The organism is Kitasatospora sp. NPDC002227, assembly GCF_040296285.1.
Lineage (GTDB): Bacteria > Actinomycetota > Actinomycetes > Streptomycetales > Streptomycetaceae > Kitasatospora.
Window position 1 is genome coordinate 1 of record NZ_JBEOWY010000020.1, and the last position, 57671, is coordinate 57671.

Below are 57671 nucleotides of genomic sequence, written 5' to 3' on the forward strand. Positions count from 1 at the left end.
GCTACCTCACGCCACTCGAGATCCGCCAGCGGCACCAGCAAGGCCACACCCTCGCGGCGTAGACGGAGAGTGTCCAGCCGCAGGGTGGAACTTCAGGTTGGTGATCTTCTCCCCGGTGGAGAGCGTCACCAGCGACGTGATTCCGGCGTCGGTGCCGACAGTCGATCCTGCGGGAGCGTCAGGCATCGTGGGGCGGTCGTCGCACAGCATCGAGACGAACCACCGTCCAGCCGCGTCCTGCGACACGGTCACCGTGGACGGCGACTGTCCCTCGGGCAGCGGCCGGGACCACACGATGTCCAGCGGCTCGGCCATTTTCGCCAGTGTCAGCCGGCCGTTCCGGTACCGGAACACGCTGGTGGTGTACTTGGCAGACCTGCGGGACTTCTTCCGGCTTTTGAACGTTGGGTACTTCGCCCGCTTGAGCCAGAAGTTGGCGAACGCTCCCTGCAGATGCCGCAGCGCCTGCTGCAACGGAACGGACGACACCTCCGTGAGGAATACCAGCTCCTCGGTCTTCTTCCACTCGGTCAGCATCGCCGACGTGGCGTTGTAGTTCACCCGCGCCCGGCGCATCGTCCACGCCTCGGACCGGGCCGCCAACGCCTTGTTGTACACGAGCCTCACGCACCCGAACGTGCGAGACAGCTCAGCCGCTGCGCATCCGTCGGATAGAAACGGAACCGATACGCCCGCTTCACATAGCTACTGGTCACACTCACAAGCTAGTCACGACTGACGTACTGACCGACCGTGCAGATCATGGCATTGCGGTGCGCTTTGCGGCGAAACGCGGCCCACTGCCCTACTCCGCAGGAGACTCAATTCCTCCCCAGCTTGAAGGCCGGGGTTTCCTTGTAGACATCCGATGAGGGTGCTAATGCCAGTGGTACGAACAGCGATCGTACGAAACAGGGGGTGCTGGCTGGCGGTCCGCCGGAAGGGCAGGCTTGTCGGCATGACGAACACCACCATCTCCGCCTATGCCGCCCCCGCGCCGAAGGCGCCGCTGGAGAAGACCACGATCCCCCGGCGGGCGCTCGGCGAGCAGGACATCCTGATCGACATCAAGTTCGCCGGCATCTGCCACTCCGACATCCACCAGGTGGACGGCGACTGGGGCGACGGCATCTTCCCGATGGTCCCGGGCCACGAGATCGCCGGGGTGGTCTCCGAGGTCGGCCCCGGCGTCACCCGTTACGCGGTGGGCGACCGGGTGGGCGTCGGCTGTTTCGTAGACTCCTGCCGGGAGTGCGACAACTGCCGGGCCGGGCTCGAGCAGTACTGCACCGGCGGCGGCATGGTCGGCACCTACAACTCGGTCGGCCGGGACGGCGAGCCCACCTACGGCGGCTACTCCACCCACCTGGTGGTGGACGAGAACTACGCCGTCCGCATCCCCGAGTCCATCCCGCTGGACGCGGCCGCCCCGCTGCTGTGCGCCGGCATCACGCTCTACTCCCCGATCAACCACTGGCAGGCGGGCCCCGGCAAGAAGGTTGCCGTCATCGGCCTCGGCGGCCTCGGGCACATGGGGGTGAAGATCGCCCATGCCAAGGGTGCCGAAGTCACCGTGCTCAGCCAGTCGCTGCGCAAGCGGGAGGACGGCCTGCGGCTCGGCGCGGCGCACTACTACGCCACCTCCGACCCGGCCACCTTCGCCGAGCTGGCCGGCAGCTTCGACCTGATCCTCAACACCGTCTCGGCGGACCTGGATCTGAACGCCTACCTCGGCCTGCTGAGGACCGACGGTACCTTCGTGCAGATCGGGGCTCCGGAGAACCCGGCGCCGGTGCACGCCTTCGCGCTGATGGGCGGTCGGCGGTCGCTGGCCGGCTCGATGATCGGCGGCATCCCGGAGACCCAGGAGATGCTCGACTTCTGCGCGGAGCACGGCCTCGCGGCGGACATCGAGGTGATCCGGGCGGACCAGATCAACGAGGCCTACCGTCGCGTCCAGGCCAGCGACGTCCGCTACCGCTTCGTGATCGACATCGCGACGATCTGAGGCAGCGGAACGGGTGGCCTGCCGCCGGCGCTTCGGCTGTGCCCGGCGGTGGGTCCGGCGGTGGGCCCGGGGAGTCGAGGCTGCCCGGCCGTACTTGACGGAGTCGGTGTTAGCGTTAACAATTACATCAGTGTTAACGGTAACAGCCGACCGTCTCGGCTGTGGCCCACCCACACTCCGTCGGCCCGGGGCCGGGACCACACCCGCTTCGGTCCCTCCCCGCCCGACGGCCCCGTTCCGCCCTTCTTGAGGGTGAGGCAGCGGAACGGGCAGCCGGCCGCCGTCGTCCCACGGGCTCGTGGAACGACGGCGGCCGACGACTTTTCAGCCCGGCTGCAGGGCGGAGGGCCTGGCCCACGTGGAGGATTCGCCGCCGGCAGGCCGATCCGCCCGGTCTCGCGGTCCGGCCCGCGCAGCGTGACGAAGCCGAGGGGCCCGGGCAGGCCGGGGATGACGAGGCACTGGTCGTCGAAGACGCCCAGGACGGCGGTCGGCTCCCACTGCCGGGACGGATCATCCCGCTCGGGCGCCCCCGCTGTGGCCCCGACGGACCGTTCGAGGGCGGCCTCGCCTTCGCGGAAGCGGAAGCCGAGCTCGCCGGGTCGGTCGACCAGCTCGGTGGATCCGACGGGCGTCCTGGCCTCCACCAGGTCGAAGCCGTCGAGTGCCGGGGCGGAGAGCCTCGGTGCGCCCGGAATGAAGGCCGGCCGGGCGAGCGGCGCCCGAGGACGCCGCTCGCCCGGCCGAGGGACTCCACCCGGGCCCGGACCTCGAACCTGACCGCTGGGCCCGGTCGGGGTGTCGTCAGGAACCCACCTTGCGCTTGTTGTAGACGTCGAACCCGACGGCGGCGAGCAGGACCAGGCCCTTGATGACCTGCTGGTAGTCGGTGCCGACACCGACCAGCGACATGCCGTTGTTGAGCACACCGAGCACCAGGCCGCCGATGATCGCGCCGAAGACGGTGCCGACACCGCCGCTGGCCGAGGCGCCGCCGATGAAGGCCGCCGCGATGGCCTCCAGCTCGAAGTTGATGCCCGCCTGCGGGGTGCCCGCGTTGAGCCGGGCCGCGAAGACCAGACCGGCGAGTGCGGCCAGGACGCCCATGTTGACGAAGGCCAGGAAGACGACCCGCTTGCTCTTGACCCCCGAGAGCTTGGCCGCGGCCTCGTTGCCGCCGATCGCGTAGGTGTGGCGGCCGATGATGGAGTTGCGCATCAGGTAGCCGAAGCCGACCAGCAGCACGCCGAGGATCAGCAGCACGATCGGGAAGCCCCGGTAGCTGGCGAGCAGCAGGGTGAAGACCGCCACGGCGGCGGTGATGACCGCGAGCTTGGCCAGGAACAGCCCCGCCGGGAGGAGCTCGAGCCCGTACGAGGCGGCCCGTCGGCGCCCTCGGACCTCCTGCAGGACGGCGACCGCGAGCACGGCCGCGCCGAGCAGCAGCGTCAGGTTGTGGTAGTTGGTGTGCGGGCCGACCTCAGGCAGGAAGCCGTTGCCGATCTGCTGGAAGCCGCGCGGGAAGGGCGCGATCGACTGGCCCTGCAGCATGATCTGGGTGCCGCCACGGAAGAGCAGCATCCCGGCCAGGGTGACGATGAAGGAGGGTATGCCGATGTAGGCGATCCAGAAGCCCTGCCAGGCACCGGCCGCCGCGCCGATCAGGAGGGCGAGGACGAGTGCGAGCGGCCAGCTCATCCCGTGCTTGATCATCAGCACCGCCGAGGCGGCGCCGACGAACGCGGCCAGCGAGCCGACCGAGAGGTCGATGTGCCCGGCGATGATGACGATCATCATGCCGATCGCGAGGATCAGGATGTAACTGTTCTGCTGGATCAGGTTGGTGACGTTCAGCGGCTGGAGCAGGATGCCGTCCGTCCAGATCTGGAACAGCACCACGATCAGCGCGAGCGCGAGCAGCATGCCGTACTGGCGGACGTTACCGCGCAGGGCCCGCAGCAGAACGGCGCCGACGGAAGAGTGTTCGGCGGCGGGCGGGGTGCTCGCCGTGATCTCGGGGGTTTCGGTCTGGGTCATCGGTCACACCTGCTCGTTCGGGGTCGCCGCGCTCGTGGTGAGCAGGCGCATGAGGGATTCCTGGGTGGCGTCCGCGCGGCCGAGTTCACCGGTGAGCCGGCCCTCGGCCATGGTGTAGATGCGGTCGCACAGGCCCAGGAGTTCGGGGAGTTCGGAGGAGATGACGAGCACGGCCCGGCCTTGCGCGGCGAGGTCGGCGATCACCTGGTAGATCTCGGCCTTGGCGCCGACGTCGATGCCCCGGGTCGGCTCGTCCAGGATCAGGACCTCCGGCTCGGCGAAGATCCACTTGCTGAGGACGACCTTCTGCTGGTTGCCGCCGCTGAGCTTGCCGGTCTCGGCGAACACCGAAGGCGCCTTGATGTTCAGCGACTTGCGATACCGCTCGGCAACGCGGTGCTCCTCGTGCTCGTCGACCACCCCGCGCCGGGAGACCTTCTTGAGGGCGCTCAGCGAGATGTTGCGGCTGATGTCGTCCAGCAGGTTGAGCCCGAGGTGCTTGCGGTCCTCGGTGACGTACGCGAGCCCGTGGCCGATGGCCTCGGGGACGGTCCGGGTGGAGACCTCCTTGCCGTGCATCAGCACCCGGCCGCCGGTGTGGCGACCGTAGGAGCGGCCGAAGACGCTCATCGCGAGCTCCGTGCGGCCCGCGCCCATCAGCCCGGCGATGCCGACGATCTCGCCGTGCCGCACGTTCACCGACACTCCGTCAACCACCTTGCGCTGGTGGTGGATCGGGTGCTGGACCGTCCAGTCCTCGACGGCCAGGGCGACTTCGCCGATCTCGGGGGTGCGCTCCGGGTAGCGGTGCTCGAGGTCACGGCCGACCATGCCCCGGATGATCCGGTCCTCCGCGATGCCCTCGGGGCCGACCGCGAGCGTCTCGATGGTCCGCCCGTCCCGCAGGATGGTGACGGAGTCGGCGACCTTGGCGATCTCGTTCAGCTTGTGCGAGATGATGATGCACGAGATGCCCTGGGCCTTGAGCTCCAGGATGAGGTCGAGCAGCTTGCGGCTGTCCTCGTCGTTCAGCGCGGCGGTCGGCTCGTCCAGGATCAGGAGCTTGACCTCCTTGGCCAGCGCCTTGGCGATCTCGACCAGCTGCTGCTTGCCGACGCCGATGTCGGCGATCCGGGTCTGCGGGTTCTCGCTGAGCCCCACCCGCTTCAGCAGCTCGGCGGCGTGGCTGAGCGTGCGGTGCCAGCTGATGATGCCGCGCTTGGCGTGCTCGTTGCCGAGGAAGATGTTCTCCGCGATGGACAGGTACGGCACCAGGGCGAGCTCCTGGTGGATGATCACGATGCCGCGCTGCTCGCTCTGGCGGATGGACCGGAAGTGGCAGGGCTCGCCCTGGAAGAGGATCTCGCCCTCGTAGGAGCCGTGCGGGTAGACGCCGCTGAGCACCTTCATCAAGGTGGACTTGCCGGCGCCGTTCTCGCCGCAGATGGCGTGGACCTCACCTGCGGCGACGGTGAGGTTGACGTCGGACAGGGCCTTGACGCCGGGGAAGGTCTTGGTGATCGAACGCATCGCGAGGACGGGTCCGGCCATGGTGGGCATCCGTTTCGACTGGGGGATTCGGCTGGGGGCGGTGCGGGCGGGGCGGACCGGTCAGGGGTGGTCCGCGGTGCCCGCACCGCCCGGCTTCGGCGGCTGGGGAGCCTCGGGCTGCCGCTTACTTGAGCTGGGCGGCGCTGTACTGGCCGCCGTCGACCAGCACCTTCTGGTAGTTGTCCTTGTCCACGCTCACCGGCTGCAGCAGGTAGGCCGGGACGGTCTTGACGCCGTTGTTGTACTGGGTGGTGTCGTTGGTCTCCGGCTTGCCACCGGTGAGCAGCGCGTCGCCCATCTGCACCGCGACCTTGGCCAGTTCGCGGGTGTCCTTGTAGACGGTCTGGGTCTGCTCGCCGGCGATGATCGACTTCACCGAGGCCAGCTCGGCGTCCTGGCCGGTGACGACCGGCAGCGCCTTGCCCGAGCCGCCGTAGCCGACGCTCTTGAGTGAGGACAGGATGCCGATGGAGATGCCGTCGTAGGGCGAGAGCACGGCGTCGACCCGGGCGGAGGTGTACGACTTGCTCAGCAGGTTGTCCATCCGGGACTGGGCGACACCGCCGTCCCAGCGCAGCGTGGCGACCTGGTTGAAACCGGTCTGGCCGCTCTGGACCACCAGCTTCTTGCTGTCCAGGTACGGCTTGAGCACGCTCATCGCGCCGTTGAAGAAGAAGGTGGCGTTGTTGTCGTCCGGGGAGCCGGCGAAGAGCTCGATGTTGAAGGGGCCCTTGCCGCCCTTGAGGTCCAGCTTCTGGGCGATGTAATCGGCCTGGAGCACCCCGACCTTGAAGTTGTCGAAGGTTGCGTAGTAGCCGACGTTCTTGGTGCCGCGGATCAGGCGGTCGTAGGAGATCACCGGGACGTGGGCCTCGGCGGCCTTCTGCAGGACGTCGGTGAGGGAGGAGCCGTCGATGGCCGCGACCACCAGCAGCCTGGCCCCCTTGGTGATCATGTTCTCGAGCTGGGCGACCTGGTTCTCGACGACGTTGTCGCCGTACTGCAGGTCGGTCCTGTAGCCCTTGGCCTGGAACTGCTTGACCATGTTGTCGCCGTCGTTGATCCAGCGCTCCGACGACTTGGTGGGCATCGATATGCCGATCAGCCCGCCCTTGGTGTCGGCCTTGGGCGCGTCGCCCCCGACGCCGTTGGCACTCTGGCCGCAGGCGGCGAGTGTGAGCGACAGAGCAGCGGCGGCGAGGGGCGCCACAAGCTTCCGCACGGTTCCTCCAGTGGTGTACCGGTCCGCCCCCTCCCGCGCGGACGCCTTGGATCGGTCGAGCCGCAGCTGAGCGTGGGGTGCGTAGGTGAACGTGATGTTGCGGCCTGATGGCTTCGGACGGGCAGTCCTGGGCCTGTCCTGGCTCGGCGTTACATGAGTGTTAACGCTAACAACTGAGGCGTCAAGGTCTCTTCGGATCACCGTTGGATATCGCATCGGCCCGATCCGCGCCCGGGCGCAGGCCGCTGACGGCCATCGTGTTAGCGGTAACAATCTGCCCTCGTCCTCATGCCAGTTCCATCCGGTGGATCGAGTCGCCGTTGCACCACTCTGTGGTCGCAGCCCACGGAACGGTTGCCGTTCCGGCGAAGACTTCTCCGCCGGCTCGGGTGAGGGAGGTGCGGCGGCCGGACCGCTGGAGCAGGCACGCCGTCACATGGGCGCGTGCTGTCCTCGGTTCAGCTGTCAGCTGCCGCCGGGGCGGGAGAGGGTGCCGGGCGCTGGGAGACTCTCGGGAGACGTGTGCCGTCTGCCGGGGGAAAGGGCGTTGTTGCTGAGGTGGGCCGGGCCGTCGGCTGCGTAGTATTCCGGCCATGTCCACTGCTGCCGTGATCGCGGTCGTCGCCCTTGCCCTCCTGCACGTCTACATCCTGGTTCTGGAGATGTTCCTCTGGACCACGCCCCGAGCACGGGCCTCCTTCGGTACGACGGAGGAGTTCGCTGTGGCGACCAAGGCGATGGCCGCCAACCAGGGCCTGTACAACGGCTTCCTGGCCGCCGGCCTGTTCTGGGGCGCCTTCGCCGGAGACCCGGTGGGGTTCCAGGTGCGGCTGTTCTTCGTCTCCTGTGTCGCCGTCGCAGGCCTGTTCGGCGCGGTGACGGCCTCCCGCAAGATCCTCTTCGTGCAGACCGTGCCCGCGCTCGTCGTGCTCGCCCTGGTGCTGCTGGCGCACTGAGCGGGCTGTCCGGATGAAACTTTCACCGCGCCCGGCGGGTCTGTCGGGCGCGGTGGTGGCGTATCCGCAGGTGGGTGCGGGACGCGCCAGGCCCCGAGCCAGGAGGCGTTGACGGTGAGGTTGATCGCTACGAGCATCGGCATGTTTCGGTGACATTGCCGGAACATTTCGACACTCCAGCGATCTCGGACGGAGAAGTTCTGTGCATCGATCCCGTTCCCTCAAGTCCCGCCTTCTCGGCCTGGCCGCCGCGATCGGCTTCGCGGTCGGGCTGGCCCTGCCGGCCGCGCCCCCGGCCGCTGCGGCCTCGCTGACGCAGATCAGCGACTTCGGCGCCAACCCGACCGGCCTGGTCATGAACCTGTACGTGCCGAACGGCGTCAAGGCCAACCCGCCGGTCCTGCTGGCCCTGCACGGCTGCCAGGGGTCGGGCCCCTACCTCTACTCGAGCACCGACTTCGCCTCGCTGGCCGACCGGTACGGGTTCGTGGTGATCTACCCCTCGACCAACCCCGGCGGGAGCTGTTGGGACGTCTCCTCCGGCCAGGCGCTGACCCGGGGCGGCGGCAGCGACCCGATCGGGCTGATGTCGATGATCACCTACACGGAGCAGCACTACGGCGGCAACGCCAACGCCGTGTACGTGACCGGAGAGTCCTCGGGCGGGATGATGACGAACGTGATGCTCGCCGACTACCCCGACGTGTTCAAGGCGGGCGCGGCGTTCATGGGCGTGCCCTACCACTGCTTCTACACCGGGTCCGTCCGCGGCTGGAACTCGGCCTGCGCCCAGGGCCAGGTCTCGATGACGCCGCAGCAGTGGGGCAACCTGGTCCGCGGTACGGGGGATCCCGGCTACACCGGTCCGCGTCCGCGCGTCCAGCTGTGGCACGGCACCAACGACACCATCCTGAACCACAACAACCTCGGTGAAGAGATCAAGGAGTGGACCGACGTCCTCGGCGTCAGCCAGACCCCGTCGGCCACGGACACCCCGGCCGCCAACTGGACCCGCACCCGGTACAACAACAGCGCCGGCACCACTCAGGTCGAGGCGTACAGCATCGCCGGGGCCGGGCACGAACTGCCGGTGAAGGGTACCGAGATGGCTGCCACCGCGATCCACTTCATGGGCCTGGACGGCGGAACCTCCGGCGGCGCCGCGACCGGTGCGCTGCACGCGGTGGCCGCGGGCAAGTGCCTGACCGACGCGAACGGCACGACGCTCGGCACCCAGCAGCAGATCTACGGGTGCAACTATGGTGCGAACCAGACCTGGACGCACACGCCGTCGAACCAGCTGACCGTCTCCGTCGGAGGCAGCATGCTGTGCCTGGACGCCGAAGCGCACGGCACCACCAACGGCACCAAGGCGATCGTCTGGTCCTGCAACGGCCAGGCCAACCAGCAGTGGCAGCTCAACTCGAACGGCACTGTCACCGGGGTGCAGTCGGGGCTCTGCCTGGACGTCAGCGGTCTGGGCACCGCCGACGGCACCCCCGTCCAGCTCTGGGGCTGCAGCGGCGGCAACAACCAGCAGTGGAAGATGGGTTGACGGGGTTGACGCCACCGGGTCCGCAGGGGAACACCCCTGCGGACCGACCCGGGGGTCACTGCCTCCCGGTGCCCCGGCCGCCGTGGTGCGCGGCCACTGCCAAGTCCTGCTGGAGCGCGAAGTAGGCGGGCTTCGGTCGCAGCTTGACGTCGTAGAGCAGGCCGTAGCCCTCGCCGCTGAACGTGCCCGGGATCCAGGAGTCCCCGTCGTACACGCCCCAGGCCGTGAACGAGATGCAACTCCGGACGAGCTGGCAGCTCTTGAGCATCTCGGAGAACTCGTACGGCTGGGCGAACTCGGCGAGTTGGCTGGTCGGTGCCTGGTCCGTCGCGTTGTCGACGAAGGTGCGCACGTCGGCCTCGGTGACGGCGACCTCCAGCCCCAGGTCGCCGTAGCCCTGCAGGTCGGCCTGGAAGCGCTGGGCGTCGAAGCCGTACTGGGTGTCGAGATGCCCCTGCTCACCCACTCCGTCGACGGGCACCCCCTGCGCGCGCAGCTTCGCGACGTAGTCGCGCACCGCCGTGTACTTCGCGTTGGTGCCGTCCTGGCCGGCGATGTTGTAGTCGTTGTAGAACAGCAGGGCCTTCGGGTCCGCCTGGTGCGCCCAGCGGAAGGCGTCCGCGATGACGCCCTCGCCCAGGTGCTCGACCCAGAAGTCCTTGCTGTTGAGGCCGTTCGGCAGGGCGCTGTCCCAGGAGTTGGCGAAGACCTCGTTGACGACGTCCCACTGCCAGATCCTGCCGCGGAAGTGGCTGACCTCGTCGGTGATGTGCCGGTGCAGGATCTCGCGCAGCTGCGCGTTGCTGATGGAGCCCTCGCCCACCCCGGTGGTGAGCCAGCCCGGCAGCTGGTTGTGCCACATCAGGGTGTGGCCACGGACCTCCTGCCCATGCCGCTCGGCGAACCGCACCAACTGGTCGGCGGGGCCCCAGTCGTAGCTGCCCCGGCTGGGCTCGACCGCCTCCCACTTCATGACGTTCTCCGGGGTGACGACGGAGAACTGCTCGGCGGCGATCTCCGTGTACGCCTGGTCGGTCCCCAGCTTGGCCATGTCGAGGGCGGTGCCGATGCGCAGGTGCTGCCGCGCGCCCAGGGCGCGCAGGGAGTTGCCCGGAATCGACGGGGCGCCGTCTCCGGCGGCCGTCGCCGCCGTGGACGGAACGAGCATGAGGACGGCGGCCAGACCGGTGGCGGCCGCGAGCTGACGGCGCAGCTTCACAGCGAACTCCTGGGGTGGGGGGCGGTGGTGCGAAAGTTTCGAAATATCTATCGAACGCCTCGAAAGCTAGTCGCCGGAATCTTCCGGAGTCAATGGGGCTGCAGGCACCAGGAGTTGAAGCCGGGCCGAACGGACGCTGCCCGCCGCACCGGGATCGTGACGGTGCGGCGGGCAAGGGGCCGGGCTGGTGCTCAGGCGCAGGTGGCACCGTTCAAGGTGAACCGGGCCGGCGCCGGGTTGGCGCCGGAGTAGGTTGCCTGGAACCCGAGGCTTGCGCTCGCGCCGGGGGCCAGGGTGCCGTTCCAGCCGGCGTCCCGCGCGGTCACGGCGGCGCCCGACTGGGTCACCGTCGCGTTCCAGGCGTTGGAGATCCGCTGGTCACCCGCGAAGCTCCAGCCGAGCGTCCAGCCGGAGACGGTGGAGGTGCCGGTGTTCTTCACGGTCACCGTCGCGGTGAACCCGTTGCTCCACGCGTTGTCGACCTTGTACGCCACCGAGCAGGACGCCGACGGGGGCACGGGGTCGTCATCGGCCTCGGTCGCCGTGAAGGTCGCCGCCTGCACTCCCGGGCCGCCGACCGAGAACACCGCGCTGCCCGCCGTGCTGTCGGGATCCTGTGCGGCGGAGAGCGAAATCGACTGCTGTGAAGCCCAGTTGGCCGGGGTGAAGAGCAGGGAGGAGGTGGTCGCCGACAGGTCGGTGTCGCCCGAGACGCGGGTGACCGTCACCGTGACGTTCTGGGTGGGGGCGGCCGAGAGCCGCACCGCCACCGTCGCGGAGCCGCCCTCGGGGACGGTCACCGCCGCGGGCGTCACCTGCACGGCGGGCGTCGCCGGTGCCGGCCGCCGCTCGGCGGCGAAGGCCGCGAGCCAGGCCAGCGAGGCGTTCCAGTTGATCGCCACCTCGTTGGTCGAGTAGGAGCCGATGTCGTCGACGTAGCAGGCCGCCGGTGCGCAGCCCGTCAGCTGGGCCTTTGCCACCGGGTCCTCGAGGCCCGCGTCCGGGCCGCCCGCGAAGGCTCCGGCGGGCGGGTGCGGCAGCGAGGGGTCGTTCTCGTGCGCCCAGAACCGGTGGTGCTCGTTCTCCGAGGCCCGCTCGCCGTAGCCGGACACGTACGAGCGGTCCAGGGCGTTGCGGCCCAGCAGGTAGTCCATCGTCTCCAGCGCGCCGGTGCGGTAGCGCCGGGCGCCGGTCAGCTCGTAGGCGACGGCCAGCACCATCGCGTTGTTGGCCACCGCGCTGTTCGACCCCCACACGTACCCGTCGGCGGGGATCGGCACCGCGTAGCCCTGCCCGGCCATGGTGGCCAGGCAGCCGTCGGCGGCCGAGGTCAGCAGGCCGCGCAGCCGCGTCACGTCATCGGCGGGCAGGGCCACGCCGGGCACGGTGGCCAGGGTGATCCGGCCGAGCGTCGCGGTGCCGCCCCAGTAGAACGCGCTGGTCGGCTCGGTGTGGTGCGGTGAGGAGGTGACGGCGTCCCGGTACTGCGCCTCGCCGGTGGTGGCGAGGAGTTCGGCCGCCGCCCAGTAGAACTCGTCGGAGACGTCGGAGTCCTCGTACGCGCCGCCGCCGGTGCTGTCGGCCGCCGGGGCGAGAACGTTCGGGTTGGCCTTGGCCGCCGTCCAGGCGCGGCGGGCCGCGTCCAGGCAGCGGGCGGCGAAGGCGGCGTCGTACGGCGCGTACACCCGGGCGCACTGCGCGGCGGTGGCGGCCAGGTTGAGCGTGGCGGCGGTCGACGGCTTGTGCAGCTCGCGCTGCTGGTCGTCAAGTTCGGGCCTGGTCGGCAGGCCGGTCCACTGCGCGTCGTGCATCTTGTGGAAGGCCATCCCGGCCATCGGCTTGCCGTCCGGGACTTGCATCCGCAGCAGGAACTCCAGCTCCCAGCGGGCCTCGTCCAGCACGTCCGGCACCCCGTTGCCGCGCTCGGGTACGCGCAGAGTGGCGTCGCCGAGAGCAGCGTCACCGCCCGAGCGGCGAGCCCGCTCGAAGGAGTTGACCAGCTCCCAGGTCGCGATGCCGCCGTTGACCACGTACTTGCCCTGGTCGCCGGCGTCGTACCAGCCGCCGCGCACGTCCAGGCGGTAGTCGCACACCCCGGCCTGGCAGGGCACGCTGGTGTCGCCCTTGTTCGGCGCCACCCCCAGGTGGCCGGCCGGGCGGGCGTAGGCGCTGCCGACGAGGGCCGCGTCGATCGGGATGCCGCTGCGCTGCTGGTAGAAGAACGACATGCTGTCGGCGCGCAGCCCGTCGTAGAGCGCGGGCGAGATGTCGAAGGGGTGGCTGGCCTGGCCGTTCACGACCAGGGTGAAGCCGGTGCCGGTACCGGTGTACGCGCCGAAGTCGACCAGGTGGGTGGACTGGCCGGAGGCCTGGTCGGCGCCGTGCACGGTGGTGCTGCCGGTGGCGACCTGTGTGCCGGAGGCGTCGCGCAGTTGCCAGGCGAGCGGGGTGGCCGCGGAGCTGATCACGGTGGCCCGCTTGGGGCCGTCGGGAAGATAACCGAGCTGGTTCACCCGGACGGGGAAGTCGGCGGCCGAGGCGGCGGCGGTGACCGCCGGGGTAGCGGCGGTGGCGGTGGCCGGGGCGAACGCGAGGGTGGTCGGGCCGCCGGCGGCCAGGGCGAGGCCGGTCAGCACGGCGGCCGCGCGCCGGGACAGTCTGCGGCCACGGGGAACGGGAGGCATGGGTGGAGCCTTCCTTCATGGGGTGGGAGAGAGTGGGAGCCCCGCATGCTGGGAGCGCTCCCACTGGACCCATGAAGCCAGCGGTCCGACCGCCGCGTCAAGACTGCGTAAGTGATCGACAGGTGAGGTGAGGTGACGTCAGGGGCGGACCCCTTGCCGGGGCCCCGGTCCGGTCGGCCCGCCCCGCCCGGCTCAGCCGCGCCGGGCGGGGGCGGCGCTGCGGCGGAGGACGAGTTCGGGAGCGATCTGGACCTGCGTCACGGGGCTTGCGGAGCCGCCGAGTTCGGCGACCAGGAGTTCGAGGGCGCGGCGGCCCAGTTCGCCGAAGTCCTGGCGGACGGTGGTGAGCGGTGGGATGAAGTAGGCGGCCTCGGGGATGTCGTCGAAGCCGACCACGCTGATGTCACCCGGCACCGAGCGGCCGGCCTCGTGCAGGGCGCGCAGCAGGCCGAGGGCCATGTGGTCGTTGGCGCAGAAGACGGCGGTGACGTCGGGCAACCGGGCGATCCGCTGCCCGGCCTCGTAGCCGGACCGGGCGGTCCAGTCGCCGATCTCGACGGGCTGGACCCAGGCGTGGGCTGCCCTGAGGGTGCGTTGCCAGCCCTCTCGCCGGTCCTGGCTCTCCAGCCAGCCGGGCGGGCCGGCGAGGTGGTGGACGGTCCGGTGGCCGAGGTCGAGCAGGTGCCGGGTGGCGGCCTCCGCGCCGGAGCGGTTGTCGACCGAGACCATCGGAATGCTGGCCCGGGTGCCGGAGCCGACCGCGACCAGCGGCACCGAGCTGGACACCTTGCCGACGGCGCTGACGGCGGAGGTCTGCGGTGCGATCACCACGACCCCCTCCACGCCCTGGTCACGCAGCCGGTCGACGGCTTCCTGGAGGGAGCGGCTGTCGAGCCCGCGCAGGCTGGCCACGCTGACGAAGTATCCGGCGTTGCGGGCGGCCCGCTCGATGCCGTCCAGCATCGAGGCCGGGCCGTAGAGGGTGGACTCGAAGCTGACCACGCCGAGAGTCTGCGAGCGGCGGGTGACCAGCGCGCGGGCGGCGGAGTTGGGCCGGTAGTCCAACTCCCTGATCGCGGCGAGCACTCGCTCCCTGGTGTCGGGGCGGACGTGCGGCGCGTCGTTGAGCACCCGGGACACCGTCTGGTGGGAAACGCCGGCGAGTTTCGCCACGTCCGCCATCACGGGCTGCCGTGCCTCGGAACCGACCGTTTCGGTCTCCACTCTGCCACTCCCTAGCCGACTGCGGACGGTGTTCCAGAGTACCTGGCGAGCGGATCTGTTCGCGCTAACAGACAGGACGGCCAGGCGGCCGGACCGGCGGCGCCCGGCGGCTGGTCCCCGCACTGGTCAAGATTGGGTAACGGGCCGCGGCGAGGCTTGTCCGGCCAGATTGTTAGCGCTAACAATTTCCACGGACGAAACGGCGCCGTCACATCACCGATGCCGCCGGCGTGATCGATGATCCCGAGAGGAAGTCCCCACATGTCGAAGAGAGCCGCGGCCGCCCTGGTCGCCGGTGCGATGGTCACCGTTCTCACCGCGTGCGGTTCCGGTGGCGGCGGAGGCTCCGCCGACAAGGGGGCCGGCCACAAGCTCGTGGTGGGCTTCTCGCAGGTCGGCGCGGAGAGCGGCTGGCGCACCGCCAACACCAAGTCGGTCCAGGAGTCGGCGAAGAAGGCCGGCATCGAGCTGAAGTTCTCCGACGCGCAGCAGAAGCAGGAGAACCAGATCAAGGCCATCCGCTCCTTCATCCAGCAGAAGGTGGACGTGATCGCCTTCTCCCCGGTGGTGGAGTCGGGTTGGGACACCGTCCTGAAGGAGGCCAAGGACGCGCACATCCCGGTCATCCTGACCGACCGCGCGGTGGATTCCAAGGACGAGTCGCTCTACGTCTCCTTCCTCGGCTCGGACTTCGTGGAGGAGGGCAAGAAGGCGGGTGACTGGCTGGTCAAGCAGTACCCGGCGGGCGGTGGCGAGGTGAACATCGTCCAGCTCGAGGGCACCACCGGTTCGGCCCCCGCCAACGACCGCAAGTCCGGCTTCGCGGACGCCATCAAGGGCGATCCCAGGTTCAAGGTCGTCGCCTCGCAGACCGGCGACTTCACCCGGGCCAAGGGTAAGGAGGTCATGCAGGCCTTCCTGAAGTCCCAGCCGAAGATCGACGTGCTGTTCGCGCAGAACGACGACATGGCGCTCGGCGCGATCCAGGCGATCGAGGAGGCCGGCAAGAAGCCCGGCGCGGACATCAAGATCGTCTCGGTGGACGGCGTCAAGGACGCCTTCACCGCGATGAGCCAGGGCAAGATCAACTACGACGTGGAGTGCAACCCGCTCCTCGGCGACCAGCTGATGGACCTGGTGAAGAAGGTCAAGGCCGGTGAGCAGGTGCCCCGGCGGATCAAGACCGAGGAGGGCACCTTCACCCCCGAACAGGCCACCGCGGCTCTGCCTAACCGCCAGTACTGACCCACCCTTTGGCCGGGCGGGGCCGCTCCTGCGCCCCGGCCCCGCCCGGCCCGGACCGACTCCGGGGCGGTCCGGGCGAGAAGAGAGGAGTACCGGGGTGCCTCAGCAACCGGTCCTGCAAGTGCGGGGGATCCGCAAGGAGTTCCCCGGGGTGGTGGCGCTGGACGGGGTCGACTTCCGGCTCTTCCCCGGCGAGGTGCACGCCCTGATGGGCGAGAACGGCGCCGGCAAGTCCACCCTGATCAAGGTGCTCACCGGCGTCCACCCGGCGGACGGCGGCGAGGTGGTGCTCGCCGGGCAGCCGGTGTGGATCGCCGGGCCGCTGCAGGCCCAGCAGGCCGGCATCAGCACGGTCTACCAGGAGGTGAACCTCTGCCCGAACCTGTCGGTCGCGGAGAACATCTTCATCGGCCGGGAGCCCCGCCGGTTCGGGATGATCGACTGGGCGGCGGTGCGCCGCCGGGCCGCCGAGCTGGTGCGGGAACTCGAGCTGGACATCGACGTACATGTGCCGCTGCACAGTTGCTCGATCGCCGTCCAGCAGCTGGTGGCCATCGTCCGGGCCGTCTCGGTCAACGCCAAGGTGCTGATCCTGGACGAGCCGACCTCCAGCCTGGACCGTGACGAGGTTGGTCAACTCTTCGCCGTCATGCGGCGGTTGCGCGACCAGGGTGTGGCGATCCTGTTCGTCTCGCACTTCCTCGACCAGATCTACGAGATCTGCGACCGGATGACCGTGCTGCGGGGCGGCCGGCTCGAGGGCGAGTACCGGACCGAGGAGCTGAACCAGGTCGAGCTGGTCTCGCAGATGATCGGCGCCGAGCTCGCCGGGCTCGACGAGCTCGGCGGCGGCGCCCGCCGCGAACGCACCGCGCCCGCGAGGGGAACGGCGTTCCTGCAGGCCGACGGGCTGACCCGGCGGGGCGCCGTGGAACCGTACGACCTGGTCATTGAGCGGGGTGAAGTCATCGGCCTGGCCGGGCTGTTGGGATCCGGACGGACCGAGGCGGCCCGGCTGCTGTTCGGCGCCGACCAGAGCGACGGCGGCACCCTGCGGATCGAAGGGGTCGAGACGACCCTGCGCGGCCCGCGCGACGCGATCGCCCGCGGCATCGCGTTCTGCTCCGAGAACCGCAAGACCGAGGGCCTGGTCGGCGAGTTGACGGTGCGGGAGAACATCGTGCTGGCGCTGCAGGCCGCCCGGGGCTGGACCCGCCCGCTCTCGCGCACGGTGCAGGACGACTACGCGCTGCGCTGGATCCGCGCCCTGGACATCCGGCCGGGCAACCCCGAGGCGCTGGTGCGCAACCTCAGCGGCGGCAACCAGCAGAAGGTGCTGCTCGCCCGCTGGCTGATCACCGACCCCAAGCTGCTGATCCTCGACGAGCCGACCCGTGGCATCGACATCGGGGCGAAGGCCGAGATCCAGCGGCTGGTGGCCGGTCTCGCCGAGGACGGCATGGCGGTGCTCTTCATCTCCGCCGAGCTGGAGGAGGTGCTGCGGCTGAGCCACCGGGTCGGGGTGCTGCGCGACCACCGGCTGGTCGCCCAGTTGGAGAACGACGGCGGGCTCACCCAGGAGCGCGTCATGGCCACCATCGCGAGCGGAGCGGAGCAATGAGCACGGCAACAGCGGTGGGCCCGGCGAAGGCGCTGACCAGGTACCGGCTGTTCTGGCCGGCCGTGGTGCTGGCGGCGCTGCTGCTCGCCAACCTCGCCTTCACCCCAGACTTCCTCGCCGTCCACGTCCAGGGCGGCCACCTGTACGGCTCACTGATCGACATCCTGCACTTCGGTGCCCCGCTGATCCTGGTCTCGCTCGGCATGACCCTGGTGATCGCGACCGGCGGCATCGACCTGTCGGTCGGTTCGACCGTCGCGATCGCCGGTGCGCTGGCCTGCCTGCACATCAGCAAGGCCGCCGACCCGGGCAGTCTCGGCACCGTGCTGACCGCCGTGGGCATCGCGCTGGGCACCGCGCTGGCGCTCGGGCTGGTCAACGGGGTGCTGGTGGCCAGGATCGGCGTCCAGCCGATCATCGCCACGCTGATCCTGATGGTGGCGGGGCGCGGCGTGGCCCAGTTGATCACGGACGGGCAGATCATCACCGTGACCAGTGCGCCGTACCAGCTGATCGGCGGCGGGTACTGGCTGACCGCGCCGTTCGCGATCCTGCTCAGTGCCCTGGTGGTGCTGGCCACCGCCCTGCTGACCCGCTCGACCGCGCTCGGCCTGTTGCTCGAGTCCGTCGGCGGAAACCCGGTGGCGAGCCGGCTGGTCGGCATCCGGGCGATGCGCCTGGTGGCGCTCGGCTACGTGTTCTGCGCGCTGTGCGCGGCGCTGGCCGGGCTGATGATCTCCTCGAACGTGTCGGCCGCGGACGGCAACAACGCCGGTCTGTGGATCGAGCTGGACGCCATCCTCGCGGTGGTGCTCGGCGGGACGTCGCTGGGCGGCGGCCGGTTCTCGATCGGGGGCACCGTGCTGGGCGCGCTGATCATCCAGACCCTCTCCACCACGGTCTACACGATCGGCATCCCGCCGGAGACCACCCTGGTGTTCAAGGCGTTCGTGGTCATCGTGGTCTGCCTGGTCCAGTCGCCGGTCTTCCGCGCCAAGCTCGCCGCCCGGGGCATCCGGGCCCGGCGTACCACCCGGCCGCAGGCTGTGGCCCCCACCAAGCGGGAGGTCGGCGCGTGAGCGCTCACACCCAGCTCCCTCGTGTGAGCGCTGACAAGATGCTGGCCCGCCTGCGGGGGCAGATCCCGCTGCTGGTCACCGCCGTGCTGCTGGTGACGATGTTCAGCGTCGGGTCGGTGCAGTACGACGGCTTCTTCTCCGGCCAGGTCGTGCTGAACCTGTTCATCGACAACGCCTTCCTGCTGGTCGTCGCAGTCGGCATGACCTTCGTCGTGCTGACCGGTGGCATCGACCTGTCGGTCGGCGCGGTCGTCGCGCTGTCCACCATGGTCTCCGCCTGGCTGGTCGAGCGGCAGGGCTGGCCACCGCTGCTGGTGATCCCGCTGGTCCTGCTGATGGGAACCGCCGGCGGCTGGCTGATGGGCTGGATCATCCACGTCTTCGAGATCCAGCCGTTCATCGTCACGCTGGCCGGCATGTTCCTCGCCCGCGGCCTCTGCTACACGATCAGCATCGACTCGATCTCCATCACCAACCCGCAGTACACCGCGATGGCACAGACCCGGATCCCGCTCGGCAGCCTGTTCGTCTCACCGAGCGCCGTCATCGCGCTGCTGGTGGTCGCCGTCGGATTCGTCGTCCTGCACCACACCCGGCTGGGCCGCAACGTGTACGCGCTCGGCGGCAGCGAGCAGTCGGCGCTGCTGATGGGCCTGCCGGTCCAGCGGACCAAGACCACCGTCTACGCGATCAGCGGATTCTGCTCCGCACTCGGCGGCGTGCTGCTCACCTTCTACATGCTGTCCGGCTACGGGCTGCACGCCGTGGGTCTGGAGCTCGACGCGATCGCCTCGGTCGTCATCGGCGGCACCCTGCTGACCGGAGGCTCCGGGTACGTGCTCGGCACCCTGCTCGGCGTGCTGGTGCTCGGGCTGATCCAGACCGTGATCAGCTTCCAGGGCACCCTCAGCTCGTGGTGGACCCGGATCGTCATCGGCGCCCTGCTGTTCGTCTTCATCGTCCTGCAACGACTGATCACCGCCCGGCGGCGCTGATCACCGCCCGGCGGCGCTGATCACCGCCCGGCGGCGCTGACCGCCGCACCCCCGAACCCCGTGCGGGCCGGCCGCTCCCAGCCTCTTCGGCCGGCCCGCGCGGCCATGTCCACCGCCCCACCCTCAAGGAAGAGACCGTGAGCGTGACCTCCCAGCACGACCAGGCCGACGCGCCGGAGACCTACGTCGTCGGCGTGGACTTCGGCACCCTGTCGGGGCGCGCGGTCGTGGTCCGCACCAGCGACGGCGAGGAGCTCGGCACCGCCGTGCACGCCTACCCGCACGCGGTGATCGAGGACCACTTGCCCGGCTCCGGCCGCCGCCTGCCCCCGGACTGGGCGCTGCAGCACCCCGAGGACTGGCGCGAGGTGCTGCGCACCGCCGTCCCCGCCGCGCTGGCCGCCGCCGGGGTCGACCCGGCGAGGGTCATCGGCATCGCCACCGACTTCACCGCCTGCACCGTCCTGCCCGTCCGGACGGACGGCACCCCGCTGGCCGAGACCGCCGAGTGGTCCGAGCGCCCGCACGCCTGGCCCAAGCTGTGGAAGCACCACGCCGCACAGGCCCAGGCCGACCGGATCAACGCGCTGGCCCACGCCCGTGGCGAGAAGTGGATCTCCCGCTACGGCGGGAAGATCTCCGCGGAGTGGCAGTACGCCAAGGCCCTGCAGGTCCTGGAGGAGGACCCGGAGGTCTACGCCGCCTGCGAGCGCTGGATCGAGGCCGCCGACTGGATCGTCTGGCAGCTCACCGGCGCCGAGTCCCGCAACACCTGCACCGCCGGCTACAAGGGCATCTTCCAGGACGGCGGCTACCCGAGCGAGGACTACCTCGCCGCGCTCCACCCGGAGTTCGCCGACTTCGCCCGCACCCGCCTGGAGCACCCGCCGGCGCCGCTCGGCTCCCGGGTCGGCTCGCTCACCCCCGAGGCCGCCGCCTGGACCGGCCTGCCCGCCGGGATCGCGGTCGCCGCGGGCAACGTCGACGCGCACGTCGCCGCGCCCGCCGCGCAGGCCGTGGAGAACGGGCACCTGCTCGCCATCATGGGCACCTCGACCTGCCACGTGGTCAACGGCGCCGCGCTCGCGGACGTGCCCGGCATCTGCGGCGTCGTGAACGGCGGGATCGCCGAAGGCGCTTGGGGCTACGAAGCCGGCCAGAGCGCGGTGGGCGACATCTTCGCCTGGTGGCTGCGCCAGGGCCTGCCCGCCGACTACCTCGCCGAGGCCGAGACCACCGGCGAGGACGCGCACCAACTCCTCACCCGCAAGGCCGCCGCCCAGCGGGTCGGCGCCCACGGCCTGGTGGCGCTGGACTGGATGAACGGCAACCGCTCCACCCTGGTCGACCACCACCTCTCCGGCGTCATCGTCGGCCTGACCCTCGCCACCCGCCCCGAGGAGATCTACCGCGCCCTCCTCGAGGCCACCGCCTTCGGCACCCGCGTGATCGTCGAGGCCCTGGAGCAAGGCGGCGTCCCCGTCCACGAGTTCGTCGTGACCGGTGGCCTCAAGAAGAACGCCCTGCTGATGCAGATCTACGCCGACGTGCTGCGCCGCCCGGTCTCGCTCGCGGTCTCCGAGCAGGGCCCGGCCCTCGGCTCGGCGATCCACGCCGCCGTCGCCGCCGGGGCCCACCCCGACATCCGCGCGGCCGCCGCCGCGATGGGCCGTGTGCAGCGCCACGCGTTCCTGCCCGAGGAAGGCCGCGCCGAGGCGTACGACGCCCTGTTCGCTGAGTACCGCCTGCTGTACGACCACTTCGGCACCGGCCCCGACAAGCTGCTGCACCGCCTGCGCCGACTGCGCAACGCAGCCCTCACCCACGACAGCGAGGACTGAGCCATGACTTCCCCGATCGAGCTGATCCGACGTCAGGTAGCCGATCTGCACCAGGAGTTGGTCCGCTACGGCCTGGTCGTGTGGACGGCCGGCAACGTCTCCGCCCGGGTGCCGGGCGAGGACCTGCTGGTGATCAAGCCCAGCGGCGTGTCCTACGACGAGCTGACTCCCGAGAACATGATCCTGTGCGACCTGGACGGCAAGGTCGTCGAGGGCGAGCACTCACCCTCCTCCGACACCGCCGCCCACGCCTACGTCTACCGTCACCGCCCCGACGTCGGGGGCGTGGTGCACACCCACTCCACCTATGCCAGCGCCTGGGCGGCGCGTGGCGAGCCGGTGCCGTGCGTACTCACCGCGATGGCCGACGAGTTCGGCGCCGAGATCCCCGTCGGGCCGTTCGCCCTGATCGGGGACGACTCCATCGGGCGCGGCATCGTGGAGACCCTGGACGGCCACCGCTCGCCCGCCGTGCTGATGAAGAGCCACGGCGTCTTCACCATCGGCAAGGACGCCAAGGCGGCGGTCAAGGCCGCCGTGATGTGTGAGGACGTGGCCCGCACCGTCCACGTCTCCCGCCAGCTCGGCGAGCCGCTGCCGATCGCCCAGGCGGACATCGACCGGCTCAACTACCGCTACCAGAACGTCTACGGCCAGCAGCCCGCTGCCCAGTGAAGGAGTACCGCAAAGTGACCGAGGTTTTCACCGGGCGTGAGATCTGGTTCCTCACCGGCAGCCAGGGCCTGTACGGCGAGGAGACGCTCCAGCAGGTCGCCGAGCAGTCCCGGCAGGTCGTCGAGCAGCTGACCGCGGCCGGGCTGCCGGTCCGGCTGGTCTGGAAGCCGGTGCTCACCGACGCCGGTTCGATCCGTCGGATCTGCCTGGAGGCGAACGCCGACGACGCCTGCGCCGGCCTGATCGCCTGGATGCACACCTTCTCGCCCGCCAAGATGTGGATCGCGGGCCTCGACGCGCTGCGCAAGCCCCTGCTGCACCTGCACACGCAGGCCAACCGCGACCTGCCGTGGGCCACCATCGACATGGACTTCATGAACCTGAACCAGGCCGCCCACGGCGACCGCGAGTTCGGGTACATCCAGTCCCGCCTCGGCGTGGCCCGCAAGACCGTCGCCGGACACGTGAGCGACCCTGCGGTGGCCCGCCGGATCGCCACCTGGTCCCGCGCGGCGGCCGGCCGCGCCGACCTCGGCTCGCTCAAGCTGGCCCGGTTCGGCGACAACATGCGCGATGTCGCCGTCACCGAGGGTGACAAGGTCGAGGCCCAGCTGCGGTTCGGCGTCTCCGTCAACACCTACGGCGTCAACGATTTGGTGGCTGCCGTGGACTCGGCCTCCGAGGACGAGGTCACCGCCCTGGTCAAGGAGTACGACGAGTTCTACCGCCTCGCCCCCGAGCTGCGCGCCGGCGGGGAGCGGCACGAGTCGCTGCGCTACGCCGCCCGGATCGAGCTCGGCCTGCGCGGCTTCCTGGTGGCCGGCGGGTTCGGCGCCTTCACCACCAACTTCGAGGACCTCGGCGGGCTGCGCCAGCTGCCCGGCCTGGCCGTGCAGCGGCTGATGGCCGACGGCTACGGGTTCGGCGGTGAGGGCGACTGGAAGACCTCGGTCCTGCTGCGCACGCTCAAGACCGTGGCCACCGGCCTGCCCGGCGGGACCTCCTTCATGGAGGATTACACCTACCACCTGGAACCGGGACGGGAGTTGATCCTCGGCGCGCACATGCTGGAGGTCTGCCCGTCGATCGCCGCCGCCGCGCCGTCCTGCGAGGTCCACCCGCTGGGCATCGGCGGCCGCGAGGATCCGGTGCGCCTGGTCTTCGACGCCCGGCTCGGCCCGGCCGTGGTGGTCGGACTCGCCGATCTGGGCGACCGGTTCCGGCTGGTCGCCAACGAGATCGACGTGGTCGAGCCCCTGGCCGCGCTGCCGAACCTGCCCGTCGCCCGCGCCGTCTGGCAGCCCCGGCCGTCCTTGCGGACCTCCACCGAGGCCTGGCTGACGGCCGGTGGCCCCCACCACACCGTACTCTCCAGCGCTGTCGGCACCGAGGAGCTGGACGACCTCGCCGAGATGCTCGCCACCGAACTGGTGGTGATCGACGACGACACCACCATGCGCGGCTTCACCCGCGAGCTGCGCTGGAACCAGGCCTACCACCGGTTGGCCCAGCGTCTCTGACGTACCGTCATATTCAGGCCGACGACGCCCGCACTCGTGCGGGCGTCGTCGCCGTTTCCGGAGACGACGAGCACCGCGAGGAGCCCCGGCCGGAGGGCGGCCGGGGCTCCTCGCGGTGCTACCGGGTCAGTGCTGCAGGGTCAGGACGCCCGGCCGCCACGGCAGCTGGTCGTAGGGCCCGGTCGCGGTGGGCGACTTGCCCTGGTAGAGGAACTGCAGGTTGCAGGGGTCGATGGTCATGGTCTGGTCGGGGTTGTTGCGGACCAGGTCGCCGTGGCTGATGTCGTTGGTCCAGTTGGCGCCGCTGTTGGCCTTGCCGGCGAAGGGGCTGCTCTCGGCGGCGGCCTGCGGGGTCCAGGAGCCGCTGAGGCTGCTGGCGGTGAAGGAGCGGAAGTAGCGGCCGCCCGAGCCCTGTGCCTCGACGATCATGAGGTACTGGTTCTGGTCCTTGACCTTGTAGACCTGCGGTGCCTCGAAGAGGTTGTCCACCGAGTCGCTCATGACCGTGGTGTAGGAGGATCCGAAGCTGCCCGGGAAGTTGCCGATCGGCATGCTCGCCCGGTAGATGCTGCCGTTGTCACCGGCGAAGAACAGGTACATGTTCTGGCCGTCGGCGATCAGGGTCTGGTCGATCGGGCCGGTGCCGGAGTTCGGGATGCTGCCGGTGAACAGGGGCTGCGGCGCGGACCAGCCGTTGGGGTTGGTCGGGTCGCTCGAGGTGCGGTAGATGAACGGCCACTGGCCCCATTGGTAGGCGAGCACCCAGATGTTCTTGGGCGCGAAGTAGAACAGCGAGGGTGCCACTGCGGCCTGGCCCATCCCGGTCTGGGCGGTGGAGGCCATGTCCGACCAGTTGGTGAAGGGGCTGAACATCATGGAGCCGTACGAGGAGCCCGACACGTTCGAGGCGTAGACCAGGTGCTTGCCGTTGTAGACCACGTCGGTGAAGTCCTTCACCGAGGCCCACCCGTTCGCCGGCTGCGCCAGCACGCCGGTCGAGCTCCACCGGTACGAGGAGGGGAGCGCACACGTGCCGCCGCTGCCGCCGGACAGGCCGCTCCACTGCTGGTTGCTGCGGCCGTTGCAGTTCCAGAGCTCCACGGCCGTGCCGTTGGCCGTGCCGGCACCCGTGACGTCCAGGCACAGCCCCGACTCGACGCCCGCGATCGTGCCGTCGGAGTTCACCCGCCACTGCTGGTTGGCCCCGCCGCTGCAGCTCCAGATCTGCACCCGGGTGCCGGCGGTGGTGGCGTGGCCCGGTACGTCCAGGCACTTGTTGCCGTACACGGTCAGCTGGTTGCCGGAGGTCAGCGTCCACTGCTGGTTGGCGCCGCCGGAGCAGTCGTAGATCTGCAGGGCCGCGCCGTCGCTCTGGGCGGCGTTCTGCACGTCGAGACACCGGCCGGAGCCCGTGCCGCGCAGGGCGCCGGTGGTCGCGGCCTGCGCGGTGGGGACTGCGACGAGCGTCGTCGCCAGGGCCGCCACGGCTGAGGCGGCGGCGGTGAGCACGGCGGCGAGCTGCCTGCGGCGGGGGGTTCGTCGGGGCATGGGGAGACCTCTCGCTAGGAATGGGTGGGGTTGTTCCGCGAGGCCGTGTGAGCGACGGGCGTGTTAGCGCTCACACGGACCCGCAGGAAAGAGACCGGCGGCTCGGCTCAGCGGAAGTTCCAGTGCTGGTTGGCGCCGTTGTTGAGGTCCCAGACCTGGACGGGACTGCCGTTGGCGGTCTGGCCGCCGGGGAGCTCCAGCGCCCGGCCGCTCGCGGCGTTGGTGAGGGTGTAGGAGCCGTCACCGTTCCGGGCGGCCTTCCAGTGCTGGTTGGCACCGCCGTTGGCGTCCCAGACCTGCATCCGCGTCCCGTTGCCGGCCTGGCCGCCCGGCTCGTCCAGGACACGGCCGCTGGCGATGCCGGTGAAGGTCCAGGAGCCGTCACCGTTCTGGTTGGCGCGCCACTGCTGGTTGGTGGCGCCACTGGCGTCCCAGACCTGGAGCTGGGTGCCGTTGCCGTTCTGTCCGGCGGGCTCGTCGAGCACGCGACCGGCGGCCGCGTCGGACATCGTGTAGACGGCGCCGGAGGTGATGCCACCGCCGGGTGTGCCGCCACTTGCTCCGCCGAGGGTGGTGAGCACCGCGTTGTAGGCGGCCTTCTTGTTGCCGCCTGCGTCGAACAGCAGCGGGTTCTCGCCGCTGCGCCACGAGTCGCTGTCGCGGATGCCCCAGACCGTGAGGCCGGCGCAGCGGGCGACGTCGAGGCAGGCCTGGACGGTGGCGGCGTACGCGGTGGGGGAGGCCTGGGCGATGTCGAGCTCGGTGATCTGGACGTCCACGCCGAGTGCGGCGAAGTTGGCCAGGGTGGTCCGGAAGGAGGCGGGCGGGCCGCCGGCGCCGAAATGGCTCTGGAAGCCGACGCAGTCGATCGGCACGCCGCGGGACTTGAAGTCCTTGACCATGCGGTAGACGCCCTGGGTCTTGGCGTCGGTCCAGTTCTCGATGCTGTAGTCGTTGTAGCAGAGCTTGGCGGAGGAGTCGGCGCTCCGGGCGGTGCGGAAGGCCTCCTCGATGAAGCCGTCACCCAGCAGGTTCTGGAACACCGAGCCGCGGTGGCGGCCGCTGCCGTCGTCGGCGAAGGCCTCGTTGACCACGTCCCAGGCGTAGATCTTGCCCTTGTAGTGGGTCGCCTCGGTGGTGATGTGGTTGTCCATCACGCTGCGCAGGGTGTTGGCGTCGCCGATCGAGCTGACCCAGCCGGGCAGTTGGGAGTGCCAGACCAGGGTGTGGCCTCGCATCTTCTGGCCGTGCGCGGTGGCGTGGCCCACGATCGAGTCGCCGGGGCCGAAGTTGAACGAACCGCGGGAGGGTTCGGTGGTGTCCCACTTCATCTCGTTCTCCGGGGTGATCATGTTGAACTCCCGGTCGAGGATGGTGGAGTACGTCGAGTCTCCGAGGCGGCCGGAGGCCGCTGCCGTGCCGAAGTAGCGTCCGCTGTCGGCCGCTGCCGCACCCAGCGTGGTCGCGCCGGCGGCCTGGGCCGCCGGGGTCGCGGTGAGGGTGGCGACCGAGCTGACGGTCAGGCAGGCGGCGGCCGCCAGGGTCTTGCGGAGCAGGGGGTTCTGGGCGAGTCGTGGCATGACGGATTTCTCCTCGCGTGTGGGGGATGCCTCTCGCGGTACTGTCCTGGCGAGTGGGTGTTAGCGCTAACAAGGTTGGCATCAACACAACTATCAGCGCCAACACCCCCGAGCTCGTCAGCTCGTGCTGCAGGACAGCGTGGGCCAGGTGGTGCTGCCGTTCTTCATCACGGTCATGCCCCAGTTGTTGCCCGCGCCGTTGGGGGTGGCGACGAGGGTCTGGGCGTCGTGGTAGGACGCGTTGATGTTCCAGGTCGAGCTGAGCTGCTCCGGGGAGGGGACCTTCACGGTCACCTTCCAGGTGGTCGATCCGGTGACCGAGACGTTCAGGTTGTAGCGGTCGCTCCACGAGGCGCCCGCGGAGAGCGTCGCGGTGCAGCCGCCACCGCCCGTGCCACCGCCGGAGGAGCCCAGGGTGATGTTGGAGCTGCCGCTGCTCTGATAGCCCTCGGTGGCCAGGATCTCGTAGTTCATGGTGCCGAGGTTCATGCCGGACCTGGCCCACGCGTCGAAGTGGTTCCCGACGGTGATGGTGCCGCCGGTCCGCCTGGTCTGCCGGACGCTCCAGTATTGGTTGAAGGTCTTGATGCCCTCGATCGAGGGGGCGTTGTACCGCGTGGTCTCGTAGATGTCGTAGGTGCCGCCGTCGCTGGTGACGGTGCCCTTGTACGCTCCGGAGGGCCGGTAGGAGCCGTAGTTGTCGACGATGTAGTACTCGACCAGCGGGTTGGTGCTCCAACCGTAGAGCGACAGGTACGCGTTGCCGTTGGTGCTCCAGGTGCCCGAGTAGGTCACCGGGTTGCGCGAGCCGGTGCTCCAGCCCTTTCCGGCGACGAAGTTGCCCGCGTTGGTCCAGGAGGTCCCGTAGTTGCCGCCGCCGTTCAGGGACATCGAGACCGCGCCACTGCCCTCGGTCCAGAACGAGTAGAAGTACCCGCCGTCGGTGCCGGTCTGGTTCGTGGTGACGGTCGCGGCGTCGGCGGTGCCGGGCAGGAGCAGCACGGCCGCGAGGGCCGGTGCGAGGAGGCGTGCCTTGCCGGCGACCCGCCGGACGCGGCCGGTGCTTCCGGTACTGCGGCTCTTGGGATGGGGGGAGTTCACGAGCTCGATCCGTCCTGCCGATGGGTGGGGAGGGTGTGCACCCCCGCGCCACCGGCGGCCGTGGGTGGTCGGCCGGACGGTGTCGCGCGGCGGTGCACGACCTCGACTTGTCATCAACCTCGTCGCGCCCACGGGAGGTTGGCGAAAGCGGCCCGGAGTCAGGGCCGTTCGGACTCGTCGACGGCGCCAGTGTTGGTCGTGGCCCGACAGGCTGTCAATGCTTTCGACGCTCTCGCCGATAGATTCGGAGGCGGGTTGGTCCGATTCGGTACGGAAAGGCCGAGGTCAGGGGAGCAGCGCCTGATGCCGGTCTGGGACCCCGGTCGGCGCGGGGTCGGAACGCTGAAAGTTACACCGGGTCGGCCTGCGAAAGTTTGCCGCCGAAGTGGCCGGTTCAGTCATCGGTGCTGCGGAGCGCGTCGGTGAACCGGTTGCCGAACTTCCCGTCCGGGTCCAGCTCCCGGCGCAGAGCCAGGAAGTCCGGCAGGCGTTCGTAGCCGCTCGCGGCCCGGGCCGAGAGCGCCAGCTTGCCCCAGTGCGGGCGGCCGCCCAGCGGCAGCAGGGCCCGCTCGACCGCGCCGAGCACCGGGGCGACCGCGGCGAGGTCGGGCTTCCAGGTGAAGTGGAACGCCACCGAGGCTCGCCCGTAGGACGGGCTCAGCCACAGTTCGTCCGCCGCGACCGTGCGGACCTCGGAGATGTGCAGGACGGGTGCCAACCGGGCCCCCAGCGCGCGCAGCTCCGTGACGGCCGCCGCGGCGGCCGCGCGGGGAAGCAGGAACTCGGACTGGAGCTCCGCGCCGCTGCTTGGGGTGAACTCGGGCCGGAAGTGCGGCAGCCGCTCGTGCCAGGGGCCCGGAACCCCCAGCTGGGGCGTGCAGTTGACGGCCGGCATCCCCGGCACCGGGTGCTCGGGCCCCTCGGCCGGCCGGGCACCGGGAACGGCCGCGCCGGGGCTGCCGTCGGCGAGCTGCTTGACCCAGACCCGGCCGGTGTCCGACCCCCAGTCGGTGAACAGGCTGACGCTGTAACCGGTGGCGTGGATCTCGTCCAGGTGGGTCGAGTAGTCGGCGAGCGCCAGGCCGACATGGACGTACTGCCGCAGGTCGAAGGTGGGGACCACCGCCAGGGTGAGCGCGGTGACGATGCCGAGCGCGCCCAGGTGGACCACCGCGCCCGGGTGGGTGAGCGTGGTCAACTCACCGTCGGCTCCTATGACTTCGAGCGACCGTACGGCGGAGGACAGCGACCGGAGCCGGTCGCCGGAGCCGTGCGTGCCGCTCGCGGTGGCGCCGGCGACGGAGATGTGCGGCAGCGAGGCCAGGTTCTCCAGCGCCAGGCCGGCCGCCTGGAGTGCGACGGCCAGCTCCGCGTAGCGGGTGGCGGCGGAGACGGTGACGGTGCGGGCGTCCGGCGCGAGGTCGATCCGGGCGGGCAGGCCGTCCAGGAGGACGAGGTCGCCCTCGGCGTCGGCGACGGTGCTGAAGGAGTGGCCGCTGCCCAGGGCCCGGAGGCGGGCGCTGCGCCGGACCAGCTCCTGCAGCTCGTCCACGGAGCGGGGCCGGTGCAGGGCGCGTGCGCCGAAGGCGAGGTTTCCCGCCCAGTTGGTCAACGGGCCGGTGGTGGTCATCAGTTCACGCCCAGGGTTCGGGAGAGGCCCTATTCATCAGGCCGGGCAACAAATTAGTGTTCCGAGATCAGGGCGGCAAGGGGGTGGGGTGGCCGTCGAAAGATTCGGTGAGCCGGATGCTGGGGTGCGGGTCCATGCCGACCCCGGCGGATCACGCTTCCGTAACCCTCGGCCCGAGGGGTTGACCCGCAACCTGCCCGCAACCTAGCGTCCGGGCCACAGAGATTTCGGCAATCAGATCGAAACTTTCAGGGGAGTTCTGATGAAGAGGCGTTCTTTCGCTGCCGCACTCGGCCTGGCCGTGGCCCTGACGGGGATGACGGCCTGCGGCAGTGGCGGTTCCCCCTCCGCCGGCGGGGACTCCGGCACGATCCACGTGCTGGTCTACGGGGACGCCAGCAACAAGGTGGAGAAGCAGCTGGTCGAGACCTTCAACAAGACCTCGAAGGTCAAGGCCGTGCTGGACACCATCCCCGGCGCGGACTACCAGGCCAAGCTCAACACGATCGTCAACACCCCCCAGGCACCGGACGTCTTCTTCAACTGGGGCGGCGGCAGCATCCAGCCGTACGTGAAGTCCGACCTGCTGCTCCCGTTGGACGACATGATCGCCGCGGACCCGGGGCTGAAGAGCAACTTCCTGCCCTCGGTGTTCAACACCGCGGTGATCGGCGGCAAGTCCTACGGCATCCCGATGCGCGGCACCCAGCCCGTGCTGCTGTTCGACAACAAGAAGGTGCTGTCCGCCGCCGGCCTGAGCATCCCCAAGACCTGGGACGACCTGCTGGCTGCCGTCCAGGTGCTCAAGGCCAAGGGCATCACCCCGTTCGCCCTCGGTGGTGGCGACCAGTGGCCGACCCTGATGTGGTACGAGTACGTCTTCGACCGGGTGGCCGGCCCCGAGCTGTTCCAGAAGGCGCTGGCCGGGGACAAGAGCGCCTGGGAGAGCGCGGACGCCAAGAAGGCCCTGGGCATGCTCAAGCAGCTGGTCGACGCCGGGGCGTTCGGCTCGAACTTCGACTCCGTCAAGTTCACCGATGGTGGCTCGCCGGCCCTGCTGGCCAAGGGCAAGGCCGCCTTCGAGCTGATGGGCTCGTGGGAGTACGCCACCCAGCAGGACGCCAGCCCCGACTTCGCCAAGAACGACCTCGGGTACAGTAGCTTCCCCAGCATCGCCGGCGGCAAGGGCGATCCGGCCGCCGTGGTCGGCAACACCAACAACTTCTACTCGGTGCTGAAGAAGACCAAGCACCCCGAGGCGGCGGCGGCCTTCCTCAAGCTGATGTACTCCGACGAGTTCGTGAAGGCGCAGCTGGCCATCGGCAACCTGCCGACCACCACCAACACCGAGCAGTTCCTCGGCTCCGCCGCCAACCCCGACTACTCGAAGTACCAGTACGACCTGGTCAAGGCCGCCCCGTCGTTCCAGCTCTCCTGGGACCAGGCGTACCCGCCGGCCGCCAACACGCCGATCCACACCGCCGTCCAGCAGTTCTTCAACGGCAAGCTCGACGTGGACGGCTTCGTCAAGGCCATGCAGGCCCTGCCCGCCTCCTGAGGGGAGCTGCCATGAGTGCTTCCTCCCTCGGGGTCCGGGCCGGGTCCGGCCGCCGGCTGCGGACGAGGGCCCGGACCGGCGTCGGCGTGACCCGCCCGGGCCTCGGCTGGGCACTGCCCGCGACCCTGTTCTTCCTGCTGTTCGCGATCCTGCCGCTGGTGCTGGTGGCGGTGCTCTCCTTCACCAGCTGGAACGGTGTCGAGGCGCCCCGGTTCAACGGACTGGCCAACTGGACCAAGCTGCTGCACGACCCGGTGATGACCCAGAGCGTCTGGCTGACGCTGGTGCTGACCGTGGCAGGCGTGGTCGTGCAGACCCCGGTGAGCATCCTGCTGGGGGTGTGGGCGGCCGGTCACCAGCGCAACCGCGCCGTGCTGTCCGCGATCTTCTTCATCCCGCTGCTGCTGTCCGCGACCGCGATCTCGGTGGTCTGGCGCGCGATCCTCGACCCCAACTTCGGGGTGCCGTCCGAGCTGGAATGGCTCTTCGGTGACGGCAATCTGATGGGCAGTCAGAGCGGCGCGGTGGCCGTGCTGACCTTCGTCGGCCTGTGGCAGTGGACACCCATGCACGCCCTGCTCTACCAGGGCGGCGCCCGGGCCATCCCGCCGGTGCTCTACCAGGCCGCGGCGATCGACGGCGCGGGCCGGGTGCGGCAGTTCCGCCACATCACGCTGCCGCAGCTGCGCAATACGATGATCACCTCGGTGGTCCTGATGCTGGTCGGCGGCCTCACCACCTTCGACACCGTCCTGATCCTCACCCAGGGCGGCCCCGGCACCGACACCACCAACAGCGCCTACTACATGTACCAACAGGCCTTCAAGAGCTTCGACTTCGGGGCGGGATCGGCCATCGCGCTGATCCTGGTGGTGGTCGCCACGCTGATCTCACTGGTAGTCGTGCGACTGTCCGGCTACGACAAGATGCGCAGCACCGCGGAGGGGCTCTGATGCGAAGGCGTCCCAACTACCTGGCCGGGCTGGGCTCGTTGGTCTGGCTGGCCGTGGTCGGCTGCCCGCTGTACGTGCTGCTGATCTCGACCTTCCGGACCAGGGCCAACTACTCCACCCAGGGGCCGTTGACCTTCCCCTCGCAACTGACCCTGCAGAACTACCTGGACGACTTCTCGGGCGGCTTCGGCCAGGACTTCCTCAACACGCTGCTGGTCACCGTGAGCGTGGTCGGGATCGTGCTGCTGGTGGTGCCCCCGCTCGCCTACGCGATTGTGCGGGCGCGGGGGAGGACGATCAGCACGGTGTTCCGGGTGTTCCTGCTGGGGCTGGCGATTCCGGCGCAGGCCGTGATCGTGCCGATGTTCTACGTCATCAGCAAGGCCGGCCTCTACGACAACCTGCTCGGCGTCATCCTCCCCACGGCGGCGTTCTGCCTGCCGGTCTGCACGCTGGTCCTCACCGGCGCCATGCGGGATGTCACCGGCGAGCTGTACGAGGCGATGGCGATGGACGGCGCCACGCCGTGGCGGGTGTTCTGGCAGCTGGTGCTGCCGCTCTCCAAGGGGGGCCTCTCCTCCGTGGTGGTCTTCGCCGCGCTGCAGGCGTGGAACGGCTTCCTGTTCCCCCTGATCCTCACCCAGTCCGAGCGCACCAAGGTCATCACCCTCGGCCTGTACAACTTCCAGACCGAACACGGCGTGGACGTGCCCGGCCTGCTCAGCGCCGTCGTGCTGTCGATGCTCCCGATCTTCGTCGTCTACCTGTTCGCCCGACGCGCCCTGGTCCAGGGGCTGATGGGCGTCGGAGGAAAGTGAACGCTCACATGAACGCTCGCATGAACCCTCGCATGAGCGCTCACCCGCAGGCCGCCCCGCCTGCCCGCTGGCACGACCGCGCGCTCAGCCCCGAGGAACGCGCCGACGCGCTGATCGCCGAGATGACGCTGCCGGAGAAGCTGGCCCAGCTGGTCGGCGTCTGGGTCGGCGCCTCGGAGGAGGGCGGCGACGTCGCCCCGCACCAGCACGACCTGGAGGAGCCGCCCGACCTCGACGAGCTGCTCCCCGCCGGGCTGGGCCAGCTCACCCGCCCCTTCGGCACCCGCCCGGTCGACCCGGCGCTCGGTGCGCTCTCGCTCGCCCGCAGCCAGCAGCGGATCGCCGCCGCCAACCGGTTCGGCATCCCCGCCCTCGCGCACGAGGAGTGCCTGGCCGGCTTCGCCGCCTGGGGCGCCACCGCCTACCCCGTCCCGCTCTCCTGGGGCGCCACCTTCGACCCCGGCCTGATCCGGCGGATGGCCGAGGCGATCGGTCGCGACATGCGCTCGGTCGGCGTCCACCAGGGTCTCGCCCCGGTGCTCGACGTGGTCCGCGACGCCCGCTGGGGCCGGGTGGAGGAGACCATCGGCGAAGACCCGTACCTGGTCGGCACGGTGGCCACCGCATACGTCCAGGGCCTGGAGTCCGCGGGCATCGTCGCCACGCTCAAGCACTTCGCCGGCTACTCCGCCTCCCGCGCGGGACGCAACCTCGCCCCCGTCGGGATGGGCGGGCGCGAGCGCGCCGACGTGATCCTGCCGCCCTTCGAGATGGCGGTCCGCGAAGGCCGCCCCCGGTCGGTCATGCACGCCTACACCGACACCGACGGCATCCCCTCGGCCGCCGACGAGGCACTGCTGACCGGGCTGCTGCGCGACACCTGGGGCTTCGAGGGCACGCTGGTGGCCGACTACTTCGGTATCGCCTTCCTCAAGTTGCTGCACGGGGTCGCCGGTGACTGGGCCGAAGCTGCCGCCCTCGCCCTGGCCAGCGGTGTGGACGTGGAGCTGCCGACCGTCAAGACCTTCGGCGAGCCGCTGCGGAAGGCGGTGGAGGACGGTACGGTGCCCGAGGCGCTGGTCGACCGGGCACTGCACCGGGTGCTGGTGCAGAAGGCCCAGCTCGGGCTCCTCGACCCGGACTGGGACGCCGTCCCGGCCGCGCTCGCCGGCCGCCCGCTCGACGACCCGCGTACCCTGCGCGGCTCGGTCGACCTGGACCGTCCGGAGAACCGCGCCCTGGCCCGGGAGATCGCCGAGCAGGCCGTGGTGCTGCTGCGCAACGACGGCACCCTGCCGCTGCGCGGCCCCCGCCGGATAGCGCTGATCGGCCCCAACGCCGACACCCCGACCTCGGTGCTGGGTTGCTACGCCTTCCCCGTGCACGTCGGCACCCAGCACCCCGAGGTGCCGGTCGGCATCGAACTGCCCACCCTGCGCGAGGCGTTGGCCGCCGAGTTCCCGTACAGCGAGATCCGGGCCGTCGGCGGGGCGAGCGTGGACGGCCTGGACACCTCCGGCTTCGCCGAGGCCGTCGAGGCGGCCCGGCAGGCCGATGTGGTGATCGTGGCCCTGGGCGACCGGGCCGGGCTGTTCGGGCGCGGTACCAGTGGGGAGGGGTGCGACGCCGAGTCGCTGGAACTCCCCGGCGTGCAGCGACAGTTGCTCGATGCTCTGCTGGACACCGGCAAGCCGGTGGTACCGGTGCTGCTGGCCGGACGGCCCTACGCCCTGGGCCGCGCGACGACCGAGGCGGCCGCCCTGGTGCAGACCTTCTTCCCCGGCGAGGCCGGGACGGAGGCCGTCGCCGCTGTGCTCAGCGGCCGGGTCAACCCCTCGGGCAGGCTGCCCGTCAGCATCCCCGCCCGGCCTGGCGTGCAGCCCGCCACCTACCTCGCCGCCCGGCTGGCCGGGCCGAGCGAGGTGTCCAGCACCGACCCCACCCCGGCGTTCGGCTTCGGGCACGGCATCGGCTACACGACCTTCGCCTGGACCGACCTGGCGGTGGAGCGGGCCGAGGCGGCGACCGACGGCTCGGTGGAGCTCGCCTTCACACTGCGCAACACGGGCGAGCGCGGCGGCAGCGAGACCGTCCAGCTGTACCTGCACGACCCGGTGGCCAGCGTGGTCCAGCCGGTGCAGCGGCTGATCGGCTACCGGCGGATCACCCTGGACGCGGGCGAGGCGGCCCGAGTCCGGGTCACCGTCCCGGCCGATCTGGCGTCCTTCACCGGGCGCGACGGCCGCCGCATCGTGGAGCCGGGGGAGCTTGAGCTGCGGATCGCCGCCTCCAGCACCGACCTCCGCCTCGCGGCCACCGTCCGGCTGGCCGGGCCGGTCCGCGTCCTGGACCACACTCGGCGCCTGCACGCGGACATCCGGTGCAGCTGAGGCGGTGCGGCGGGGAGCGGGGACTGGGGCGGCCGACGGTGCTGACGTTCCGTCTGCCGGAGTCGGCAGGTGCGCTCCGGCCGTTCCTGACCGCTGCGTGAACGTGATCATCAGGCGGCAGGAGGCCGCCGCTCAGCGCACTGGGTGATTGTGCGTCATGTTCCCTACCGTCACGCTGGTATGTTGGTTCATGAGTAGAGTAGTGAACCAGTAGAGCAATGGGGGCATGATGTCACTGCTTGACGACGGTGGCCCGATCTTCACCCAGATCGCGGACGAGCTGGCGAACCAGATCGCCGACGGATCGGTGGCGGAGGGAGAACGAGTCGCATCCAGCAACGAACTCGCGGCGTTCTACCGGGTCAACCCGGCCACGGCGGCGCGCAGCCTCACGTCACTCGCGGACGAGGGCTTGCTGGAGAAGCGACGGGGAGTCGGCATGTTCGTCGCGGAAGGCGCCCGGGACCGGCTGGTGCAGGCCCGGCGGCGCCGCTTCGCCGACCGCTACCTGCGGCCGCTGGTGGTCGAGGCCGCACGGCTCGGGATCGGCCCCGACGAACTGCTCAGGCTGGTGCGTGAGGAGCTGGCCTCGGTCCAGGTGACCGGAGCGGCCCCGGCCGGGGTGACGACGGGAGCCGACGCATGACGCCGGCGATATCGGTGGCCGGCCTCGAGCGCCGCTACCGCGGCCACCAGGCGCTGGCCGACGTCAGCTTCGAGGTCGGCACGCCGTGCATCACCGGACTGCTGGGCCGCAACGGCGCCGGGAAGAGCACCCTGCTGCGCATCCTGGCCGGTCAGGAGTTCGCCACCGCCGGCCGCGTGCACGTGTTCGGGGCCGAGCCGCTGGAGAACGACGCGGTCCTGCGCCGGATGATCCTCGTGCGGGAGGACCAGACCTACCCCGACCTGCGGGTCCGGCACGCGATCGCGGCGGCGGCGCTGCTGTACCCGAACTGGGACTCCGACCTGGCCGGCACGCTGCTGGACGCGTACGAGCTGCCGTCGGCCCGGCCGGTCAGGAAGCTGTCGCGCGGCATGCGGACGGCCCTCGGCATCACCATCGGGCTGGCCGCACGCGCCGAACTCACCCTGTTCGACGAGCCGTACGCGGGCTTGGACGGGGTCGCCCGCACGCTCTTCTACGACCAGCTGCTCGCCGACTACACCGCCCACCCGCGGTGCATCGTGCTCTCGACCCACCTCATCGACGAGGCCGCCGACCTCCTGGACCGGGTCCTGGTCCTCGACCACGGCCGGCTCGTCCTCGACGCGCCCGCCGACGAGCTGCGCGGCACCGCCACGACCGTCACCGGCCAGGCCGGCAGCGTGGAGCGGCTGGTCGCCGGCCGCCCGACGCTGAACCGGCGCACGATGGGCACGCGGACCACGGCGGTGATGGTCGGCCGGCTCGACGACCGCGACCGCGAACTCGCCGACCACCTGAGTCTTCGCCTGGAGCAGGCCACACTCCAGCAGCTCGTGGCCTACGCGGCCGAGCGGAACGACCGAGCCGAGCTCATGGCGGTGAGGACACCCTGATGCGTCCCACCCCGATCGCCACCGTTGTCCGCTACCTGCTCCTCGACCGCGTCACCTGTCTCGTACTGCCCTGGGCGTGGGCGGCCTTCGGCTTCGTCCTCGACGTGGTGGTCCTGCGGCTCGTCCCGGCCGGTCACAGCGACCACCGCTGGGTCGGCGGCCTGGTCGCGGTCCCGCTCGTCATGCTCGTCCTGGGCGCGCAGTCGGTCGCCCGCGCGTTGCCGTTCGCCCTCACGCTCGGGGTGAGCCGACGCAGCTACTTCCTCGGCGCCACCGCGCTGGCCCTCGCCCTGTCCGCGGGCTTCGGACTCGTCGTGGTGATCGGCCGGATCCTCGAACGCGCGACCGGCGGATGGGGCATCAACATGGCCTACTTCCGCGTCCCCCGCCTGCTCGACGGCCCCTGGTACCTGTCGTGGCTCACGGCAACGACAGTGTTCGTCCTCATGTTCGTCTACGGAATGTGGCACGGCCTGGTCCACCGCCGCGCCGGAGTGCCCGGCACCATGGCGTTCGGCGCCGCACAACTCGGCGCGCTGGCCCTCGCCGCGCTCGTCGTGACGTGGGCGCACGGCTGGACGGCCATCGGCCACTACCTCGGCACCGTGACCATCACCGGTCTCACCGGCGTCCTCGCCGCCGCCGTCGCCGTCCTGCTCGGCGGCGGCTTCGCCACGATCCGGCGGATGACCGTATGAGCTCGGCAGAGACGGTGGACGTGGAGCCCGCGGCCCACGACGGGCAGGGCGGCGGGCGGACAGCACCGCTGGACCGGCGGGTGTTCGCCGTAGCGGGGGTGGTGTTCGCCGTGCTGATGGCGCTGTCCCAGCGTTACGGATTCCACCGTGACGAGCTGTACTTCCTCGACTGCGCCCGGCACCTGCAGGCGAGTTACGTGGACCAGCCGGTGCTCGCGCCGCTGCTGGCCCGGGTCTCGCTGTCGCTCTTCGGGGTTTCGGCGGTGGGCCTGCGGCTGTGGCCGGCGCTGGCCGCCGCGGGCACGGTGGTCGTGGGCGCCCTGACCGCGCGGGAGTTCGGCGGCGCGCGGCGGGCGCAGCTGCTGGCGGCGATCGCGACGGGCACCATGCCCGTGCTGCTCGGCAGTGCGCACGTCGCCAACACGACGTCGTACGAACTGCTGGCCTGGGCGGCGATCGCGTTCGTGGTCGTGCGGATCGGCCGCACCGGCGACACCCGGTGGTGGCTCGCCGCGGGGGTGCTGGTCGGCCTCGGCGCGGAGTTCAACCACCTCGCGGCGATCTTCGCAGCAGTCCTGCTGGCCGCGGTGCTGCTCGGCCCGGCCCGCCGGACCGTGGCCGACCGGTGGCTGCTCGCGGGCGGGGGCATCGCCGCGCTGCTCGTACTGCCCGACCTGTGGTGGCAGGCGCGCCACGGCTGGGCCATGTTCGAGATGACGCGGGCGCTGAACGGCGAGCACGGCGGCCCGGGCAACATCCTCACCTGGTTCGTGGGGCAGCTCGGCATGTCCTGCCTGGCGATGACCCTGCTGTGGATGGCGGGCCTGCGTTTCCTGTGGCGGTCCGGCCGGCCGCTGTGGCGTGCTCTGGTGATCGTGTACGCGGCGCTGTTCGTCCTGTTCGCCGTGACGACCGGAGCGCAGGTGTACTACCTGGCCGGGCTGTACGTGTGCCTGCTGGCGGCCGGCGCGGTCGACCTCGACGAGTGGCTGTACGCCCGACCGGAGCGGCTGCGCGGCCTGGTGATCGGAACCGCCTTCTCGGCCGCGCTGTCGGCCGTGGTCGTGCTGCCGGTGCTGCCGGCCTCCGGCGTGGCCTGGACGTACGGCACCAGTCCGATCTCGGGGGAGACCCAGGGCTGGCCCCAACTTGTCCGCACCGTGCAGCAGGTGTGGACCGGGCTGCCCGCCGAGCAGCGCGCGAACGCGGTCATCTTCGCAGCGGACTACAGCGAGGCCGGGGCCATCAACGAGTTGGGCCGCACCGCCGGGCTGCCCACCGCCGTGAGCTCCCAGAACACCGACTGGTGGTGGGGCCCCGGCAACCCGAACGCCACCACCGTGGTGGCCATCGCCCCCGGCCCCGCATCCGCCCCCGGGTATGAGGCCCACCTGCGCCAGTACTTCCGGAACGTCCGCGTAGCTGCCACCCTCACCAACCCCGACGGCGTGCACACCATCGAATCGGGCGGTCACGTCTACGTCTGCACCGACCCCGTCCGCCCCTGGGGCACGACCTGGCCCGAACTGCGCACCTACGCGTGACGCCCACGCGGCCGCACGACCCTTCCCCTGCCGGTACAGTGAGGTGTCCTCAGCCGCTGTCGTAGCCCGGACGAGACCAGAGCGGCCTCCGAGGTAAGGCACGAGGTGAGGGCTGCCCCGCAGCCGTCCGGCGTTGGCCTGGCATGATCGACGTGTGACCAAGGAATCTGCGCCGTCGAGCGGCCTGAGGTATGTCCTGTTCGATGTTGACGGCACGCTGATGGACGCGGTGAGCAACCAGCGTCAGGTGTGGCGAGCCTGGGCGGAGCTCTACGCGCTGGATCCGGACGAGGTCTACCAGGTGGCCCTGAGGACCAGGCCGGTGGAGACGTTTGCGACCGTTGCTCCGGAGCACGATCCGCTTGAGTGCCTGGCTGCGCTCCACGAACTGGAGGACGAGGACGTCCGCTCAGGTGTCTACGCGGCCTTCGACGGCGCGTCGGAGTTGTTGCATGCTCTCCCTGCCGGGTCCTGGGCACTGGTCACCTCGAACTACGAGCACCGGGTGCGTGGCCGGTTCCTACGGACAGGTCTGCCGATGCCGGAAGTGATCGTGGACGCTGCCACTGTTGAGGAAGGCAAGCCCTCTCCGGTTCCGTATCTTCAGGCCGCTGCCCTCTTGGGTGCTGAACCGCGGGACTGCTTGGTCATCGAGGACGCGCCGTCCGGAGTGCTGTCCGGCTTGCGGGCCGGAATGACGGTGTGGGGAGTCAACACGGCTACGCCGGTCGACGATGTGCACCACCACTTCGAGAGCTTGCGCGACGCAGTCCCGCACATCCTGGCATTCGCCGCCGGGGTGCACCGGACCGCCTCAGCTTGAACCTGGTCCGTCGGCGTCGGCCGCTGCTGCATCGATCTCTGCCCGACAGCGATCGAGACCTCCCGCGGCCGGATGGTCTCGTTGTTACCGCGGGGTCGCTGTGGCAGCTGGCCAGCCGGGCCGAGTTCGGGGGGACGGACTTCTGCTCCGGCGGGGCCACCCTTCGCAGCCATCGGTGGCTCGGGCACAATCAGGAGCCGTGCCTACCTCTCCCGATCGTGCAGCCGTCGATCCTGATCCCGCGCGCCTAACGGAATCCGAGTGGCAAGGCATGCGCCGGGAGGCTAGCGAGCTGAGGTTCGCGTGGCAGGAGACGTACCAAGCCCTGATCGAGGCGGCGTACGCCGAGCCTGCACTGCGCGCGCTCTACCCGTTCACGAGTCACTGGGCGCTGCGCTTCTCGACCACCACCCGCCCGCGCCTGACCGCCGTCGGCCCCTGCCTGATGGCGAACAGCGACGGTACGTACGGGGTGGGCAGGGGCTTCAGCAGCCAGGACCTCGGCCAATTCTCCACCGCACACGAGGCTGTGGCACAAGCTGTGCGCCACCTGCCGTCCGGACTCAGCCCCGTCGCGCTCGGCGAATGACCCTTCCCCGGCGTCCAGGCCGTCGCGCGCACTGCTGGTGATCGTCCGAGCTGGCACGCAGGTGCCCCACAGACAACTCGCCGACTGGCAGGCCGAGCACAACCACGACCACAGGCGGGTCCGAGCCCGTGTCGAGCACGTCCTCGCCCGGATGAAGACCTGGAGAATCCTGCGCGGCTGCCGGCTCAAGGGCGACGGCGTCCACCACGCCATGCTCGGACGACCCTCAGGCCTTGATCGGTGCGGCCGACCTGGCGGCCTGCTCGAGCTTCGCGCAGTGGGCCGCACGGGCTTGCTCGTCGATCTGCTGCTCGTGTTCGGGGCGCATCCCGGTCCGGCCGTCGAGGCCCTCGCGCAGGATGTCGGCGTGCCCTGCATGCCGGTTGGTCTCGCCGATGACGTGGACCAAGACGGCGAACAGGTTCGTGTTGGGGCCAGGCTCCGGCCACCACGGCACGTGGCCGGGGGTGTCGAGGGGAAGCTCGTTGATCGTTGCGTCCGAGTGCTCCCAGGCGCGCCGGTAGAACGCGGTGATCTGATCGCGGGTCTCGTCCTCCGTCGCCCACAGATCGCTGCCGTCGGAGTCCTGCCACCGGGGCAGCGGTTCCGGTGAAGGGCGGTCGAAGACCTCGCCGAAGTACCTGGCTTCGACGCTGGCCACGTGTTTGACCAGTCCGAGGAGGTTGGACCCGGTCGCGGTCAGAGGCCGGCGGGCGTCGTACTCGGACAGGCCGTCGAGCTTCCAGAGCAGCGCCTCGCGGTCCCGCCGCAGTCGTCCGTGCAGGTTGTCCTTCGCGAAATCGTCGATCATGTGGCACGAGCCTGCCATGGGCTGTTCGTGGCCACAAGATCCCGTTCGTGCACGTCACCCACGGTTGAGACTCAGATCTCTCCAATCGGATTCCCCTGACAGTCAGGGCCTGCCCCAAGCCTGTCATGATCCGGATCGGCGCCGTAGTCCGGTGGGCCAACTCACTACGGTTGAGTACGCGAGCCCACCGGTACCCAAGTCGATCCACCGCTGCTCCGGGTGGTTCCCGGCGGGCCCTGGTCGCGTACTGTGGTCCGCAGCCGAGGAGGGGACGACGAGTGGGAACCGACAGTGTCGGGTCGGAGCAGCGCCAGCCCGTGATGGCGGACGTGGCCAAGCTGGCGGGCGTGTCCCACCAGACGGTGTCCCGGGTGCTCAACGGCGCCCCGCACGTGCGGGCGGACACCCGCGAGCGGGTGCTGGCCGCGATCCGGGAGCTGGACTACCGGCCCAACTCCGCCGCCCGTGCGCTGGTGACCCGTCGCTCGCAGACCCTCGGCGTGGTCAGCTTCGACTCGACCCTGTACGGCCCGGCGTCGATGCTGGACGGCATCGAGCGGGCCGCGCGCAGCGCCGGGTACTTCGTGAGCGTGACCAGTCTGCGTTCGCTGGACGGGCGCTCGGTCCAGGAGGCCGTGGACCGGCTACGCGACCAGGGGGTGGACGGCGTGGTGGTGATCGCGCCGCAGACCTCCGCCGTCAGCGCGGTGGCTCGGCTCTCCAGCTCGGTGCCGCTGGTCGCGGTCGGCTCGGGTGACCAGACCCGGGTGCCGATGGTGTCGGTGGGCAACCGCTCCGGCGCGGAGGCGGCCACCCGGCACCTGCTCGACCTCGGCCACCGCACCGTGCACCACCTGGCCGGCCCGGCCAACTGGCTGGAGAGCCAGGACCGCGAGGAGGGCTGGCGGCGGACCCTCGAAGCGGCCGGGGCCCCCGTCCCGTCCGTGGAGCGCGGCGACTGGAGCGCCCGCTCCGGCTACCAGGCGGGGCTGCGGATCGCGGAGCTGACGGAAGCCACCGCCGTCTTCTGCGCCAACGACCACATGGCCCTCGGCCTGCTGCGCGCCCTGCACGAGGCGGGGCGCTCGGTGCCGGGCGACATCAGTGTGGTCGGCTTCGACGACATCCCGGAGGCCGGCTACTTCATCCCGCCGCTGACCACGGTGCGCCAGGACTTCGGCGAGCTCGGCCGCCGGGCCCTGGAGCTGCTGGTCGAGGAGCTGGAGGGAGTGCAGCACTCCAGCACCCGGGTGGAGATCGCCCCGGAGATGGTGCTGCGCCGCAGCGTGGGTCCAGCCGGCCGCCGCTGAGCGAACGGGCGGAGCACCGGCACCCGGCGGTCAGCGGTCATCTGGTGATCTGTTATTTGACACCCAGTTTGTGAACGCTAACAATGCTCCTGGTCTGTCGTCGGCACGATCTCCCCTGCCCCGGACGGAACGCGCGGCGGCGACAGGCCACCCGCCAGAGCCGTCCCGCCGAGGAAGCAGGAAGTGACCGTGACAGCTGCCGTACGCCAGGAGACCGCGGCGACACTGCCGGACGGACGGCCCGTCACCAGGTGGACCTTCGGCTCGCCGGATGGCGTGACGGCAGAGGTGCTCAGCCTCGGTGCCCGCCTCCAGGCGCTGCACGCGCCCGACCGCAGCGGCGCGCACGCCAACGTCGTCCTGGCCAGCGACCGCACCGAGGACCTGCTCGGCGAGGCCGCCTACTTCGGCGCCACGGCCGGTCGCTACGCCAACCGGATCGCCGACGGCCGGCTGCCGCTCGACGGCGCCACGCACCCGCTGGCCACCCAGGCGGGCGGCCACACCCTGCACGGCGGACCGGACGGCTTCGCCACCAGGCTGTGGGACGGCGTCCCGGTCCAGCACGGCGGGCGGACCGGAGTCCGGCTCCAACTGCACAGCCCCGCCGGGGACCAGGGCTTCCCCGGCGCCCTCACCACCGAGGTGACCTACCTGCTGGACGGCGACGGCGCCCTCACCATCACCTACCGCGCCGCCACCGACGCGCCGACCGTCGTCAACCTGACCAACCACGCCTACTTCAACCTGGCCGGCGAGGGCAGCGGCACCGCGCTCGACCACCAGCTCCGGGTCGAGGCGTCCGGCTACCTGCCGGTCGACGCCGGCCTGATCCCGCTCGGCCCGGTCACCCCCGTCACCGGCACGCCCTTCGACCTGCGCACGGCGACGGTGCTGGGCGAGCGGGTCACCGCCGAGGAGCCGCAGATCCGCCTGGCCGGCACGGGCTTCGACCACAACTGGGTGCTGGACGGTGCCGGGCTGCGCCGAGCCGCCGTGCTGAGCCACCCAGTGAGCGGGCGGCGGCTCGAGTGCCTGACGACGGAGCCCGGGCTGCAGGTCTACACCGGCAACCACTTCGACGGCTCGCTGACCGGCCGCTCGGGCCGCCCGTACAGCCGGTACGCGGGCGTGGCGCTGGAGACGCAGCACTTCCCGGACTCGCCGAACCGCCCCGAATACCCCTCCACCGTCCTGCGTCCGGGGGAGGAGTACCGGTCGACCACGGTCTACCGCTTCTCCGCTGTAGTTCAGGAGACCACGAACACCCGGACGTCGAAGGCCCCCAGAGCGACCGGCCCGCCGGCCGGTACGGCGGCACCGGTCAGCACGTCGGTCAGCGCCACCTTGGCCTGGGCCTCCGCAGGCTGCCCGCTCCAGTTGTGCACCACGTGCACGCGCCGCCCGTCCGGCGCCGTCCCGGTGGTCGCGGTGACGGTGACCGGCAGGCCGTGCCAGCCGCTCACGGGCGCCGGGGCCAGCCAGACGGCGAGTGCCCGGGCCAGGGCGCGGCCGGGTACGGTGCCGACGCAAGTCACCCGCCCGGCGCCGTGGGCGCGGGTGGTGACGGCGGGCCAGCGGCCGAAGTGCGGGTGGTCGTACTCGGCCGGCACCGTGGCGTCGGTGGGGGTGAGGCCCTCGAGCCAGCGGGTCGCGGTCGTGCCGGGCGGCAGCTCGAGGGGGCTGCCGGGGGCAGGGCGTACCGGGAGGTCCTGGGTGAGGTTGCTGAACTCGCCGTACCAGGCGCCCGCGGCGGCCGACAGGCGCGGCGGCGCCGTCTCGTGGCGGGCCTGGCCCTCGTGGTCGGCGTAGCCGGTGCGCGGGCCGAGCACCAGATGGCCGCCCGCCTCGGCGTAGGCCGCGAGCCAGTCGAGCAGCGAGTCCTCGGCGAGGTAGAGCCCGGGGACGACCAGCACGGGGTGGCGCTGCGCCGCCGACTCGGGTGCCAGGTCGGCGCGTTCGCGTGTCGCGTCGTGCAGCTGACGGGAGTGCAGGATCCGCACCTGGCGGCCGGCCTCGCCTCGGCCATCAGGTCGAGGTCTTCCGCGAGCCGCTCGTACGGCTGGTACTCGTGGTAGTAGGCGGCGCCGAACCGTACGCGCGGGGGCAGGGCAGGCATGGATGGCATCTCGGGGCGTGGCGAGGCCCCGGCCGCCGGGGAGGAGGCGGCCGGGGCGGGGTGGAGTACGGTCAGGAGGCGGAACCGGTCACCGTGCCACCGGACTTGGTGACCTGGTAGGAAACGGTGGCGCCGCTCCAGAAGTGGAGGGTGAGGGCAACCGGGGCGCCGTCCTTGAGCGCGTTGAGGAAGTCGGGCTTGAGGATCAGGGCGTTGCCCGCGTAGTCGGGCGCGAAGGCCGAGTTGAACGCCTGGAAGGCGGTCCAGCTCGCCGAGCCGGCGTTGCTGCCGTCGGCGTACTTGGACTCCATGGTCGCCAGCAGGTCACCCCGGTACTGGGTGGGGATGCTGAGCGACGCGGTGGTCCCGGTGGCGTCCGAGACCACCGGGCGGTCGGCGGAGATCACGTGGAGCTCCCAGGGCCGGCCGTGCGAGTAGCGGACCTGGAGGGTCGAGTTCACCCCGTAGGCGCGGTCGCCGGCCAGCCGGGTGAGCGCCCCGGCGGTGAGGGTCAGCTGGTCGCCGTCCAGGGTGAAGTCGCGGTTGAGGCGTAGGCGCTGATCGCCCTGCCAGAGCCCGGTGAAGCGCTGTCCGTTGAGGTTGAGGGTGATGGTCCGCGCCGCGATCGGACCGGACTTCGGCAGGAAGAGGTTGTCGGTGGCGGCGGTGCCGGAGCGGGTGGTCCAGGAGGTCTTGATGAGGGCCATCAGGTCCGGCTCGCGCCACTGCAGGGCGGTGCGGTCCAGGTAGTTGGCGTCGTCCCAGAGGGCGCTGGTGACGCCGTTGAGCTTGGCGTGGTAGTTGAGGTCCTCGTAGTACTTCAGCAGTTCCCCGTGCTCGACGGTGCCGGAGTCGGGCTCGCTGAGCAGTCCGTACTCGCCCAGGTAGACCGGTATCCCCTTGGCGACGAACTCGCTGTGCATCAGGGCGAAGGTGTCGGCCAGGTACTTCTGGTCCTGGGCGTCGTAGCTGGTGCCGCCCGCGATGTTCACGCTGAACGGGTAGTAGCCGTAGTAGTGCACGGTGGCCACCAGGTTGGGGTCGTGCAGGGTGGCGATCTCGGCGTTCAGGTCGTCCATCAGCGGCTGGGACGGGGTGCAGCCCTGGGTGGGCAGGACGAGCAGGCGGTTCGCGTTCCTGCCACCGCTGCCCCGCACGATGGTGTGGAACGAGGTGTTGAGCTCGTTCATGTACTGGGTCTTCTGGGCGTCGGTGGCGTTGTTGAACTGCGGCTCGTTGACGCTCTCCAGGAGGAGCGTGCGCGGCTCGTCCCGGAAGGTGGCGGCGATCTGCTGCCAGGTCGAGTTGAAGCGCGCCATCACCTTGTCGTGGTCGGTCGCGATGTCGGCGATCCACTTCCACGAGTCGTGGTGCACGTTGAGCTCGACGTACAGACCGTCGGCCAGTGCGTAGTCCACCACCTGCTCGACCCGCTTCATGAACGCTGGGTCGACGCTGTACGGGGCGGTCTCGGACTGGTGCGGGTACCAGCTGACGGGGATGCGGACGCTGCGGAAGCCCTCGGCCTTGATGTGGTCGAAGAGCGCCTTGGTGGTCAGCGGGTTGCCCCAGGAGGTCTCGTCGGGGATGGCATCCAGGGTGTTGCCGAGGTTCCAACTGGGCTGCATCCGGGCGACGGCGTCCATGGGGTTGTCCGGCACCCGGACGGCCGGCCGGGTTTCGGCGGTGACGGCCGGAGCGGCGATCGCGGTGCCGCAGGCGAGGCTGCCGGTGGTGGCCAGGGCCACCAGGCAAGCGGCCGTCCGGCCAAGGCGACGGCGCGTGGCCTGCTGAGGGGCGTTCATGAGGTGTCGTCCCTTTCGTGTGATCGGGTGGGGGAGCCCTGACGGGTGGTCAGGAGGCGGCGAGCGGCTCGTAGTCGAACCGGTCGAAGTGGACGGTGCCTTCGGCGGCGTACATGCCGATGACCCGGCCGGTGAAGCCGCCGGCCACCTCGGTGGAGAGGTAGCGGCCGGTGAGGGCGGCGAGCACGGTGAAGCTGCCGTCCGCGGCCTCGAAGCCGAAGGAGAGCTCGTCCGGGCCGGAGCGTGCCTCGCGCGGTGGCGTCTCGGTGATGTCGACGCCGAGCACCACCGGACCAGCGGGCACCTGGTGGGCGGCGACCTCGGTGCGCAGCGGGCCGATCCGGGCGTACACCCTCACCTCGCCGGCGCCGGCCTCGATCTCGTAGTGGTGCTCCTCGTCCAGCCGGACGGTCAGGCCGCCGCGGCCCTCGGCGGGGTCGGTCAGCGTGCGGGCGCGGCAGGAGAGGTGCTGCTGGCGACGGCCGACGAACACCACGTCGTTCTCGTCCGGCGAGGCGCCGACGGCGCGCAGGGTCAGCCAGCCGGATCGTTCCTTCGTGGTGCACAGGTGGTGTGAGCGTTCACGGACCGAGATCCAGCGCGGGTGCAGCTCGGCGCCGTCGAACTCGTCCCGGGCGGGCTCGGCGGGGACGGGGTGCAGCGGCCAGGCGGGGGCGGGCAGTTCGGGGGTGAGCTCGCCGACGACCAGCCAGCCGTCCACCCACTCGACGGGGGCGAGGAAGGTCTCCCGGCCGAGCACGTGCCAGCCGGGGGTGCCGCCGCCGGGCCGCACGCCGAGCAGTACCAGGCACCAGGAGCCGTCGGGGGCCTGGACCAGGTCGGCGTGGCCGGTGTTCTGGATCGGGCGGTGGGTGCCGCGGTGGGTCAGGATCGGGTTGGCCGGGCAGGCCTCGAACGGCCCGGTCGGGGTGAGGCCACGGGCGATCGCCACGGCGTGGCCGCGTTCGGTGCCGCCCTCGGCGATCAGCAGGTACCAGTAGTCGCCGATCCGGTACAGGTGCGGGGCCTCTGGGGCCTGGGCGCCGGGGGTGCCGGACCAGGTCCGCTCCACCTCGCCGACGGTCTCGCCGGTGGCCAGGTCCAGACGGACCTGGGAGACCCCGGCGACGGTGACCCAGCAGGTGCCGTCCTCGTCCCAGGCGAGGTCCGGGTCGATGCCGGGGACGCCGGGCAGCCGGACCGGGTCGGACCAGGGGCCGGCCGGGTCGGTCGCGCTGAAGAGCAGGTTGCCGCCGTCGCCGACGTTGGTGACGATCAGCCAGAACCGGCCGTCGTGGTGGCGCAGCGTCGGCGCGTAGATCCCGGCGGAGGAGGGCATCTCGCGGGGCAGCCGCAGCTGGCTGGGCCGCTCCAGGGCGTTGCCGATCTGGGTCCAGTGCACCAGGTCGCGGCTGTGGAAGACGGGGATGCCGGGGAAGTACTCGAAGCTGGAGCAGGCCAGGTAGTAGTCGTCGCCCACGCGGCAGACGCTCGGGTCGGGGTGGAAGCCGGGGATCACCGGGTTGGACACGGTGGGGCCGAGCTCGGGCTGTGCTGACACGTGGTCGGTTCCTTCGGTGGTGGGTGGGGTGGTGCCCCGGGCTGTCAGGTCCCGGGGCACCGGCTCGGGGCCGCCCGGCGCGACCGGCCGGACGGGCTCTGGGGAGGCTCAGCCGATCGCGCAGGAGGTGCCGTTGAACCAGAAGGCGGGCGGGTTGCCGTCGCCGGCGGACCAGGCGCCCTTGAAGCCCCACTGGACGCTGCCGCCCTGCGGGACGGAGGCGTTGTAGGAGACGTTCGCGGCGTTGATGCTCGGGCCGCTCTGGGTGACCGAGGCGTTCCAGCTGGTGGTGACGGTGGTGTCGCCGGCGAAGTTGAAGCCGAGGCTCCAGCCGTTGACCTGGCCGAGCGAGTTGTTGATGACGGTGACGGTGCCGATCAGGCCGCCGGGCCACTCGCTCCTGTTGTAGACGACCCGGCAGGGTGCGCCGGCCGGGTGCAGCTGAACGACCGTGATGCCGTAGGCGGGCACGGTCTGGGTGCTCGCGCTGCCGCTCTGGGCGGCGGTGATCGCGTGGCCGTTCTTGAGGTAGGAGTAGACGGTCGGGGTGGCGGTGGAGACGGTGAACCCGTTGTAGGAGAGGTTCACGGTGGCCGCGTTGTTCGGGTCCTTGTTGATCAGCATGACGTTCACGTCGCCGCCCGCGGCGCGGACGGCGTGGGCGGAGAGCAGCGAGGAGGAGCTGCCCGCCTTGACCAGGGTGTCGCCGGGGGCGCCCAGCTTGCTGATCATCTGGGTGCCGTAGTAGGCGGGGAACGGGGTGTTCAGGGCGGGCTCGCAGGAGGCGCCGCTGGAGACCATGCCGTAGTCGTTGTACTCGGTGGCCCCCTCGACGGTGCTCAGGCCGGTGCAGTCGACGCCGTTGTGGAGGGCCCACCAGTCGACGTTGAACGCGCCGTTCTCCAGCCAGGTGAGGTAGGTGTCCGGCGCGAACAGGCCGTTCGGCGAGGTGTCCCGGTAGCTGGTGGCGTTCGCCTCGGTCACCGCGATGCCGACGTTCGGGGCGTTGGTCCCGGCGTACTGGTTGATCAGCGAGCGTACGGTGCCGGCGATGGTCGGGATCTCGGCCTGCGGTTTGGTGAGCAGGTCGGCCGGGCTGGTGCTGCCCGGGTAGGTGTGAACGATCACATAATCGACCTTCGAACCGGCGAGGGAGAGGACGGTGTGGTTCCAGTCCATGGTGTCGCCCGGGCCGACGATGCCGTCCGGCCAGCCGCCGGGAGTGGTGAGTACGGCGCCGATCTTGATGCCCGGGTCAGCCGACTTCATCGCCGAGATGTACTGCACCAGGTTGGTCGCGTAGGTCGTGGCGCTCTTGCTGCTGTGGGTGTCGTACTCCCAGCCGCTGCCGTTGCTGTACTCCCCGTTGCCGTAGACCTCGTTGCCGACCTCCCAGTACTTGATGCCGAAGCCCTTGGTGACGTTGGCGTACCTGACCCAGTCGGCGGCCTCCTGGGCGGTGCCGGAGCCGTAGTTGACGGTGATGATCGGCTGGGTGCCGGCGCTGTGCATGGTGCCCATGAAGGCGTCGAAGCCGGTGTTCGGGGCCACGTACGCGCCGCCGGAGGCGGTGCCGGTCTGCCAGTGGTAGACGTCGGAGTGGCTGCCGCCGGGGTAGCGGACGACGCCCAGGCCGGCGGTGCGGAGCAGACCGGGGGTGGCGGAGTCGTTCATGGTGGCGTCGAAGACCGCCGTGTTGACGCCGATGCCGGTGGTGGGGAAGGTGGCGAGTTGCAGGGCGGCGTCGACCGAGACGTTCACCGAGGCCGAGGCGGTTACCGCGGGCGAATCGGCGACGGCGGGCGGTGCGACGGCGGCGATCGCGGCGGTGGCCGCGAGTGCCAGGGCCGCTGCGACTGCGGTGATGCGCTCATGACAGGTGTGGGCGGACAGGTTCATGCGTCCCTCCAGTGGGTGGGGGTGCGTGGCGTTCGAGTGGGGAACGAACTCCCGCGATCTGGACGGTGAGGGCCCGGTGCGGCTGCTTGGGGTCGGACCCGGACGCGAAGCGTGTTCCGATCGATGCGGGGCCGCGGCGGTGCGCGCGCGGCTGTCGGCGGCATGGACAACTCCCTTGCCGTTACTGGACGGTGAGCCGGAACAGGACGGCGGACGGCGCCGTCGGCATGGTCGCGGTCAAGGTCGCCGTGTCGGGGTGCCAGTCGGTGGTGGCCTTGGTGGCGGCAGGGTAGAGCACCTCGGTGCGCAGGCCGGCGCCGCGCAGGTGGGGGAGGGTGAGGCGCCGCTCGGCCTCGGCGCCGGAGCGGCGCCAGACGGTCAGGTAGGTGGCGGCCGGGGTGTGCAGTGCCAGGGCGAGCCACGGGTCCTCCCAGGCCGGGAGGCCGAGCGGCCAGCTCGGCAGGGCGTGCGGCAGGTCGGCGCGGATCGCCTTGTGCGCGGCCACTGCCTCATGAACCAACTCGCGCTGCTTAGCAGAGAGTTCGGCGATCCGACCGGAGAGGTGGATCCGGCCGAGCAGTGCGTTGGCCATGGTCAGCGCGGTCTCCTCGAGCGAGTCCGTCGGCTGCGGGTAGGCCCAGACGGCGCCCTGCTCGGGAGTGACAGCGGTGGGGGCCGACACCGCGATGGGCGGGTAGTGCAGCAAGTCCTGCTGGTCGCTGGTGGACTGCAGTTGCAGGCGGGAGAGCAGGGCGTGGTCCAGCCGCATGCCGCCGGAGGCGCAGTTCTCCAGCACCAGGGCCGGGTGCCGGTCCAGGATGCCGTCCAGCCAGTCGAGCTGGGCGCGGTTGTGGCCGAGCAGACCCGCCGCCGGGGCCTCGCCCGGGTGGGCGCTGGTGCCCGAGCCCGGGTCGGTGTTGTGGTCGAGCTTGAGGTAGCCGACACCCCAGTCGCCGACCAGGCGGTCCACCACCTCGTCCAGGTGGGCCCGGGCGGCCGGGTGGCGCAGGTCCAGCTGGTACCGGCCGCCCGCCTCCTCGACCCGGCGCCCCTCGCGGCGGAAGAACGCCTCCTCCGGCAGCGACTCGGCGAGCGGGCTCGCGACCCCGACCGCCTCCGGCTCCAGCCACAGGCCGGGGACCATGCCCCGCTCCCGGATGCGGTCCAGGACTTCGTGGATCCCGTCCGGCCCGGGGAACCGGGAGGTGGAGGGCTCCCAGGCGCCCACGCTCTTCCACCAGTTCTCGTCCTTCTCGGCGTACCAGCCGGCGTCGATCACGAAGTACTCCGCCCCGGCCTCGGCGGCGGCGTCGACCAGCGGCAGCAGCTTGGCGGTGGTCGGGTCGCCCATCAGGCAGTTCATGTAGTCGTTGAACACCACCGGCAGCCGTTGGTGGTCGGAATGCGGGCGGCGGGTGGCCCGGCGGTAGCGGGTGAGCGCGGCGAAGGCGCCGTCCGGCCCGCCCGTCGTGGCAAGGGCCAGTGCCACCGGCACGGTGCGGAACTCGGCCCCGGGCGCCAGCGCGTGGCGCCAGCCGTGGGAGGCGTCGGTGGGGCCGTGCAACGCCAGGTACGCCGAGTCGTCACGGATCCCGCACTCCCAGCGCCAGCCGCCGCCGTTGTGCTCGATCTGCCACAGCCAAGTCCGGCCGGACACCCGGTCGGTGAGGCCGCCCATCGGCAGGTGGCCGCAGCTGGACCAGACGCCCTGCCCGGCCACCACGCGCGAGCTGCGCCCGGCGCGGTAGTGGAAGCGGCCGCCCCGGTCGGGGGAGGACACCCGCAACGGCTCGCGTTGCCAGCGGAGTTCGGCGAACCAGTCGTTCTCCGCCCACAGCAGATCGGCGGTGTCCAGCGTGGCCGGCCCACCCTCGGTGAGGCAGCCCGCCACGAGCGAGCCCGCCGACTCCAGGTGGAGCGGCTGTGTGCCGTCGTTGCGCAGCACCACCTCGCCGCGCAGCACCGGCGCCCCGTCCGGGGAGCGGTAGTGCGCCTCGGCGGTCAGGCCGGTCTGCGGGTCGTGGAGCTCCACGGTGAGCAGGTGCCAGTCACCCTCCCGCGCGGTGCGGTGGGAGCGGTGGCGCAGGCGCGCACCGATGGTGGTGTCGACGAGGTGGCGCCCCGACCAGTGGCGGCCCTGGCCGGCCGCGGTCACCTCCACCAACGGCAGCGGTGCGCCGGGCAGTTGGCCGGGCCCGGTCTCGCCGGGCGGGCCGATGCGGACCAGCCGGGGGGTGCCGTGCTCGCCCAGGCTGATCTCCAGCTGGAGGGCCCGGTGGCCCCAGCGGATCGTCTCACGCGGCTCTGTCATGACGGCTTTCCTCGGTAGGGGAGGTGTGTTCAGGGCCTGTGCAGGACGGCGCAGCCGCCGGGCGGCAGTTGGTGCAGCGGACCGCCGGTGAGCAGGTCGTGGCCGGGCTCCGGCAGCGGTACGGTCCCGGCGCGGTGGTTGGTCAGCAGCTGCCAGCGGCGTCCGTCGGCCGCGTACCGGGTGACGGCCTCGACCCCGGGCGGCAGGTCGGGCAGTTCGGCGGCGACCCCGGCGTCCGCGAGCAGGCGGCCGACCAGGTCGCGGTAGCCGGAGTCGTCCAGCCGGGTGGAGAGGTACCAGCCCTGGCCGGAGCCGAAGGCGTGCCGGGTGAGGGCCGGTCGGCCGGTCAGCATGCCGTGGGTGTACGCCGCCACCGCCTCGGCGCCCTCGGTGCGCAGGGACTCGCTCCAGACGGTGGCCGTCGACCCGTCGGAGAGCGTGATCTCCGCGCCCTGCGCCAGCGGGCGGTGCTCCTCGACCCGGATGCCGAGCGCCTCGCGCAGCGGTGCGGCCGGGTACCCGCCGAGGCGGGCGTGCAGGCGCTCGTCCACCAGTCCGCTGAAGTGCTGCACCAGCAGGGTGCCGCCGGCGGCCACGTAGCGGCGGAGGTTCTCGGCGGCCGCGTCGGTGAGCAGGAACAGGGCCGGGGCGAGGACCAGCCGGTAGCGGCCCAGGTCGTGCTCGGGGTGGGCGAAGTCGACGGTGGTGCCCGCGTCCCAGAGCGTCCGGTGGGCGCGGCGCAGCGGGCCGAGGTAGTCGAGCTCGGAGGAGGGCAGCCCGTCGACGTTCATGGCCCACCAGGCGTTTGAGTCGTGCAGGACGGCGACCTCGGCCCGGACGGAGGAACCGGCCAGCTCGCCGAGCCGGCTGAGGGCCTCGCCGAGCGCCGTGACCTCGCGGAAGGTGCGGCTGTCCGGCCCGGCGTGCGGGACCATCGAGGAGTGCCACTGCTCGGCGCCGGCCTTGGACTGGCGCCACTGGAAGAACAGCGCGCCCTCCGAACCGCGGGCGATGTGGCTCAGCGAGTGGCGCAGGATGTCGCCCGGCTCCTTGGCGAGGACGCGCCCGCCCGCGTAGACCGTGTTGGTGCCCGACTCCATCAGCAGCCAGGGCGCGCCGCCGGCCAGGGAGCGGGCCCGGTCGGCGTCGAAGGCGGCGTGGGCGGCGGCGTCGACCCCGGGCGCGGTGGGGTAGTGGTTGACCGAGACCAGGTCGACCTCGCGACCGAAGGCCCACAGGTCGAGGTTCTGGTAGCCGGGCAGCATCAGGTTGGTGGTCACCGGGCGGTCGCTGTGCGCGCGGATCGCGTCGCGCTGCTCGCGGTAGGCGGCCAGCGTCTCGTCGGACCAGAAGCGGCTGAAGTCCAGGGACTGGCCGGGGTTGCGGTGCCACTGGCTGGCGCGGGGCGGCAGGATCTGCTCCCACGCGGTGTAGCGCTGGCTCCAGAACGCGGTGTTCCAGGCCTCGTTGACGGCGTCGAGGGAGCCGTGGCGGGCGCGCAGCCAGACCCGGAAGGCGGCGGCGGTGTGGTCGCAGAAGCAGAGGCTCACGTACTCGTTGTGGACGTGCCACAGCGCGAGCGCCGGGTGGTCGCCGTAGCGTTCGGCCAGGGCGGCGGCGATCCGGCGGGCGGCCAGGCGGTAGGCGGGGGCGGCGACGCAGTAGGTGTCGCGGCTGCCGTGGGTCAGCCGGGTGCCGTCGGGGCCGACCGGGAGGGCGTCGGGGTGGGCCAGGCTGAACCAGGGCGGAGGGGAGGCGGTCGGGGTGGCCAGGTCGACGGCGACGCCGGCCGCGTGCAGCCGGTCCAGGTGGGCGTCGAGCCATTCGAAGTCGTAGCGGCCCTCCTCGGGCTCGAGCAGGGCCCAGGAGAAGACGCCGACGGTGGCCAGGTTGACCTTGGCCTGGTGCATCAACTCGTCGTCCTGCTTCCACACGTCGGCGTCCCACTGCTCAGGGCTGTAGTCGCCGCCGAACGCGAGGCCGCCGAGGCGGTCGGTGAGCCGGTGGATGTGCATCGGGTGTCCGTCTTTCCGGTAGTGGTGTCAACGGCGTCGCGGGGCCGGTGCGGTGCTCTCGCGCAGCATCAACTGAGGCGGGGTGAGCAGGAGTTGGTCCCGGGCTTCGCCGCCCGAGGTGACGGCGGTGATCCGGGCCATCACCTGCTCGACGGCGAGCTGCCCGAGCTCCTTGCCCGGGCCGGTCACGGAGGTGAGCCGGGGGGAGTGCTGCTCGGCCAGGGTGTCGGGGCAGATGGCGATCACCGAGGCGTCCTCGGGGACGGTCTTCCCGCCCACCCGCAGCAGGCTGAGCAGCGGGGCGACGGCGGCCTCGTTCTGGACCACGAAGCCGGTGGTCTCCGGCCGGTCCGCGAAGATCCGGGCCAGTGTTCCGGCGGTGCTCTCGTAGGTGCCCTCGCAGGGCCGGTGGAGGAAGCGCAGGCCCCGCCGCTCGGCCCGGGCGCGGAAGCCGTTGAGCGTCCGCTCCGCGTAGCCGGCGTGGCGGCGGTAGACGCCGCTGCTGTAGCCGACGAAGGCGACGTCGCGGTGGCCGAGGTCGGCCAGGTGGTCGGCGCAGAGCGCCCCGGCCGTGCCGAAGTCATGGTCCACGCAGGAGAGTCCGGCGAGGTCGTCGGTCAGGCCGATGAGCGCGGCGGGGATGCCCTGGGCGCGCAGCACCGGGACGCGGTCGTCGTCGAGCCGGACGTCCATCAGGATCACCCCGTCGGCCAGCCCGGCCGCGGCGACCCGCCGCACTCCTTCGGGGCCCTCGTCGTTGGTGAGCAGCAGGACGTCGTAGCCGTGTTCGCGGGCCGTGACGGTGACGGTGACGGCGATCTCCATCATCGTCGGGACGTGGACCTCGGGGTGGAGCGGGACGACCAGGGCGATGATGTGCGAACGCTTGCCGGCCAGGGCCCGGGCGCCCGCGTTGGGGTGGTAGCCCAAGTCCGTGATGGCCCGTTCGATGCGCGTCCTGGTCTCGTCGGAGATCGGCCGCTTGCCGCTGAGGGCGTAGCTGACCGTGCTCGAGGAGACTCCGGCGTGCCTGGCCACATCGGCGAGTGTCACCATCGCTCTGCTTCCTCTCGATCGGTTCCGGTGGAGGGCATGAGGGCCTGGGTGCTCAGCCCTTGATCGCGCCCGTGAGTACACCGGCGCGCAGGTGCTTCTGCACGAACGGGTACACGATCACCAGTGGTACCAGCGTGAGGACCACGACCGCCATCTGCAGGGAGAGCGGCGCCGTCTGTGCGTGGGTGCTGCCGAAACCCGCGTTGACCGAGCCGGGCAGGCCGTTGCCACGGTTGACGTAGGTGAGCAACACGTACTGCAGCGGCCACTTCTGACTGTCCGTCGGCATGTAGAGCATGACGTTGAAGAAGGAGTTCCAGTAGCCGACGGCGTAGAAGAGGGTGGTCACCGCCGTGACGGCGCGTGAGGTGGGCAGCACCACGGACCAGAGGATCCGCCATTCGCCGGCGCCGTCCATCCGGGCGGCGTCGATGAGCTCGGAGGAGGTGTCCTGGTAGAAGGCGCGCAGCACCAGGATGTTGAAGACGGAGACCGCGCTCGGCAGGATCAGCGCCCACCACTGGCCGTAGCCGCCGAGCCCGGTGACCACCAGGAAGCTGGGGATCAGGCCGCCGCCGACGAACATGGTGATGATCAGCAGCATCAGCACGAAGCGGTGCCCGAGCGAGCGGGGCCGGGAGAGGCCGTAGGCGCACAGGACGGAGACGGCCATCGAGACGGCGGTGCCGACCACGGTGACGCCAAGGCTCACCAGCAGCGCGGTGCGTACGGTCGGGTCGCCCAGCATCTGGCGGTACGTCTCGAAGGTGATGCCGTCGGGCCAGATCACCAGTCCGCCGGCCCGGTTGACGGCGCCGGGGGTGGAGACGCTGGTCAGCGCGATGATCCAGAGCGGTACCAGGATGACGGCGAGCGTCGTGCCGAGCGTGATCCCCTTCGCGGCCTGGCCGACGGCGGTCGGCGGCTCCTCCCAGGGCGGCCGGGCGGAGCGGGCCCGCTGCCGGGAGGCCGCCGCGGTGCGGGCCTGCTCCGGCCGGGAGCTGATGGTGAGTGCGTTGGTCATCGTCGGTACAACCCGTCCTCGCCGAAGGCGTGGGCCAGCTTGTTTGCGCCCCAGATGAGCAGGAGGGAGACCACGCTCTTGAAGAGTCCGGCCGCCGCGCCGAAGCTGTAGCCGCCGGTGGCGATGCCGTAGTAGAAGGAGAAGGTGTCCAGGACGTCGGCGGCTTCGTGGCCGACGGCCTCCCGTTGGATCAGGAACTGCTCGAAGCCGACGGAGAGGGCGTTGCCCAGGCGCAGCACCAGCATCAGCACGATCACCCCGCGCAGGCCCGGCAGCGTGATGTGCCACATCCGCCGCATCCGCCCCGCGCCGTCCGCCGCCGCGGCCTCGTACAGCTCGCTGTTGATGGCGCTGAGCGCGGCGAGGAAGACGATGATGCCCCAGCCCGCCTCCTTCCAGACCGCCTGGGAGGTGGTCAGCAGCGCGAAGGTGTGCGGGTTGGTCATGATGTCCCAGGTGGCCAGGTCGTGCTGGCGCAGGAACTGGTTGAGCGCGCCGGCGCCGCCGAGCATCTGCTGGAAGATGGTGACCGCCAGCACCCAGGAGAAGAAGTGCGGCAGGTAGACCACGGACTGGAAGAAGTTGCGGATCCGCTCGCTCACCACGGAGTTGAGCAGCAGGGCGAGCGCTACGGGGATGGGGAAGAAGAGCACCAGCTGGACGAAGCTCAGGTACAGCGTGTTCTTCAGCGCGGCCCAGAACGCCGGGTCGTTGAAGAGCTGTTGGAACTGGTCGAAGCCGACCCACTCGCTGTGCCAGACGCCCACCAGCGGGTCGTAGTCCTGGAAGGCGGTGACCACGCCGAACAGCGGCGCATAGTTGAAGACCAGGAGCAGGACGGCGGCGGGCACCGTCATCAGCAGGAGCGACCGGTCGCGGCGCAGCCTGATCCGCCAGCCGAGCCGGGCGGAGTTCTGCGACCCCGTGGTGCTCACTGCCCCGTGCCGTACTTGTCGAGGACGTTGTCGGTCATCCACTGCTTGAGCCGCTCGCCGGGGCCCGAGCGCCAGGCGGAGATGACAGCCTGCACGTCGGAGACCTTCTTCTTGCCGTGGTAGCAGTCGATCACGGTGTCGTTCACGGACTTCGCGGCCTCGGCGGCGGCGATCGGCTGCGGCATGGTGTAGTTCATGCCCCAGAACAGCGGCTTGGTGAGCGTCTTGACGTTGGCGGCCTGCCAGGCCGCGCAGTCCTTGGTGACGACGTCGGCGCCCGGGTTGCTCATCACCGACGCGGGTGCGCAGAGGAAGGGGTAGGTCTGCGCCTGGACGTCCTTCTTGCCCTCGTCCGTGAAGGTCGGCACGCCGTTCACGCGGTGGTGGTGGACGCCCTCGACGCCGAAGTTGACCAGGGTGTACTCGGCGGTGCCGTAGGGCGCGGCGAGGTAGTCGGCGACCGCGAGCAGTTCCTCGATCTGGGCCGGCTTCAGGGCGGCGTTGAGGTAGCTGATGATGCTGGTGGAGGCGCCCATGTAGATGGGAGTGGTGCCCTTGCCGTCGGCGGAGAAGGAGTTGAAGCCGCCGCGGCGGTAGTTCGGGGAGGCGGCGACGCCGG

The 57671-nt window shown here is 70.9% G+C and carries 42 protein-coding genes and 4 pseudogenes (1 of these 46 running past the window's edge); 24 read left to right on the forward strand and 22 right to left on the reverse strand.

Translation table 11 applies throughout. The features are described from left to right. Positions 1-96: 96 nt before the first annotated feature. Positions 97-722: pseudogene (locus ABT095_RS19365) on the reverse strand (RNA-guided endonuclease InsQ/TnpB family protein); the annotation flags it as partial. A gap of 236 nt (positions 723-958) precedes the next feature. On the opposite strand from ABT095_RS19365, the gene ABT095_RS19370 reads away from it, so the two are divergent. Next, a complete protein-coding gene (locus ABT095_RS19370; protein ID WP_350530667.1) occupies positions 959-2008 on the forward strand; it encodes an NAD(P)-dependent alcohol dehydrogenase in 1050 nt (349 codons plus the stop codon). An 804-nt stretch (positions 2009-2812) separates the two neighbouring features. On the opposite strand, the gene mmsB is transcribed toward ABT095_RS19370, so the two are convergent. The 3 genes from mmsB to chvE form a co-directional block, all read right to left on the reverse strand. Then, positions 2813-4045 (reverse strand): multiple monosaccharide ABC transporter permease, encoded by a 1233-nt coding sequence (mmsB, locus tag ABT095_RS19375; protein ID WP_350530668.1) that lies wholly within the window; start codon positions 4043-4045, stop codon positions 2813-2815. A gap of 3 nt (positions 4046-4048) precedes the next feature. Then, entirely contained in the window at positions 4049-5596 is a 1548-nt protein-coding gene (gene mmsA / locus ABT095_RS19380; protein ID WP_350530669.1) for a multiple monosaccharide ABC transporter ATP-binding protein, read from the reverse strand. Between the two features lie 124 nt (positions 5597-5720). Further along, the gene (gene chvE / locus ABT095_RS19385) at positions 5721-6818 is read right to left on the reverse strand and encodes a multiple monosaccharide ABC transporter substrate-binding protein (protein ID WP_350530670.1); all 1098 of its coding nucleotides are present in this window, start codon (positions 6816-6818) and stop codon (positions 5721-5723) included. A gap of 593 nt (positions 6819-7411) precedes the next feature. Here chvE and ABT095_RS19390 point away from each other — a divergent pair. Together ABT095_RS19390 and ABT095_RS19395 are read left to right on the forward strand one after the other, a co-directional pair. Continuing rightward, on the forward strand, positions 7412-7774 hold the full coding sequence (locus tag ABT095_RS19390; protein ID WP_350530671.1) for a DUF1304 domain-containing protein: 363 nt from the start codon (positions 7412-7414) through the stop codon (positions 7772-7774). A 202-nt stretch (positions 7775-7976) separates the two neighbouring features. After that, positions 7977-9329 carry an extracellular catalytic domain type 1 short-chain-length polyhydroxyalkanoate depolymerase gene (locus ABT095_RS19395; protein ID WP_350530672.1) on the forward strand — a complete coding sequence of 451 codons (1353 nt, stop codon included), beginning with the start codon at positions 7977-7979 and terminating at the stop codon, positions 9327-9329. A 55-nt stretch (positions 9330-9384) separates the two neighbouring features. Here ABT095_RS19395 and ABT095_RS19400 read toward each other — a convergent pair whose 3' ends face one another. The 3 genes from ABT095_RS19400 to ABT095_RS19410 form a co-directional block, all read right to left on the reverse strand. Then, positions 9385-10548: an endo-1,4-beta-xylanase gene (locus ABT095_RS19400; protein WP_350530673.1), complete on the reverse strand. Its 1164-nt coding sequence runs from the start codon at positions 10546-10548 to the stop codon at positions 9385-9387. 191 nt (positions 10549-10739) lie between these two features. Further along, entirely contained in the window at positions 10740-13232 is a 2493-nt protein-coding gene (locus ABT095_RS19405; RefSeq protein ID WP_350530674.1) for a glycoside hydrolase family 9 protein, read from the reverse strand. A gap of 192 nt (positions 13233-13424) precedes the next feature. Continuing rightward, a complete protein-coding gene (locus tag ABT095_RS19410; protein ID WP_350530675.1) occupies positions 13425-14456 on the reverse strand; it encodes a LacI family DNA-binding transcriptional regulator in 1032 nt (343 codons plus the stop codon). A gap of 261 nt (positions 14457-14717) precedes the next feature. Here ABT095_RS19410 and ABT095_RS19415 point away from each other — a divergent pair, with 261 nt between their 5' ends. The 7 genes from ABT095_RS19415 (at position 14718) to araA (ending at position 23432) form a co-directional block, all read left to right on the forward strand. Further along, positions 14718-15701 carry an ABC transporter substrate-binding protein gene (locus ABT095_RS19415; protein WP_350530676.1) on the forward strand — a complete coding sequence of 328 codons (984 nt, stop codon included), beginning with the start codon at positions 14718-14720 and terminating at the stop codon, positions 15699-15701. Positions 15702-15798: 97 nt separating this feature from the next. Beyond that, a complete protein-coding gene (locus ABT095_RS19420) occupies positions 15799-17322 on the forward strand; it encodes a sugar ABC transporter ATP-binding protein (RefSeq protein WP_350530677.1) in 1524 nt (507 codons plus the stop codon). Further along, complete coding sequence (locus ABT095_RS19425) at positions 17319-18401, forward strand: ABC transporter permease (protein WP_350530678.1); 1083 nt, start codon at positions 17319-17321, stop codon at positions 18399-18401. The genes ABT095_RS19420 and ABT095_RS19425 overlap by 4 nt, the downstream gene beginning before the upstream one ends. 38 nt (positions 18402-18439) lie before the next feature. Then, positions 18440-19396, forward strand: a complete 957-nt coding sequence (gene yjfF / locus ABT095_RS19430; RefSeq protein ID WP_350530751.1) for a galactofuranose ABC transporter, permease protein YjfF — start codon at positions 18440-18442, stop codon at positions 19394-19396. A gap of 143 nt (positions 19397-19539) precedes the next feature. Further along, on the forward strand, positions 19540-21237 hold the full coding sequence (locus ABT095_RS19435; protein WP_350530752.1) for a ribulokinase: 1698 nt from the start codon (positions 19540-19542) through the stop codon (positions 21235-21237). 3 nt (positions 21238-21240) lie between these two features. Continuing rightward, the gene (locus tag ABT095_RS19440; RefSeq protein ID WP_350530679.1) at positions 21241-21912 is read left to right on the forward strand and encodes an L-ribulose-5-phosphate 4-epimerase; all 672 of its coding nucleotides are present in this window, start codon (positions 21241-21243) and stop codon (positions 21910-21912) included. Between the two features lie 14 nt (positions 21913-21926). After that, positions 21927-23432 carry an L-arabinose isomerase gene (araA, locus tag ABT095_RS19445; RefSeq protein WP_350530680.1) on the forward strand — a complete coding sequence of 502 codons (1506 nt, stop codon included), beginning with the start codon at positions 21927-21929 and terminating at the stop codon, positions 23430-23432. 126 nt (positions 23433-23558) lie between these two features. Here araA and ABT095_RS19450 read toward each other — a convergent pair whose 3' ends face one another. From ABT095_RS19450 to ABT095_RS19465, 4 genes and pseudogenes are all read right to left on the reverse strand, one after another. Further along, a complete protein-coding gene (locus tag ABT095_RS19450) occupies positions 23559-24980 on the reverse strand; it encodes a non-reducing end alpha-L-arabinofuranosidase family hydrolase (protein ID WP_350530681.1) in 1422 nt (473 codons plus the stop codon). Positions 24981-25090: 110 nt separating this feature from the next. After that, positions 25091-26560 (reverse strand): annotated as a pseudogene (locus ABT095_RS19455) (glycoside hydrolase family 10 protein); the annotation flags it as partial. Between the two features lie 117 nt (positions 26561-26677). After that, a complete protein-coding gene (locus ABT095_RS19460) occupies positions 26678-27661 on the reverse strand; it encodes a glycoside hydrolase family 11 protein (RefSeq protein WP_502884927.1) in 984 nt (327 codons plus the stop codon). A gap of 394 nt (positions 27662-28055) precedes the next feature. Beyond that, on the reverse strand, positions 28056-29291 hold the full coding sequence (locus tag ABT095_RS19465; RefSeq protein ID WP_350530682.1) for an FAD-binding protein: 1236 nt from the start codon (positions 29289-29291) through the stop codon (positions 28056-28058). A gap of 262 nt (positions 29292-29553) precedes the next feature. On the opposite strand from ABT095_RS19465, the gene ABT095_RS19470 reads away from it, so the two are divergent. From ABT095_RS19470 to ABT095_RS19520, 11 genes and pseudogenes are all read left to right on the forward strand, one after another. Further along, the gene (locus ABT095_RS19470; protein ID WP_350530683.1) at positions 29554-30849 is read left to right on the forward strand and encodes an ABC transporter substrate-binding protein; all 1296 of its coding nucleotides are present in this window, start codon (positions 29554-29556) and stop codon (positions 30847-30849) included. Positions 30850-30860: 11 nt separating this feature from the next. Beyond that, positions 30861-31802 (forward strand): carbohydrate ABC transporter permease, encoded by a 942-nt coding sequence (locus ABT095_RS19475; RefSeq protein ID WP_350530684.1) that lies wholly within the window; start codon positions 30861-30863, stop codon positions 31800-31802. Then, positions 31802-32620: a carbohydrate ABC transporter permease gene (locus tag ABT095_RS19480; protein WP_350530685.1), complete on the forward strand. Its 819-nt coding sequence runs from the start codon at positions 31802-31804 to the stop codon at positions 32618-32620. Before ABT095_RS19475 ends, ABT095_RS19480 begins: the two co-directional genes overlap by 1 nt. A 32-nt stretch (positions 32621-32652) precedes the next feature. Next, a complete protein-coding gene (locus ABT095_RS19485) occupies positions 32653-35010 on the forward strand; it encodes a beta-xylosidase/alpha-l-arabinosidase (protein WP_350530686.1) in 2358 nt (785 codons plus the stop codon). Between the two features lie 226 nt (positions 35011-35236). Next, the gene (locus tag ABT095_RS19490; protein ID WP_350530687.1) at positions 35237-35656 is read left to right on the forward strand and encodes a GntR family transcriptional regulator; all 420 of its coding nucleotides are present in this window, start codon (positions 35237-35239) and stop codon (positions 35654-35656) included. Continuing rightward, positions 35653-36552, forward strand: a complete 900-nt coding sequence (locus ABT095_RS19495; protein WP_350530688.1) for an ABC transporter ATP-binding protein — start codon at positions 35653-35655, stop codon at positions 36550-36552. The genes ABT095_RS19490 and ABT095_RS19495 overlap by 4 nt, the downstream gene beginning before the upstream one ends. Then, complete coding sequence (locus ABT095_RS19500) at positions 36552-37250, forward strand: hypothetical protein (RefSeq protein ID WP_350530689.1); 699 nt, start codon at positions 36552-36554, stop codon at positions 37248-37250. The genes ABT095_RS19495 and ABT095_RS19500 overlap by 1 nt, the downstream gene beginning before the upstream one ends. Further along, positions 37247-38794 carry an ArnT family glycosyltransferase gene (locus ABT095_RS19505; RefSeq protein WP_350530690.1) on the forward strand — a complete coding sequence of 516 codons (1548 nt, stop codon included), beginning with the start codon at positions 37247-37249 and terminating at the stop codon, positions 38792-38794. The genes ABT095_RS19500 and ABT095_RS19505 overlap by 4 nt, the downstream gene beginning before the upstream one ends. A 154-nt stretch (positions 38795-38948) precedes the next feature. After that, positions 38949-39617, forward strand: a complete 669-nt coding sequence (locus tag ABT095_RS19510; protein WP_350530691.1) for an HAD-IA family hydrolase — start codon at positions 38949-38951, stop codon at positions 39615-39617. Next, positions 39529-40206 carry a DUF6193 family natural product biosynthesis protein gene (locus tag ABT095_RS19515; protein ID WP_350530692.1) on the forward strand — a complete coding sequence of 226 codons (678 nt, stop codon included), beginning with the start codon at positions 39529-39531 and terminating at the stop codon, positions 40204-40206. Before ABT095_RS19510 ends, ABT095_RS19515 begins: the two co-directional genes overlap by 89 nt. 52 nt (positions 40207-40258) lie before the next feature. Beyond that, positions 40259-40426, forward strand: a pseudogene (locus tag ABT095_RS19520) (transposase family protein); the annotation flags it as partial. A 6-nt stretch (positions 40427-40432) separates the two neighbouring features. Here the strand turns inward: ABT095_RS19520 and ABT095_RS19525 are convergent. Then, positions 40433-41017 carry a DinB family protein gene (locus ABT095_RS19525; protein ID WP_350530693.1) on the reverse strand — a complete coding sequence of 195 codons (585 nt, stop codon included), beginning with the start codon at positions 41015-41017 and terminating at the stop codon, positions 40433-40435. Positions 41018-41337: 320 nt separating this feature from the next. Between ABT095_RS19525 and ABT095_RS19530 the strand changes: the two genes are divergently transcribed. Both ABT095_RS19530 and ABT095_RS19535 read left to right on the forward strand, forming a co-directional pair. Then, a complete protein-coding gene (locus ABT095_RS19530) occupies positions 41338-42327 on the forward strand; it encodes a LacI family DNA-binding transcriptional regulator (protein WP_502884931.1) in 990 nt (329 codons plus the stop codon). Between the two features lie 189 nt (positions 42328-42516). Continuing rightward, a pseudogene (locus tag ABT095_RS19535) lies at positions 42517-43560 on the forward strand (aldose epimerase family protein); the annotation flags it as partial. 17 nt (positions 43561-43577) lie between these two features. On the opposite strand, the gene ABT095_RS19540 reads toward ABT095_RS19535, so the two are convergent. Beyond that, entirely contained in the window at positions 43578-44204 is a 627-nt protein-coding gene (locus ABT095_RS19540) for a beta-galactosidase trimerization domain-containing protein (RefSeq protein ID WP_350530754.1), read from the reverse strand. Between ABT095_RS19540 and ABT095_RS19545 the strand changes: the two genes are divergently transcribed. Then, positions 44109-44405: a hypothetical protein gene (locus ABT095_RS19545; RefSeq protein ID WP_350530695.1), complete on the forward strand. Its 297-nt coding sequence runs from the start codon at positions 44109-44111 to the stop codon at positions 44403-44405. The two genes, ABT095_RS19540 and ABT095_RS19545, sit on opposite strands and share 96 nt — an antisense overlap. Positions 44406-44517: 112 nt before the next feature. Here ABT095_RS19545 and ABT095_RS19550 read toward each other — a convergent pair whose 3' ends face one another. The 9 genes from ABT095_RS19550 to ABT095_RS19590 form a co-directional block, all read right to left on the reverse strand. Beyond that, entirely contained in the window at positions 44518-46251 is a 1734-nt protein-coding gene (locus tag ABT095_RS19550; protein WP_350530696.1) for a cellulase family glycosylhydrolase, read from the reverse strand. Positions 46252-46300: 49 nt separating this feature from the next. After that, a complete protein-coding gene (locus tag ABT095_RS19555) occupies positions 46301-47812 on the reverse strand; it encodes a glycoside hydrolase family 43 protein (protein WP_350530697.1) in 1512 nt (503 codons plus the stop codon). Between the two features lie 108 nt (positions 47813-47920). Further along, positions 47921-49711: a cellulose binding domain-containing protein gene (locus tag ABT095_RS19560; RefSeq protein ID WP_350530698.1), complete on the reverse strand. Its 1791-nt coding sequence runs from the start codon at positions 49709-49711 to the stop codon at positions 47921-47923. Positions 49712-49892: 181 nt separating this feature from the next. After that, positions 49893-52022: an alpha-galactosidase gene (locus tag ABT095_RS19565; protein ID WP_350530699.1), complete on the reverse strand. Its 2130-nt coding sequence runs from the start codon at positions 52020-52022 to the stop codon at positions 49893-49895. 29 nt (positions 52023-52051) lie between these two features. Then, positions 52052-54037 (reverse strand): beta-galactosidase, encoded by a 1986-nt coding sequence (locus ABT095_RS19570; protein ID WP_350530700.1) that lies wholly within the window; start codon positions 54035-54037, stop codon positions 52052-52054. A 27-nt stretch (positions 54038-54064) separates the two neighbouring features. After that, the gene (locus tag ABT095_RS19575) at positions 54065-55093 is read right to left on the reverse strand and encodes a LacI family DNA-binding transcriptional regulator (RefSeq protein WP_350530701.1); all 1029 of its coding nucleotides are present in this window, start codon (positions 55091-55093) and stop codon (positions 54065-54067) included. Positions 55094-55145: 52 nt separating this feature from the next. Further along, positions 55146-56117, reverse strand: coding sequence for a carbohydrate ABC transporter permease (locus ABT095_RS19580; protein WP_350530702.1), 972 nt, complete (start codon positions 56115-56117; stop codon positions 55146-55148). Further along, positions 56114-57052, reverse strand: coding sequence for an ABC transporter permease (locus ABT095_RS19585; protein ID WP_350530703.1), 939 nt, complete (start codon positions 57050-57052; stop codon positions 56114-56116). Before ABT095_RS19585 ends, ABT095_RS19580 begins: the two co-directional genes overlap by 4 nt. Then, a protein-coding gene (locus tag ABT095_RS19590) for an ABC transporter substrate-binding protein (protein ID WP_350530704.1) crosses the window boundary here: on the reverse strand, positions 57049-57671 show its 3' end. The gene runs 1045 nt beyond the window's last position; 623 of the gene's 1668 nt are visible here — the last part of the coding sequence; the start codon falls outside the window, past its right edge; it ends in the stop codon at positions 57049-57051. The genes ABT095_RS19585 and ABT095_RS19590 overlap by 4 nt, the downstream gene beginning before the upstream one ends.

Bases quoted from the DNA above. Each gene is read 5' to 3' on its own strand.
- ABT095_RS19490 (WP_350530687.1), top strand. From the start codon at position 35,237: ATGATGTCACTGCTTGACGACGGTGGCCCGATCTTCACCCAGATCGCG.
- ABT095_RS19405 (WP_350530674.1), bottom strand. From the start codon at position 13,232: ATGCCTCCCGTTCCCCGTGGCCGCAGACTGTCCCGGCGCGCGGCCGCC.
- ABT095_RS19560 (WP_350530698.1), bottom strand. From the start codon at position 49,711: ATGAACCTGTCCGCCCACACCTGTCATGAGCGCATCACCGCAGTCGCA.
- ABT095_RS19390 (WP_350530671.1), top strand. From the start codon at position 7,412: ATGTCCACTGCTGCCGTGATCGCGGTCGTCGCCCTTGCCCTCCTGCAC.
- ABT095_RS19570 (WP_350530700.1), bottom strand. From the start codon at position 54,037: ATGCACATCCACCGGCTCACCGACCGCCTCGGCGGCCTCGCGTTCGGC.
- ABT095_RS19505 (WP_350530690.1), top strand. From the start codon at position 37,247: ATGAGCTCGGCAGAGACGGTGGACGTGGAGCCCGCGGCCCACGACGGG.
- ABT095_RS19530 (WP_502884931.1), top strand. From the start codon at position 41,338: ATGGCGGACGTGGCCAAGCTGGCGGGCGTGTCCCACCAGACGGTGTCC.
- ABT095_RS19440 (WP_350530679.1), top strand. From the start codon at position 21,241: ATGACTTCCCCGATCGAGCTGATCCGACGTCAGGTAGCCGATCTGCAC.
- yjfF (WP_350530751.1), top strand. From the start codon at position 18,440: ATGCTGGCCCGCCTGCGGGGGCAGATCCCGCTGCTGGTCACCGCCGTG.
- ABT095_RS19485 (WP_350530686.1), top strand. From the start codon at position 32,653: ATGAGCGCTCACCCGCAGGCCGCCCCGCCTGCCCGCTGGCACGACCGC.
- ABT095_RS19515 (WP_350530692.1), top strand. From the start codon at position 39,529: ATGTGCACCACCACTTCGAGAGCTTGCGCGACGCAGTCCCGCACATCC.
- ABT095_RS19475 (WP_350530684.1), top strand. From the start codon at position 30,861: ATGAGTGCTTCCTCCCTCGGGGTCCGGGCCGGGTCCGGCCGCCGGCTG.
- ABT095_RS19415 (WP_350530676.1), top strand. From the start codon at position 14,718: ATGTCGAAGAGAGCCGCGGCCGCCCTGGTCGCCGGTGCGATGGTCACC.
- ABT095_RS19425 (WP_350530678.1), top strand. From the start codon at position 17,319: ATGAGCACGGCAACAGCGGTGGGCCCGGCGAAGGCGCTGACCAGGTAC.
- ABT095_RS19580 (WP_350530702.1), bottom strand. From the start codon at position 56,117: ATGACCAACGCACTCACCATCAGCTCCCGGCCGGAGCAGGCCCGCACC.
- ABT095_RS19465 (WP_350530682.1), bottom strand. From the start codon at position 29,291: ATGACCACCACCGGCCCGTTGACCAACTGGGCGGGAAACCTCGCCTTC.
- ABT095_RS19550 (WP_350530696.1), bottom strand. From the start codon at position 46,251: ATGAACGCCCCTCAGCAGGCCACGCGCCGTCGCCTTGGCCGGACGGCC.
- ABT095_RS19370 (WP_350530667.1), top strand. From the start codon at position 959: ATGACGAACACCACCATCTCCGCCTATGCCGCCCCCGCGCCGAAGGCG.
- ABT095_RS19470 (WP_350530683.1), top strand. From the start codon at position 29,554: ATGAAGAGGCGTTCTTTCGCTGCCGCACTCGGCCTGGCCGTGGCCCTG.
- ABT095_RS19500 (WP_350530689.1), top strand. From the start codon at position 36,552: ATGCGTCCCACCCCGATCGCCACCGTTGTCCGCTACCTGCTCCTCGAC.
- mmsB (WP_350530668.1), bottom strand. From the start codon at position 4,045: ATGACCCAGACCGAAACCCCCGAGATCACGGCGAGCACCCCGCCCGCC.
- ABT095_RS19525 (WP_350530693.1), bottom strand. From the start codon at position 41,017: ATGATCGACGATTTCGCGAAGGACAACCTGCACGGACGACTGCGGCGG.
- ABT095_RS19495 (WP_350530688.1), top strand. From the start codon at position 35,653: ATGACGCCGGCGATATCGGTGGCCGGCCTCGAGCGCCGCTACCGCGGC.
- ABT095_RS19480 (WP_350530685.1), top strand. From the start codon at position 31,802: ATGCGAAGGCGTCCCAACTACCTGGCCGGGCTGGGCTCGTTGGTCTGG.
- ABT095_RS19575 (WP_350530701.1), bottom strand. From the start codon at position 55,093: ATGGTGACACTCGCCGATGTGGCCAGGCACGCCGGAGTCTCCTCGAGC.
- ABT095_RS19565 (WP_350530699.1), bottom strand. From the start codon at position 52,022: ATGACAGAGCCGCGTGAGACGATCCGCTGGGGCCACCGGGCCCTCCAG.
- mmsA (WP_350530669.1), bottom strand. From the start codon at position 5,596: ATGGCCGGACCCGTCCTCGCGATGCGTTCGATCACCAAGACCTTCCCC.
- ABT095_RS19450 (WP_350530681.1), bottom strand. From the start codon at position 24,980: ATGCCCCGACGAACCCCCCGCCGCAGGCAGCTCGCCGCCGTGCTCACC.